The sequence below is a fragment of the Clostridium senegalense JC122 genome, from assembly GCF_000285575.1.
GTDB classification, from domain to species: domain Bacteria; phylum Bacillota; class Clostridia; order Clostridiales; family Clostridiaceae; genus Clostridium_J; species Clostridium_J senegalense.
Genome location: NZ_HE611050.1, coordinates 1,106,802 through 1,164,472, shown reverse-complemented (window position 1 = coordinate 1,164,472; position 57,671 = coordinate 1,106,802). Strand labels below are relative to the sequence as shown.

The following is a 57,671-nucleotide window of genomic DNA, read 5'->3' as shown; positions in this document are numbered from 1 at the left end:
TAATGAGAAAATACCTATTTATTGGGCTATAAAGGGCTTAAATAAAGAAGAGGTTGAAGGATATATTGAAAAATCCAATTTTAATACAAATGCTAAAGAAAGAGTTAAGAAGAAAATATTCGAAAGTGGAGGAGAAGGAGAAAAATTTAAGCTATATATAGGAGCAGATAGCAAAATTAGATTCTCTTATAGTGGAAAAATCAATGATGATGAAATAAGTATATATTTAAATGAAGTTTATAAAAGTAATAATACTGAACCGCAAAGAAGAAAAGGAGTAAGAAGATACTTTTTACTATATCTATTAAATAATTTTATAGATGAATTATCAAAAAATAATGAATTTTTGTTGAAAAATAGAAATGAAATTTTAATAGCTTTAACATATTTAGAGAAAGGTTTTATAGAACAGAATGAAAACAAGCTATATGAGCTAATTAAGATTCTAAATGATAAGAAATATGATAATAGTTATAGGACTGTGCTATGTTACTTAGATGTAAGCTTAAACAAACATTTATAATTGGAGAGATATCAAAAATATTATAATTTATATTTTTGACTAAAAGCCTTAATTGCCAATACAGCGGTGATTAAGGCTTTATTATTTGTAAAAATCTATAGGAGGCACTTATGACAAGAAAAGTAATAAAGGAAACTAAATATTGCAAAATACTTAATCAAGGGAAAATAGAGGATGATGATTATTATGACTAAAAGAATAATAAAAGAGACTAAGTATTGCCAGATATTATGCCAAGGAAAGGTATATTCCACGCTCATTGGAGGTAACAGAAGAACAACTATTACAGTTAATTAAAGAATCAATAACAGAAGGAGTATTCTCCAAGGATTTTATAAAAAAATTATCTCAAATATTAAATGAAAAGTAGGAGGAGTTTAAAATATTTGAAAATAAGAGCAATCGTTATATTACTAGAATAATAGATTATCTTAATGAAAGAGGATGGAAAACAAAAGTTGGAAATACTTTTGGTAAGAATAGCATTTATAGTATATTAGATAATGAAAAGTATTCTGGGGTTTACGTTTTTAATAGGAGCTCAAAGAAAGATACCCTTGGAAAAAGAAACAGTCATTTGCTAAAGGATGAGAGTGAAGTGATAAGAATTGAGGTAGGAATGCCGGCTATAGTTTCAAAAGAGACATTTCAAAAGGCTAGAGAAATGATGAATGCTAGGAAAAGAGCTCCTGGGGCAAATAAAGCAAAAGAAACATACTTGTTGTCAGAACTTATCTTTTGTGGAGAGTGTGGTTCAGCAATGCAAGGAAATAGGAGAAAAGCTAAAGATAAGCCTATGTATATTTCTTATAGATGCGGTGGCAGAATGCAGAAAAGGAATTGTGATAATAAAGAAATAAGAAAAGAGTATATTGAAGAGTTTGTACTATCAGAATTAGAGAAAAATATATTGAATGATAAGGCTGTTCCTATACTTGTTGAAAAAATTAACCAACATATACAGGAGCAAGCTAAAAACGAGAAGGAATCTACAGAAATAATGCTAAAGGAGATAGAAGATATTGATGAGCAGATTAATAATATAGTAAGTGCAATTATGAAAGGATTTGCTCATGAAGAATTTAAAACCATGATGGATGACTTAAAGGGTAAGAAAGCCAAACTAGAAGTTGCTATAAAAGAACAGGAAAACAGAAGCAAAGCTCCTAAAATAACAGAAGAACAGGTGAAACAATTATTTTCAATGTTTAGAGACTTTGTAATACAGAGAAATATACCAAAATGTAAGAAATTCATACAAAATTATGTTAATAAAGTAATAGTTTATAAAGACCACGTTGAAGTAATATTCAACATGGTCTTTAATATTTTACAGGGTTATGAGGCTTATAAGATTAAGTCTACTGTAAAGAAAGCTATTCTTTTTAAAAGGTATAGGAATATAGCATAGAAATATAAATATAGAGCTTATTAAATGGTATTGATTAATAAGCTCTGTTATTAAAGATGAATCAAAGTGGTTCATAATGAACCATTATAAAATTAGGGTGATACTAATTTTCAAGAAAGGATGTGGTTAAATGAAAAAGGCTATAACAGTAAGAATGGATGAGAGTGTATATAATAGTATTGCAAATGATGCCGATAGGCGAAAAGTCTCTATTAATAGGGCTTTAAATGACAGAATTAGTGAAACAGGAAGCACATTAAATGTTCAAGGCGATTTTTATAGTAATTGTAACTTTTATAACAGTTACCCAAGAACAAATTCCACAAATGAAAATAGTATTATAGAGGATGTACCATTTAGAGAAGATTAAATTAAATCCAATTTATACAAACTATAAGCTTACTGAAGGTATACTTATAAAATAATAGTTTATAAAGACCATGTTGAAGTAATTCAACGTGGTTTTTAATATTTTAAAGGACTATAAAGTTTAAAGTTATGTTTTCTGTAAGAAAACTACTCTTTTTAAGAGGTAATGAATGTATCATATTAGAGATATTTATACAAATATAGAGTATAATTAAGTGAAAGTAAAGGAATTTAAAAACATTTCATAGAATTTATTGGTGTAGAGTGAATATAAAGATAGTATTTGTATAAGGAGAATAGTTTTATATGAGATTAAAATTCGAGGAATGGTATAAAGAAAGAAAATTTTCTAGTTTAACAGAAGATTTATTTGATGAATCTGTTAGCTGTTATAAAATATCAGCATATAGGTCTGCATTCTTGATGTCCTATCTAGGATTTCAAAACATAATTAGGGAACGATTATTAAATGATGATAAAAAAGAAGATATATTTACGAAAGAGACTATAGATATTTTAGAAGGCGATGAACGATGGGAATTTAAAATAACTACTATAATTAAAAGTAACAATAAAAATGATAAGAAAAACGAAAAAATAAATAGAGGATTATTTAATGATAATTACATAGTCAATAATAGTAAGAATATAAATCCATTTAAATTATCTGAACAAATAGAACAAGAATATAATTATTGGCATTTAATTAGAAATAATAGTGCACATGCAAAAGGAAGAGAGATTACGTATTCTACTATAGAAAGCTTTTGGAGCTTTATAGAAAACAGTATTTCGAAATTTATAATTAATGGTGGAAAAGATGGATTGATAAGAAGAGCTAAAGAATGTTATAAATATAAAAATGAAAAAAATGCTATTGATATAGAAGATATAGAAGTTATAGTAGATGATTTGATTTCATTGGGAGAAGAAAAAGAAATTTATGAGTTTTTGAAAGAAATATCTGTAATATTTAAAATTGAATATTACAATAAGTATGATATTGTAAAGAGGTTTTGGGATAAAATAGTTAAATTTGATAATGGGATAGTTAATAAAAATTTATTAAACTTATTAAGGGAGGACATCGAATCGCTATTAAAATTTATAGAAGTATACCCAATAATATTTAAGGAGCTACAAGATGATTATAGATTTATGGTAGATTTAAGAGAACAAAAAATAGCAGAGTACATTAAGTATGCAGATAACAATAAAGAAAGGGTTGCTATATGGAGATTAATAGATAAGATATTAAATGATAATAAATTAGCAGAAGAAGAATTGGAAAAATTTATAGATATAATAGTTAATAATAGTAGTATGCCTCCAGTAGAGCAGAGTATATGTTTTTTAAAGAATACATCTTACTTTGAAAAATTAAGAGAAAAGCTATTTTCTTATCAATTTGACCCATATAAGAAAGGTGGGAAAAATTATGTCGATAGGAACTATGAATTTATAAAATTTTATTTGTTAGAAGCAGAGTTAGATAATGAGATAGCTAAAAAAGTAAATATAATGTATGAATGGAGTAAGAGTTGTAATTATAATGAATATGAACAAACGCTTTATGTGTATAGAGAAGGCTTATTCTCTGAGATGATGGATAGGATATTAGAAAATGAGAAATTTAAATGTAAATATGAAGAAGCTCTCGGAAAAATGAATTCTAAATAATATATCCGAAAATGTATTTAAATATAAACAATGTGAATATTTATTAGTGGATTTCGCCTATTGTGCTTCGCCTCCACCATTAAAATCCACGATAATTTTTTATCGTGGATTTTTTATATTTATAGGAATAATTAATAATATTTTGCCAAAAGTAATATTAAAAAAATTATTCAGGTGAGGTTATGAAAAAATATATACAAGATGATTCATACTTTGAAAAAATAGATAATGAAAGAAAAGCATACTGGTTAGGATTTTTATATGCAGATGGGTGTATATCTGAAAGAAGTGAAAATAATAAAATAGTAATAATACAATTACATAGAGATGATAAATATCTTTTAAAAGAATTTCTAAAAGATATAAATTCCGATACACCCATATATGTAAATAAAAAGGGTTATGTTTCTATTAACATTGGAAGTACTAAAATGGCTAATGATTTAATAAAATTAGGATGTTTACCTAGAAAATCATTAGTTCTAAAGTTTCCATCAGAGAAAATAGTATCTTGTAATTTAATAAAGCATTTTATTAGAGGTTACATGGATGGCGATGGATGTATATCAACTTATAAAAAAATAAGAAAAAATAGAAAAAGTCCAATATTTGTATGTGAAATAAAGTTTATTGGTACATATGATATGCTTTTGGGAATTAAAAAATTTTTCAATTCGGATAAAGATATTTTGATAAATAAACATTCACCTAAGAGTTATCAAATAAGTTTTTCAGGCAGAAAGTATAGAAATGCAGTAGATATTTTATATAATGATGCAACTATTTACTTGAAAAGAAAAAAGATAAATGGGATGAATTTCTAAACTATATGAATTATATAGATATAAAAAAAGAGGAGAAGGAATCTAGGATAATAGTAAAATTAGATAATGAAGCAAATTATATAGGAGAATATACATTGAAATCTTTAAAAAAAGAATTTGATATAACTGCTATTTTAAGATGTTGTGAACATAGAGAAAAGCATAAATCGTATAAAAGGTTTAGGTGGATATATTTAGATGAATATAAGGAATTTACTGAGAAATGTATAGATATAAAAGATGTTTTAGGTTGTAAAAAAATTTGTAATATTGAAAAGTCAAAAGTAATAAAGACAGTTGAACAGTATGATTTAAATAAAAATTTTATTAGAACATGGGAAAATGCTAAGGTAGCAGCCGACCATTATAACACTACATCAAAGGCAATACGTAAAGTTTGTAATGGTGAAAGAAAAACTTGTTGTAATTTTATATGGAAATATACTGAGCCAAAAATGAGTAAACAATCTAAAAAAGTTGCTCAATATGATATAGATGGAAACCTTATTAAAGTTTGGAATAGTTGTAAAGAAGCTGCATTATTTTATGATGTTACATTTCAAGCCATTCAAAAAGCCATTAGTGGTAAATATAAAACTTGTTGTGGGTTTAGTTGGAAATATATATAAAATTAAAATTTGCAGTATAAGATTTTTCTACTTCATTCATTAAAATCACTCCAACAATATAATTACTTAAGTATATAGGGAAACAAGCTCTTATTTAAATTTATCCAATAACTTTAAAATATTTTCATACAAGATGCAGCGTTGAATTCTAAGTGATTCGGAGCATGTCTCACTATTTCAGGTATCCAAGTTTTGAAATGGATAATTTTAAAAGTTAACTTGGAACCTTATAGTTTAAACTATTTGCATTTTAAAATTCATATCTATATAAATTAACATTCATTATTTTTTATTTGGCAATAAAAATATATTGACAAAAGTAAATAGTGGGAATATAATAAAAAATAATTTAAAGAACGGAGGAAATATTATGAAAATTACAAGCTGGAATACAACAATAACATCAAAATTTAATAGAGTACTCTTATTAGTAGCCGAATTAATTTAGCAATTGTGTTTATTGATATATAAATTTAGATTTATTACTGTCATAGATGCAATTGCTACACTAGATGATTGTATCTATGACGGCTAATTTTTATTTTACATAAAGTAAGCCTCATAGAATTATTATGAGGCTATTATTATATTTTTTGATAATTAAAGCCTCATAGATTAATATGGGGCTTTAATTATATCCTAGGTGAAAGCTCTATATATAACTATGGGGCTTTTGTTTTATATTATAGCAAAACTTTAGCAATAGACCTAAATAGGCTGTTGACCTAATAGTTATGCGAAATAAATAAATTTAACTTAGGAGGAAATGAAATGCAAGAAAATAGAGAGCAATGGGGAACTAAAATTGGATTTATACTTGCTGCAATTGGATCAGCAGTAGGGTTAGGTAATATATGGAGATTTCCTTATGTAGTATATTCAAATGGAGGAGGAGCATTTTTAATACCGTATTTATGTGCCATATTTACAGCAGGAATACCACTTTTAATATTAGAATACGGAATGGGACACAAGTTTAAAGGTTCAACACCACTTTCTTTAGCAAGAGCAAACAAAAAATTTGAATGGATAGGTTGGTGGCCAATAATTAGCTCGTCAGTTATACTATGCTATTACTCAATGATACTAAGTTGGGCAATTAAATATATGACTATGAGTTTCACCAAAGGTTGGGGTGAGGATTCTAATTCGTTTTTTTATAATGATTTCTTAAATTTATCAGATTCACCGCTTAATTTTGGAGGAATAGTTTGGCCTATATTAATAGGTATTGCGATAATATGGGTTATAAATTGGTTTATATGTTATAAAGGAATAAAATCTGGGATAGAAAAAGCTAGCAAGATATTATTACCAGCCCTATTAGTAGTAATGATAATAATTGTTATAAGAGGAGTTACTTTAGACGGTGCAAGTGTTGGGTTAAATACATTATTTACACCAGATTGGAATAAGGTAAAAAATCCTCAAGTTTGGATATCTGCATATGGACAAGTATTTTTTTCATTAAGTATAGGTACTGGTATAATGATGACATATTCAAGCTATTTACCTAAAAAGACTGATATAAATAATAGTGCATTTATGACTGCATTTGCTAACTGTGGATTTGAGTTTTTATCGGCTATAGGAGTATTTGCAATACTTGGTGTAATGGCTACAAGTCAAGGGGTACCTATGGAAGAAGTTGTTACAGATGGAATAGGACTAGCATTTATAGCTTTCCCTAAAGTATTTACAATAATGGGTATATGGGGAAATATATTAGGAGTTTTATTTTTTTCTTGTCTAGTGTTTGCTGGTATAACATCATCAGTTTCTTTAGTAGAAGCAATATCTTCAGCTATAATAGATAAGTTTGGTGGATCACGTAAAAAAGTTGTTACATGCATGTGTTTAATAGGATTTGTTGCAACTATAGTATTTGCAAGTAATGCAGGGTTATATTTACTAGATATTATGGACAACTTTATAAACAATTATGGAATAGTTGTAGTTGGATTATTAGAAGCTTTTGTTATCGGATGGGTAATTAAGCCTAAGGTTATAAGAGAACATACAAATAAAATATCTTATTTTAAAATCGGTAAGTGGTGGGATGTAATTATAAAATATGTAACACCTACTTTATTAACAATAATCTTAGTTCAAAGTATTATAAATGAGTTTAAAAGTCCTTATGGAGGTTATGAATTAATATCTTTATTATTGTATGGCTGGGCTATTATAGCTCTTGGAATTATAGGTGGATTATTAATTAGCAAAAAATCTTGGAAGAATAGTAAGTTATAGAATATAAGTAGTAAGGAGATGATGTAAATGACAAGTGTATCAATAGGATTTTTTATATTAGGAGCAGTAATTCTTTGGGGCGGGTTTATGGTAACTTTAGCTATAACTATTAAGAATGAGAGAAAAGCAAATTAAGTAACATACTAAAATGTATTATAGGGTTCCAAGTTGACTTTTAAAATTATCCATTCCAAAACTTGGATACCCAAAATAGTGAGACATGCTCTGAATCGCTTAGAATTCAACACTACATTTTATATGAAAATATTTTAAAGTTATTGAATAAATTTAAATTCGAGCTTGTTTCCCTATAGTTATAACGGATTTAAATAATGTGTTTATAATATATATGTTTACATTCCATCAATAGAATTGCAAAATGAGTATATAAGATTTGTTGAACAAGTGGACAAATTGAATTTGAGTTTCTATATTCTAAGACATTTAATGTACCTATTTCTGCAAATTTTATAAATTCTAAATGAATCATAAATAAACCTTTATCCCATCATTGATAAACTAGTGATAGGGCAAAGGTTTATTTATTTTAAGGATATATAATATGAAATTTAAAGTTGATAAAGCAACAAAAAATTTAAAGGCTATAAAGGATGTGAATTTGAATCCCAAGCCTAGTATATGGCGCTTTTAGGACATAATGGAGCTGGGAAAATAACACTTATGGAATGATGGTAGTAAATCTAAAGCATAGAAGAAAAATAAATGCTAAGAGGGTTATGTAAACACAAGGTGGTGGAAGTAATAGAAGAGTATAATTTAATCAGCTAGGAATGATAAATAAAAAATTAATATATATAAGCATACACTTGAATGTTAAGTTCAGTTGATAGAATTTAAACTATATTTTGAATACAATAAGTATAGGAGGTATGAAAAGTATGATTAGTACGAATTTAAAGAGGTTAAGAAAAAATCACCAATATACACAAGAGGACGTGGCTGAAAAAATTAATGTTTCTAGACAATCAGTAGCGAAATGGGAAAATGGTGAATCTACACCGGATATAGATAGTTGTGTTAAACTTGCAAAATTGTATAATGTCAAGATAGATGATTTAGTGAATCATTCGGAAGAAGAATCAGGGATTGTAGTACCTCCTAAAGGAAAGCATTTTTTTGGAGCTGCTGTAGTTGGGGAACGTGGTCAGATTGTTATTCCAAAGGAAGCAAGAGAGATATTTAATATAAAAGTAGGAGATAAGTTATTGATATTAGGAGATGAGGAAAGAGGAATTGGAATTGTTCATCAACGTGATTTGATAAATTTTGTAGGTAGCATAGGAATAGCAAGAAAGGAAGAATAATTTTAAAGTGAAAATTTATAAAAGGGTGGTTAAAATATGAGTAAAATAGTGTTTTTCAATATTCCAGCACATGGACACACTAATCCTACAATTGAAGTAGTTCGTGAGTTAGTAGATAGAGGAAATGAAGTGTTATATTACTCTTTTAATGAATTCAAAGATAAAATCGAAGGTGCTGGAGCAAAATGTATTTGCTGTGATGAGTATCTTCCCAAATTGCGATCTAGTGATGAAAAAAAAATTGGCAAGGATTTCTCAGCACTAATTGAGATGGTTGCAGATACTACTTTAGCTTTAGATGAAAAAGTTTGTAGAGAGCTTAAAGTCTTTAATCCAGATTGCATTGTATCAGATTCTTTAAGTTTTTGGGGTAAGTTATTTGCAAAAAAGCTTAATATTCCATATGTATGCTCTACAACAACTTTTGCATTTAATGAGCATACGGCAAAACTAATGAAAAAAGGTTTAAAAGAATTTATAGTTATGATTTTAGGAATGAATCACATTAATAAGAAAATAAAGCTTCTGAAAAATAGTGGATATGATGTTAAAAATATCATTTCCATGATTGCAAATGATAATGATACAAATACTATCGTATATACATCAAAAGAATTTCAACCAATGGTGGAGACTTTTTCTGATAAGTATTCTTTTATAGGACCATCAGTGCCTAAGGTGATTGTAGAATCTAAAAAAATGGATAGGAAGTTAATATATATTTCACTTGGTACAGTAAATAATAAAAATATTAAATTTTATAAGAACTGTATAAATGCATTTGAAAAATGTGATGTTGATGTAGTTATGTCTGTTGGCAATGGTACTAATATTAAAGATTTAGGATATATACCAAATAATTTTAAGGTTAAAAATAGTGTTAAGCAGATTATGATACTTCAAAAAACAGATGTATTTATTAGTCATTGTGGTATGAATAGCGCTAATGAAAGCTTGTATTATGGGGTCCCTATGGTATTATTTCCACAGCATTCAGAACAAAAAATGGTAGCAGAAAGAGCTGCTTACTTAGGCGCAGGGGTTATGTTAAAAAAGAATAAATCCCAATATATTAAAGATGCAGTTATGCAAGTTATAAATAATAATGAATATAAAAGAAATGCAAATAAAATAGCAAGTAGCTTTCAGAATTCAGAAGGTCCCAAAGGAGGGGCTGATGCAATATTAAAGGTTATATATGAGAGCAGGCAAAATTAGTTATAGGTATTGAGGATATTAAAATGGAACTATTTAGAATAACTAATAGTTATAAAATACGGATAATGTAAAAAAATTAAACAAAAATCTATAAAGTTTAGGCATAATGAAAAAAGACCACATAATAAAGTGGTCTTTTAATTTCAAATCTAAGTTTTTTATAGTTCTCTTCTTTCAATTTTAAATTCTATAGCTTCTTCTATTTCTTGAAGCATTCTTTCATTCTTAGGATCTACAAAAAGACATGTATAACCACTTTCACCAGCTCTTCCAGTTCTACCGATACGGTGAATATATGATTCAACGCTTTCTGGAATATCATAGTTGTAAATATGAGTTACACCACTAACATCTAATCCTCTAGATGCAACATCTGTAGCTATTAAATATTGAATATCTGCATTTCTAAAAGCTTTCATTATTCTTTCACGTTTAGATTGAGGTACATCACTATGAAGTTTCTCACAGCGGAAACCATTTTTAGCAAGAGATAATTCAAGATCATCTGCTCTTCTTTTAGTTCTACAGAATATTATTGACATAAAAGGATTATCTTCTTTTAATACAGCACATAGTGAATTTAATTTTTCTCTGTCTGTAGTTTCAACTACATTTTGTTTAATGTTAGTAAGAGTAACCTCTTCTTTTTTTACAGCAACAACTGTTGGATCAGTCATATATCTATATGCAAGTTTTTTTACAGCAGAATCCATAGTTGCAGAAAAACATAATGTTTGATGTTTTTTAGAACACTCTTTTATGATTTTCTCCACTTCATTTTTAAATCCCATAAATAGCATTTGATCAGCTTCATCTAAAACTAAGGTTTTTAATTTAGAAAGGTCTACAGTTTTCTTATCAAGATGATCTAGAAGTCTACCAGGAGTTGCAATAATTAAATGAGTGTTTCCTTTAAGCTTTTTTAACTGGGAACCTATGTCTTTTCCACCGTATAGAGCTAATATATTTATATCTTTAGCAGACTTTAATTTCATAGCTTCTTCTGTTATTTGTATTGCAAGTTCCCTTGTAGGAGTTACAATAAGTCCTTGAACTGAATTTAGACTAGGGGAAATGTTTTCAAACATTGGTAATAAAAATGCTAGAGTTTTTCCTGTACCAGTTTGAGCTTCAGCTATAACATCTCTTCCTTCTTTTATAAATGTAATGCTTTCTTCTTGGATAGGTGTTGGTTTTGTAATACCAGATTTTTTTAATATATTTATAATATCATCATTAATTCCTAATTCTTTAAAATTCATCACTTCATACCTTTCGTTTATAAGACATGGCAAAACATTTTTAGAGGTCTTAATGTTAATGTTATTTACATTTTTGACATGTCTAAGTTTTTTATTTATATAACTATAAGTATACAATTTTTAATTTAAATTTATTCACCGAACTTTTTGTTTTAAAATTCATCTTAGAACCATCTATTAATAATATCACAAGCTTATAATTAAGACTAATATTATTTATTAATTAGAAGATCAATTTTAAATTAATAGCTTATTTAAAATCTTTATTATTACATAATGTAGTAAAAGCTTAAAAGAAAAATGTTTTATTGGGATAAAGTGGCTTAGCTTTACGCACATGGGGATACAAGTCCGAATTTGAATTTATTCAATAACTTAAAAATATTTTTATACATAATTAAGTGTTAAGTTTAGGTGCTTACGAGCTAGCATCACTATTTGGGGTATTTAAGTTTTGGAATAAAAAGTTTTAAAAGCAAACTTGGAACCCTATATATTTTTATTGTTTTAAAGGCAAATGAATTTCAAAAATTGTATAATATATTTGAGGATTTGAATTTAAAATCTAAATTTAAATTATTAAATTAATGCACTAAGAAAGAGGATAGGAATTTAAACTACTAAGATAAGTAAAGATTAATAAATTTAATATAGGAAAAATATTTAGAGAACTAACCTATAAAACTTCAGAAAATTATGATTAATTTTACAGACTAAATATGCCAGTAATATTTATTAAAATAGGAGGATGGTATGGATAACATTAAAATTTTACTAGTAGAGGATGATGAAGCTGTTGCATTAGGTATTGAGTATAATTTAGAAAATGATGGTTTAAAAGTAGTAAGAGCTAGAGACATGTCTAGTGCAAAACAGCTATTTAATGAAGAATTTAAACTTATTCTTTTAGATATTGGATTACCGGATGGTAATGGATATGAATTTTGTAAGTATATAAGAGAAAAGAGTAAAGTACCAATAATATTTTTAACAGCATTAGACGAGGAAGTTAATGTAGTTTTAGGGTTTGATCTTGGTGGAGACGATTATGTTGTGAAACCATTTAGGGTAAAGGAGCTTTTATCAAGAATTAAGGCAGTACTTAGAAGGACAAGCAACTATCAAAAAACAAGACTTATTTCAGGGGATATAGAAGTAAACAGCTTAAACGCAAAAGTTTATAAAAACAAAAAAGAAATAATTTTAACAGCTGTTGAATATAAGTTACTTTTATATTTTATGGGGTATCCATATAAGATTATCTCTAAGGAAGAAATTCTTCATAGGCTATGGGATATTCAGGGAGATTTTGTGGATGAAAATACACCTGCTGTGTATGTAAGAAGACTTAGAAAAAAGCTTGAGGATGAACCATCAAAACCAACTTATTTAGTGAATCTAAGAGGACTTGGGTATAAGTGGAACAAAAATGTTATAGAGGAGTAAGAGGTAAAATGAAGGATATGTATAAAGATAACTTTTTAAAGCAATTTAGCTTAATATGGGTTATAGCCATAACAATTTTAATGATTACATTAAATATCATTATTAATATAAGCTTTGAAAAAATTAAAAAGAATTATATTAATGAAAGTTACTCTTTAATAGGTTTGTTTTCAAATTCTCAAGCTATTAATGAAGATAAAGTCACTGCAATTTTTACACAAGGTGTAAAAAGTAAGGATTATGAAAAGGGAAAACAAATTTTGAAGTCTTATGGTTATAAGGAAGACATGGACATCAAATTAATTCCTAATATAAATGAATCCTATGAAAGGTTGAAATTACATATTAATATTTTGTTGCTTATTTTTATGTTGTCATTATATCTAATTGTATTATTTTTTTATAAGAAAATTGTTGTGTATGTTGAAATGCTAAATCAGGGAATAAAAAAAGTAGTTGAAGGAGATTTTTCTTTGAGGTTTTCATTTATGGGAGAAGGAACATTTAGTGTACTAGCACATAATTTCAATCAAATGGCAGAAAGATTGGAAGGTTCATTAACGGATCTTAACAGGGAAAAAATTTTTTTGAAAGATACTTTGGCAAATATATCTCATCAGCTTAAAACGCCAATAACATCTATGAGTTTATTTACTGAAGCATTGACTAATAATTCTTATATAGGTAAAGATGAGGTAGAAAAGATAGGGTGCAAAATGAGAAGTTCAGTATACCGTATGGAATGGCTTATAAAAAAATTATTAAAGCTTGCTAAAATTGAAGGTGGGATAGTGGAATACAATAAAATAAATAATGATTTTAAAGAAACTATAGAAAAAGCTGTAGAGCCATTATTAATAAGTATAGAAGAAAAAGAAATAAATTTAAAGATGAACATTGAAGAGGGCTCATGTATTCATGATAAAGGATGGACAAGTGAGGCTTTAACCAATATACTTAAAAATTCAATTGAGCATACGACGCGATATGGGGAAATCTCCATTCATTATGAAAATAATTCCCTTTATCATAAAATTACCATAAGTGATAATGGAGAAGGTATTGAAAAAGAAGATTTACCACATATTTTTGAACGATTTTATAAAGGAAAAGGTAGAAGAGAGACGAAGAAGACAGATTCTATAGGAATAGGCTTAGCACTTTCTAAAAGTATAATAGAAGGTCAAGGAGGATTCCTAGAAGTTGAAAGTATAAAAGAAAAAGGAAGTAAATTTACAGTTACCTTTCTTACTAATTTGTAAGAAAGGTATTTATATTATAGTAAGAATTAAGGAGTATATTGATAAATATAGAGGAAGGTGAGGGGGATAATATGAATAGGTATATAGAGATATCTAATAAGTATTTTAGACAAAACAAAAAAGAAGTATTCTTAATATAATTGCAATAATATTAGCTATTATGTTTATAAGTGGGACAGGTCATATGATTTATTCTTCACAGCAAAATATTATCAATATGCTTAGAGAAGATGGGGATTATCATGTTAATTTTGAATTGAATCAAAAGGAAAAATTTCAAAAGATTAAAGTACACTCAGTGGTTGATAAGGCAACATTTTGTCAAAAGCTTGGGAATGTACAATTAGGGGAAAAAACATTAGTAATTAATGAAATAAATAGTGATGGATTTAATTTGTTAGGGGTACAAGTAAGGGAAGGAAGATTACCAAAGCAAGCTAATGAAATAATTTTAAATTCAGACTTTAAAGATAAAGAGCATAAAAATATAGGAGATGAAATAGCTGTTAAACTATATGATGACAGAGACATAGTTTATACTATTGTAGGTTTTTCACAACCCACTAATAATGCTTTTTTAAAGATATTTAATGGATATGCTGTTAGTAATAATATAGTAATTGATAATGCAATGGTATATTTAAAACTAAAGGAAGTAGGGAAATTAAATAATAAAATAGACAGTTTAGTTAAGGATTTTAATATAAATTCTAATAAAGTTGAAAAAAATGAAGCACTTTTAACTGCGATGGGGGAAGGTAGAAGCAAAAGTGCTATTATAGATTATATTACTTTTTTGATGGTGGCTATTATTGTAATGATTGCAACATTAATTTTTATATACAATTCATTTAATATATCTACTATGGAAAGAATGAAAGAATATGGACTGATAAAGGCCATAGGTGGAACTAATAAACAGATAAAAAAAATTATTTTTAAGGAAGTTCTTATAATTGGGTTAATAGCTATACCAATAGGAATATTTTTAGGAATGGCAGTAGGGCCATTATTATTTAGAACATTTAATAATTTGATTTTAAATAAAGAAGTTGATATAAAAACTTATTATTCTATATATAGTATTGTGGGAACAGTAGTAATTACTATTATTACATTATATTTATCAATAATTTCTATAGTAAGAAAGGTAAAGGAAATATCACCATTAGATTGTTTTACTAATAGAAATTATGAGGTTAAGAAATTAAGTCCACGAAAATATGATTTCACTAGTAAGCTTTTCAGTATTGAGGGAATTATTGCAAATAGAAATATAAGAGCTAATAAAGGAAGATTTAGAACAACAGTAGTTTCAATTGTAATTTCAATAACGCTTTTTATTACATTTAGTAGCTTAGTTTGTAACATAGAAAAGTTACCTTACAAAGCATTACCGATGGACAAACATATGTGTTTGTATAATCATTATTTCACTAATATATATAATGAGCAAAACAGTAAAGAAATAATAACAAACAATAGTGAACAAATAAAATTACTTGTAGATAATGCTAAAAAAGTTGATGGTGTAAAAGATATATATAAAATATATCAGGGCGTAAAATCTTATACTTTTATACCTGAAAATAAAGCAATGATAAAGGGGGATTCAATAAGTATTAATGGTGAAAAATATACTAATATGAAATCTGAAATAATACCAATTGATTTAAACACTATTGATCAGATTTCACCATATCTTTTAAATACATTCAATAATAAAGAAAAAATGAAAAAAGAAAAAGGTGTTTATATAACTCAAATAGGTTATGAGCAAGATAGGGAAAACCTAGGTGATGTGAGATACAAGAAGAAGGATGTTGCAAACTTAAAGGTAGGAGATGAAATACTAATTGATACATCCAATTTAATATATGCTAATAAATTTAAAAGTAATGATAATACAGTAAAATCAGCTATGAAGGTGAAAATTTTGGGTATAGTTAGGGTGATTCTCTTTGATAAGGAGAGTATTGAAGATATGTATCCAACAATATATATGCCTACGAAGCTTTATAATGATTTGATCGAAAAGAAATATATGAATTTATCTAAAAATAATGAGAATGATGTTAATAAAAAAATGGAATTAGATAAATTACAGTCTGCACAAGTTAAAGGCATGGTGGTAAGTTACAAGGATAATTTAGGTGATAAGAAAAGAGTAGATATTGGAAAAGAACTATCACAGCAATGGAATAAATGCATTAATAATAATAATGAAAAATTTGATGGATATACAATTTTTGATGAGGAAAGTGATAAATATATTAATTTCGGTAAGCTCTTTTACTTTAGTGTTATAGCATTTATAACTATTATAAGTATGGCAAATGTATTTAATATAGTAAATACTAATGTAACTTTAAGAAGTAAAGAATTATCACTTTTGAGTGTGGTTGGTGCTTCTAGAAAGAGTATAAAGAAAATAATGTATTTAGAAGGAATGTTATATTCAATTATAGGAATAATATATGGAACTATTATTGGTGGAATAAATTCTATACTAATAAGTGCAATATTTAGAATAGGACATGATATAGCATATGTGTATCCTTATAAGGAAACTTTAATAAGTATAATATTTTTCATAGTGGTTGGAATAGTAGCAATATATTTTCCATTAAAAAAAATCAAAAAGGAAAATTTATTGCAATATAATGAGAATTAAATTGGGGGGAGCTTAATGTTAATGATAAAAAATCTTTGTAGAACATATGGAAATGGAGAAACAAAGGTAGATGCTCTAAAAAATATAAATATAACTATTAATCAGGGAGAATTTGTAGCTATAGTAGGAGCTAGCGGCTCGGGAAAAAGTACTCTTCTTCATGCTATGGCTGGACTTGATAAGCCTACAAAAGGTAATGTAATTATTGATAATGAGGATATATATATTTTAGATGAAGATAATCGCGCAGTATTTAGAAGAAGAAAAATAGGATTTGTGTTTCAGTCATTTAATTTAATTCCAGTGTTAAACTTAGAGGAAAACATACAGTTACCTGTATTACTAGATCATCAAAAAATAGATAAAGATTATCTAAATGAATTGTTAGAATTATTAGGGTTAAAAGATAGAAAAGGTCATCTTCCATCACAGTTATCTGGAGGACAGCAACAGAGAGCAGCTATAGCTAGGGCATTAATATACAAGCCTTCAATTATATTTGCAGATGAACCTACAGGAAATCTTGATATAAACAATTCAAAGGAAGTAATGGATTTACTTAAGGTATCTTCTAAAAAATATAAACAAACATTAGTGGTTGTAACTCATAATTTAGAAATAGCTTCAAGAGCAGATAGGATAATTACTCTTTCAGATGGGGAAATTAGGTAATAATCCTTCGAAGTTTAAAGTTTATCTTAGAACCCTATAGTATAAGTGACTTAAATGATAATATAAATAAAAAATATAATAAGAACAGTTCTCAAAACTTTACCATATATTGTAATATGATATATGGTGTTATAATATATGGTTAGTAAGGTTGGAGGAAATCAAATGACAGAGGGATTAACAGGGCTTGTTATAACTAAAGCAGATAAAAGTTATGATCTTGTTCGTAGAGATAAAAATTTATATTTTAGTTATTACCCAAGAGTAATTGTATATCCTAATAATATAACAGATGTAATTAATGCAGTAAATTGGGCCAGAAACCGAGGGCTAAATATACGTTGCAGAAGTGGCGGACACAACTATGAATCATTTTCTGTGGGAAATGATGTTGTTGTGATAGATGTTTCTAATTTGCTTGATTTTGAAATAGATATTAACAAAGGCTACGTAAGGATAGGGGCAGGGTATAGTCAAGAACAACTTTATTCTAAGATAGCTAAATATGGATTTGCATTTGTTGGAGGAAGTTGTGGATCAGTTGGTGTTACAGGAATTACATTAGGGGGAGGAGTTGGCTATTTACAAAGGGAATATGGGTTAGTATGCGATAATTTAGTAGAAATACAAATAGTAGATGCTTTTGGTAGGGTAATAACTGCTAATTTATATGAAAATCAAGATTTATTTGCTGCGTTAAGAGGAGCAGGTAGTAATAATTTTGGAGTAGTAGTGGCACTTACTTTTAAAGTACATCATGTTGATAAAGTAATAGTAATGACTGCTCAGTGGCCTAAAAAAAATAGGTATGAAGTAATTCAAGCATTTCAAAATGTAGGGGAACACTTAGATAATAGGTATACGCTTAAGATTTCTATGACTAAAGATACTATTCGGTTATATGGAGTAGGATTAAGAAGTACTGCAAAAGAAATGGAAAAGGCTTTAAACGTTCTATTAAAGGTTTCTAATAAAATGAACTATACAAAAAAGCATATTACTTTTAAGGAATATTTACAGAGGAATAAAGATTTTATGTCTACACCAAAAGGATTTAAAATCACAGGATTACTTGCATATAATCCATTAGGAAAAGAACCTTGCCAAATAATGTTTGACTATTTAGATAATTCGCCGCCGATACAGCCAACTATAGACATTGGGTTCCTCCTATTGGGAGGAAAGATTGCAGAAAATGAAGGGTTGCCTAGTGCTTATCCTCATAGAGAGGCTAAAGTATTAATACAAATTGATGCTGAATGGATTATTGAGTATAGTATGTATGCTAATGATACGGTTAAATGGGTAAATAATTTAAGAAAGTCCTTACTTCCATATGCAGGCTTTGGATATCTTAATTATTGTGATATTAATATACCTAATTATTTATATAATTATTTTGACAATAATGTATCTTGGTTAGAAGCTGTAAAAGAAAAATATGATCCATGTAACTTATTTTATTATCCTCAGGGAATAAATCCATAAGTAGTAGCAATGCAATAATACATTTAAATTAAACAAAAATGATATGGCGTATTATGGGAATAAAAACTTTTAAGAATATACATTACTTAACTGCTTGGTAAAATACTATCAGTAAGATTATAGTAGTTAAGGGTCATGTTGAATTATAACTCAATATGATTTTTTTTATGTTTAAATATTTAAATAATAACTTTATTTTTGTAAAATAAAAAATTGAGTTTGATTCTGGCGATAGCAACTTTTATAAACTATATAAAAAATAATATTATAGCAAATTTAAAGAGGTCTTTTAATATTATAAATCTAAATAAAGTTTATTATCTTGATATTTAATATAAACTAAAACAGACATAAAAATATTTAAGCCTTAAAATTGCTGTTGAATTCTTAGAACATAAATAGTGGAAGCTAGATGAAATATATGGTAGATAATTAAATTATAAGATTATATTTGTTTTTATGTGAGTTATTGAAAGTAATGGATGTTAGAGTTAATATATGTATAAGATGCTTAAAGTTAAGATAAATGGGAGGTTTTCATGAAAATTTATAAAGAAATGAACAATGAATCAATTGTACAGTATATTAAAGAACTTGAAATTTTTCCTAAGAATCATAAACTTATTAGTGAAGAAATTGGAGATGGAAATTTAAATTATGTTTTTAGAGTAAAGGATGTAAATATAAACAAGACAATTATAGTTAAACAGGCATTGCCTTATCTAAAAATAGCAGGAGATGGATGGAAATTAACATTGGATAGGAACAGAATTGAAGCAGAAGCTATGAAGTGTCAAAATTCTGTGTGCCCTGGATATGTTCCTAAAGTATATCATCATGATGATATATATGCATTAACTGTTATGGAAGACTTAGGGGATATGAGCATTTTAAGAAAAGGACTTATGAATATGAAAAAATATAATAACTTTCCAAAACAAATAGGTAAGTTTATGGCTAGAAATTTATTTTTAACATCTGATTTTGGAATGGGACCTATAGAAAAGAAGAATAATATGACAAAATTTATAAACCCTGAGCTTTGTGATATAACTGAAAGGTTAGTATTAACTAATCCGTATATGAATGCAGATGACAATGTAATCAATGAAAATATTAAAGAATTTGTTGCAAATGAAATATGGAATTCAAAAGAACTTAGGTTAGAAACAGCTAAGTTAAAAACAATATTTTTGACTAAAGCAGAAGCATTACTTCATGGGGATTTGCATACTGGCTCAATTTTTATAGATGATGATAAGTCGATTATATTTGATGCTGAATTTGCATTTTATGGTCCATATAGCTATGATATAGGATTGTTGTTTGCCAATATAATATTAAATTATGTATCTTGGGAAGGGCGAGTGGACAAGTCTAAAAAGGAAATAGAAGATTATAGAAAGTATTTACTAAAATTATGCAATGAAATATGGAAAGAATTTTTAGAAAATTTTGATTATTTATGGGGAAATGAATCTAAGGATATAACGACAGAAATTGAAGGAACTAAAGATGCATATATAAAAAATTTATTACATGAAACTATTGGATTTTGTTCATGTGAGATTATGAGAAGAATCGTAGGAATGGCACATGTTCCAGATTTAGATGAAATAGAAGATTTAAAACTTAGAGGTAAAGCGCAAATATTAGGAATTAAAATATCTAAAAAATTAATACTTAGTAGAAATAAAATTAATAATTTTAATGAATTTATAAAATGTATAGAAGAGATAAATTTCTAAATAAATTAAAAGTATAGTTGCAGATAGAGTTTTACAATTTATATAAAGTAAAAAAAGTAAAATTTAATTTGGTAAGTATAGTAATTAAAAAATTAGGAGGAATTTATATGAAAGAAGAATTATTAGCTATTAAGTGGGATGATGATAAAGATAATATAGTTTTATTAGATCAAACAAAACTTCCAAATTCAATAGAATATATAAGGTATAATTCGGTAGAGGGTGTTTATGATTCAATAAAAACAATGGTAGTTAGAGGGGCACCGGCTATAGGTGTTACTGCTGGTTATGGAATGTATTTTGCAGCAAAGAAAGCAACAGAAGCTTCTTTCAAAGAATTTTACAAGGAAATTGAAAAACAAGGATATTATTTAAATTCAAGTAGACCAACAGCAGTAAATCTTTCATGGGCAGTAAATAGAATGCTTAAAAAAGCAGAAACTTTAAAAAGTTTACCTATTAATGAAATAAAGAAAGCATTAAAAAGTGAAGCAAGGATTATACATGAAGAGGATATAGAAATATGTAAAACTATTGGAGAAAACTTACTTACATTATTAAAAGATGGAATGGGAATATTAACTCACTGTAATGCTGGTCAACTTGCAACTTCAAAATATGGTACAGCAACAGCTCCTATGTATCTTGCAAAGGAAAAAGGATGGAATTTAAAAATATATTCTGATGAAACAAGGCCAAGGCTTCAAGGTTCTACGTTAACAGCATTAGAACTTAATATGGCAGGAATAGATGTGACAACTATTACAGATAATATGGCAGCAGTAGTTATGGCTCAAAGAAAAATAGACGCTGTTATAGTGGGATGCGATAGAATAGCAGCTAATGGAGATACTGCAAATAAAATAGGGACATATGGGGTGTCTATTTTAGCTAAGTATTTTAAAATTCCAATGTATATTGCAGCTCCAACACCAAGTATAGATTTAAATACACCTACAGGTAAAGATATTCCTATAGAAGAAAGAGATCCAAAGGAAGTTAGCTGCAGATTTGGTTTATGGACAGTTCCAAAGGGGGTAAAAGTTTATAATCCTTCATTTGATGTAACAGAACATGAAAATATAACGGCTATTGTAACAGAAAAAGGAATTGTATATCCTCCATTTAAAGAAAACTTAGAAAAATTATTAAAGAAGTAATGGTTGTAAAATACATTGAATAAATTAATGAAGGAGTAGTATTATGCTAGAGGACTTAAAAAAAAGATTAGTAAAAATAGCTAAAGATGCAGATTCACAAGGATTATGCAAACATAAGTCAGGAAATTTTAGTATAAAAGATGAAAAATCAGAGTATATTTTAATAACACCTTCAGCAGTTTCACGGGAAGAATTAAATGAAAATCATATTTGTGTAGTAGATATGGATCTAAATTTAATAGAAGTACATGAAAAAGTTCGTCCAAGTAGTGAATTATTAATGCATATAGAAGTATATAAATGTAGATCAGATGTAAAAGCTATAGTTCACACCCATTCAAAATTTGCCACAGCTTTTTCTGTAGTAAGTAAAGAAATTCCACCTATAGTATATGAAATTGTTAATGTTATAGGGGGAGAAGGGAGAATAAAGATATCCCCATATAAAAGGCCAGGTACAATTGAACTTGCTAAAAGTATTATAGGTGTAATTAAGAATAATAATGCATGTTTAATGGCAAATCACGGTGTACTTACAGTTTCATCTAAAGATATTGAGGATGCGTATTTAAAAGCAGCATATGTGGAGGAAGTTGCAGAAATATACTATAATGCACTTCAAATAAATAGGGGAGAGGAACCAGAATTAATACCTGAACAAGAATTGGAACTTTGGAAATATCCAGATGAAATAAATTATTAAAGTATTTACTTTACTATAAAATATAAAAATCCCTAATAAAGTTGTTAGGGATTTTTTGCGTTTCTATATTTTAACTATAACAACTATAATATGTAATAATTTTTCATATTATAGTTGTTATAGAAAATTTTGAATACATTTTTACGGCTAAATAACGAAAATATTAAAAGAAGTTTAAATAGTTTAAAAAAAAATAAAATAAAGAATAGTTTTATTTTTAACTTAAGTAAATCATTTATTTGATTTTAGAAATTTTCTTATTTATAATTTATAACTGTAAAGCATACACTTGGTAAAAAAACTATTATTAACTAAAATATATTAACTAATTATAGTGTTCCAAAATCTAAGTTTAACTTATACCTTTATTAATTGGAAGAATTTATTAACAACATATTGATACTTAGTGTGAAAAATAAATAACTAAGGCGCAATATGTTAGCTTAAATTTGTCTTTTTGTTTTTGCTGTATACTCTTTTAATTTTAGCAATTATTTTTATTATTTTTTAATTTAAATTTTATAAATTAATACATACTATCAGTTTAAAAAAGTGTTGGTTTGTCAATAGATAAGGATTTTTCCATATATAAGTTAAACTTTGAATTTGTATATCTATATAGGGTTCCAATTTGACCTTTAAAATTATCCATTCAAAAACTTGGATACCCAAAATAGTGAGACATGCTCCGAATAACTTAGAATTTAACATTACATATTGTAAAAAATATTTTAAGGTTATTGAATAAATTTAAATTGGAGTTTGTTTCCCGATATCAATATAATAAGTAAAATTTAACAAAGGGGGGAAAGTTTTATGGCTATAACAGTTAAAGAAGCCCTAGAACTTAAGATACTAGATGGATTTGAAGTAGTAGCGGGGAAAAATGGTTTATCTAAAGAAATAAAAAATGTAGCTGTTTGGGATTATGAAAGAGGGGACTTAATAAAGAAAAATTTTAGAGCAGAAGATTTTGCATTAAGCACATTAGTAGCGATAAAAGATGATATAAGTGAACTATATGAGAGTGTAAAAACAATGATTAATATAGGTATTACTTGTTTGGCTATTAAGAATATATATTTTGATTATATTCCAGAGGATGTAATAGAACTTGCAAATAAAAACGATTTTGTATTAATGTTATTTAGTGAAACATTTACTGAAGATATAATAGTTGAGGTAAATAAAGCTATAACAATAAAGGAAGAATATCAAAATTTAACTCTTCAAATAGATAAAATATTATATGATAACCTAAATGAAGTTACTATAAAAAAACTTGCTTATAATATAAATGTTAATTTTAGAGAAATAAATGTTGTTGCATATTGTAAGAAAAAAAGTAGTAGAATAAGTGGGCTTAGTGAATTTTCACATAAAGAAATGCAAGATCCTTATAGTAGGGTAATTAATTATAAAGGTGGCTATTTAGTCATTAATACATTTAATGACATAGATAGTGATGATATTGAAAATATTATATTAAGAAGATTAGAATGGTTAGGTTTTTCACATAAAAAATATATTATAGGGGTAAGTAATTTACATAATAAACTAACAGATTTAGATAAATCTATACAAGAAAGTTTGTATGCATTTAAGCATTCAAAAACATATAAAAAAGGCGTTTCATTTTTTAGAAAAATAGGATTAAATAGAATCTTCATACCTATTTTGGACAACCCATGGGTGCAGAAATATTATAATGAAGTAATAGATCCTTTAATTAAATATGATAAAAGTAATGATACTGAACTACTAAAAACAGCTATAAAATATATTGAAAATAACGGAGATATAAAGACAACAGCTGAAGAATTATTTCAACATGGTAATACTGTAAGATATAGAATTGATAAAATAAATAAAATAATTAGTGCTCATTGCAAAGATGAACACTTTTATGAAGAATTAGCTGTAGGTGTTAGAATATATACTTTACTTAATAATCCATTGTAAATTTTACAATGGATTATGTTTTTATTTTAAAATATTACAAAACCAATCTAATTAATAATGGTGTATTATATGACTGTAGCAAAAATAGAATTTATAAATTAGGTGTCTTAAACACTGAAAAAAACATTATTTAAATATAAAGGTACATAGAAATTATCAAGTATGACTAATAAGATTTACGGAGGAATAAGTATGAAAAAATTAAAAATTGCTTACACAGAAGAAGCAAGAAACTATTTTGAGACTGCAAGAGAATTAGTTTTAGCACAACAAACAGATTTTACAGATGTTGCAGCAGTAGTATTAACAGATTCAGATATTGAATTAATAAATACAGCTTATGATACTAAATTTGGAACACCAATCTTTGTTGTATTAAAAAACAAAGACAAGCTATCAAGTGAGCTTGCTGAAAAAGTATATCGTGTAATTGATGGAAATGCTTTTGATGCTCAACTTTATACTAGAGTTATTGAAAGTGCAGCAGCACAATATGAAGAAAAGATATTACCTCCTTTCTTTAAAGCTTTAAGTGAATATGTTGATAGAGGAAACGTTCAATTTGACTGTCCAGGACATCAAGGAGGACAATATTTCCGTAAACATCCAGCTGGTAGATATCTTTATGAGTTTTATGGAGAAAATGTTTTTAGAGCAGATATATGTAATGCAGACGTTGCTTTAGGTGATTTATTAATTCATGAAGGACCAGCAGTTGATGCTGAGCAAAATGCAGCTAGAATTTACAATGCTGATAAAACATATTTTGTAATGAATGGTACTAGTGCATCAAATAATGTTGTTGTAGGATCTTTAGTTTCACCAGGAGACTTAGTACTATTTGATAGAAATAACCATAAATCAATATATAATTCAGCTTTAGTTCAAAATGGTGCAACACCTGTATATTTAGAAACAGGACGTAATCCATATGGATTTATTGGTGGAATTGATGCTCATTGTTTTGATGAAAAATACATAAGAGCAGAAGTAAATAAAGTTGCTCCACATAAAGCAAATGAAAAGAGACCATTTAGATTAGCAGTAATTCAACTTGGAACATATGACGGAAGTATTTATAATGCAAGACAAGTAGTTGATAAAATAGGACATCTATGCGATTATATTTTATTTGACTCTGCTTGGGTAGGATATGAACAATTTATCCCAATGATGAGAGACTGCTCACCATTATTACTTGAATTAGATGAAAATGATCCAGGAATATTTGTAACACAATCAATACATAAACAACAAGCTGGTTTTTCACAAGCATCACAAATTCATAAAAAAGATAGTCATATAAAAGGACAACGTCGTTATGTTGATCATAAGAGATTTAATAACTCATTTATGCTTTATGCATCAACAAGCCCATTCTATCCTTTATATTCAACTCTAGATGTAAATGCTAGAATGCAAGAAGGAGAGGCTGGAAGACGTTTATGGGCTGATTGCATAAGATTAGGTGTTGAAGCAAGAAAATCAGTTCTAAAAAATTGTTCAATGATAAAACCATTTATACCACCAGTAGTAAACGGAAAGAAATGGGAAGATCATGATGTAGAAGAAATAGCAAATAACATTGATTTCTTTAGATTTGTACCAGGAGAAAAATGGCACTCATTTGAAGGATACGGAGAGAATCAATATTTTGTTGATCCAAATAAATTCATGTTAACAACACCAGGAATTAATGCAGAAACTGGAGAATATGAAGATTTCGGAATACCTGCAACTATACTTGCAAACTATTTAAGAGAAGTAGGAATAATTCCAGAAAAGAATGATTTAAATTCTATATTATTCTTATTAACTCCAGCAGAAACTTCAACTAAAATGCAAAACTTAGTAGCTCAATTTGTAAAATTTGAAAAATTAGTTAATGAAGATGCTCCATTAAGTGAAGTTTTACCAAGCTTATATCATAAAAATATAGATCGTTATAAGGGATATACAATAAGACAATTATGTCAAGAAATGCATGATTTCTATAAAAATAATGATGCTAAAACATATCAAAAAAGATTGTTTAGAGCTGAATATTTACCAAGCAAAGGAATCGTATGTGATAAGAATAAAAATGTAGCATATGATGAAGTGGCAGCTACAGCATTACATCCTTCTAAGAATGAAATTAATGGTAGAGTAATGACTGCGCAAGATGCTAAATGGGCTTTAATAAGAAATAATGCTAAATTAGTTCCATTAGAAGATATAGTAGGCGAAATAGCCTTAGAAGGAGCACTTCCATATCCACCAGGAGTATTCTGTGTAGTTCCAGGTGAAGTTTGGAGTGAAACTGCTAAAATATACTTTACAATTTTACAAGATGGAATAAATCAATTCCCAGGATTTGCTCCAGAAATTCAAGGTGTATATCTTGAAGAGCAAAATGATGGTAAAGTTAAAGCATTTGGATATGTATTAGATAATAAATTTATCTAATTCTTGAAATTAGCCTATAGTTAGGCTATGGGCTAATTTTCATTTGAATTTAAGTATACGTATTAAAATAAAAGATGATTAGGGGAAGAATTATGAAAAAAGAAAAAAATAAGATGAGTGTAGTTCAGTTAACAATGATAACTGCAATAAACATGATGGGATCAGGTATAATAATGCTTCCAACTAAACTAGCGGAAGTAGGTACAATGTCTATACTATCATGGGTAGTAACAGGCCTTGGCTCTATGGCATTAGCTTATGCTTTTGCTCAATGTGGAATGTTTAGTAGAAACTCAGGTGGAATGGGTGGATATGCTGAGTATTCACACGGTAAATCAGGAAGCTTTATGGCAAACTATTCATATGGAATATCTTTAGTAATAGCAAATATAGCAATAGCAATTTCGGCAGTTGGGTATGCATCTGTATTACTTGGAGTTGAACTTTCTCCAGTAGCTGTAGGAGTATGGACTATATTTACATTATGGTTAGCCACTGTATTAAACTTTGGTGGTGCAAGTATAACTGGTAAACTTGGTTCATTTACAGTTTGGGGAGTAATAATCCCTGTATTAGTAATTTCTACAGTAGGTTGGTTCTGGTTTAGTGGAGCAGATTATGCAGCTGCTTGGAATCCTAACCATTTCTCATTCTTTGAAGGCGTAGGTAAATCTATTTCAATAACATTATGGGCCTTTTTAGGATTAGAGTCAGCTTCTGCTAATATGGATGCAGTTGATAACCCTAAGAAAAATGTTCCAATAGCTTGTTTAGGTGGAACAATAGGTGCAGCAATTATATATATTATATCTACAAATGTTATAGCTGGTATTGTACCAAATGCAGACTTATTAAATACTAATGCACCATTTGGTTTAGCTTTTTCAACTATGTTTAGTCCAACAATCGGTAAAATTGTAATGGGTATGATGGTAATATCATGTTTTGGTTCATTATTAGGATGGCAATTCACAATTGCTGGTGTATTTAGAACATCTGCAATTCAAGGATATTTCCCTAAAGTATTTGGAAAAGTAACAAAAAATGGAACTCCAATAATGGGAATGGTTATAATTACTATAACTCAATCATTACTTGCATTAATGACAATTAGTCCAACTTTATCAAAACAATTTGATGTGCTTGTTAATTTAGCAGTAGTTACAAATGTTATTCCTTATTTATTATCTATGGGTGCAGTTAATGTAATTTTAAAATCAGAAAATGTACCAAATAGAAAAGTTAAGATTACAACATTTATATCTATAGTTGCTTCAGCATATAGTTTATATGCATTATATTCTTCAGGACTTCAACCTATGTTCTATGGATCAATAGTAACATTTGCAGGTTGGGTATTATATGGTTTTGTTTCATATAGATTCAACTTAGAGAAAGACTTAGAAGTAAAAAACATTCATGCATAAAAATTAAATGTACATAAATACGAGTATTTAAAAAATCCACGATATTTTATCGTGGATTTTTTTTGTGGAATAAATTTATTTTATTTGAATCTTTATAATGAGTAAAAAATAAAAATAATTTCATGGTAACAAAAATTGGTAAAACTCATACTATAAAATAGATTGCAAAATATTAGATTGTTGTAAAAATGGAGAATTTAGTATGAGACATTTAGAAAGTATTAGTAATAAAAATTTTTATCAAATTCCTATGGAATTTAATAAATATACAAATAGAAATTTATTAAAATATGCCATGGGAGCTAATTTATATATGAATGCTTTGATGGATTTATATAATAAAACAATCACGGTGAGATTAAAAGATATATGTACTATTACCATTTGTTTTGAAGATGCTATTAAAGAAAGTGAGGTTGATAGGGGGGAAAGAAATGTATTAGAGTTTTTAGATAAAATATATGAGGAATTAATAAGTGGAAAGACAGATGAAAATTCTATTCCTTTAATTTTTATTAGAGTAAGAAACCCTTCCCAATTCATTAGCTTTACATCAAAGTTATCTAAAAATCAATTAAAATTAATTGCAGGATTCACATTCCCTAAGTTTAATAAAGGAAATGCTACCATTTATTTAGAGCATTTAGAAAAAGTAAATAAAAAGTTTGATGAGAAAATTTATGGAATGCCTATTCTTGAGAGTGAAGAAATAATATATAAAGAAAATAGAATGTTAGAAACTATATATTTAAAAGATTTATTAGCTAAGTATAAAGATTTTATATTAAACATTAGAGTAGGAGGAACAGATTTCTCTTCAATATTTGGGTTAAGACGTAAAGTAAGTAGTAGTGTATATGATATAAATGTTGTCAATGATTGCCTTACGGATATAATTAATATTTTTGGTAGGAGCAAAGATGGATACGTGATATCGGCACCAGTATGGGAGTATTTCTCATCAGATATTAATTCTAATGAAGTTAAAGGATTAATTAGGGAAATAGAGCTAGATAAGGAAAATGGATTTTATGGTAAGACAATAATTCATCCAACGCAAGGTATATATGTAGATATTATGCATGCAGTAGAGTTTGAAGAATATATTGATGCTAAAAACATATTGAAGTCTGCAGAGTCAGGAGGAGTGTTCAAAGGTTATAACGGTAATAAGATGAATGAAATTTTGCCTCATTATAATTGGGCAAAAGAAATATGTAATAGAGGGAAAATTTTTGGAGTGTTAAATAAAGATATATCTTTTGATAAGTTGTTTTTAGAAATGGGGGCAATAAAGTGAAGGTTAAAATAAGAGAAAACATATATGGAATGAATATAGATGATTTAATTTCAATAGGAAATAGAATTAATAATAGTAAGAGAAATTTTTTATTCATAAGTAAAGTTTTAGGTAAACATATAGAGGTAAAACCAGATGTTTGCAAAGCTATAGGTTTTTTATTAGCCTCTACTATATATGGAAGAAATGATGGCACAAATATTCTTATAAATTATTTAAAAAGCCCAAATAGTTTTGAAAAACAAGTTAAAGAGGCGATGAAGTTAACTTACAGGACTAAAGAAAATGTAGCAATTTTAGGGTTTGCAGAAACTGCTACTGGCCTTGGAATGGCAGTAGCAGCAGCTATAGAAAACTCTTACTATATTACAACTACAAGAGAAGAATTTAAAGATAAAAAATCCTTATTGAATTTTGAAGAAGAACATTCTCATGCCACTACTCACAAATGTTTTCCAGAAAAGTCATATAAATTAAAAGAAGCAGATAGAATAATTTTAGTTGATGATGAGATTACCACTGGAAAATCTATGATAAACATAATAAGAGAATTAAAAAGAACTACAAATGTTAGAAAATATACTATTTTGAGTGTTTTAGATTTAAGAAATTTAGAGTATAGAAATTTGTTAGAGAATTTTATAAAAGAAAACAATATAGAAATAGAAGTTAAAGCTTTAATATCAGCTGATATTAAGATAGAAAACAAAGAGATTTTTTATGATAGTGAGGAAAATCTATTAGATGAAAAAGTTTCTATAAATAATCTAAAGGTATTAACAAGAACAGGAGAACATTTAAAATTTACAGGAAAATTTGGAATGGATTTTAACGAAATTCAAAAATCAGAAGAGGAGTGCATTAAGGCAGCATGTAGGGTTGAAGAGTTATTGGAAAAGAATGAAAAAATATTAGTATTAGGGCATGGAGAGAATATTTATATTCCATCAAGAATAGCATCATATATTAAAGGTGATGTGTATTTTAAAAGTACTACGAGAAGTCCTATTTATTGTAATGATAAAAAAGGTTATCCAATTAAGGAGAAAAATATTTTCTACCATAATGGAATTAAATATTATTTATATAATAAATCTGATATGGAAGAAAATTATGATAAAGTAGTTTTAATTACAGAGGACAACTTAGATGTAAAACTTACAAAAAATCTAATTATAGTAAAGCCTTAAAACAAATTAAAATATATCTATAATTAAAGAGGGTAAGAGTTAAGATGGAAAAGTTATATTTAATAACAGATTTAGATAGAACTATTATTCATTCAAGAAATAAAGGATTTAAGTGCGTAGAGTATAGTGGGGATAGAGAAATAACTTACATGACAGAAGTTAGTTATAATAAGCTTCAAGAACTATTAAAATTGGAAAATTTCATATTTGTACCTTGTACAATGAGGAGTATTGAACAAATATTAAGAGTTAATTTTATAAAAGAATATAGTCCTAAAATAATAATATGTATAAATGGGGCACAAATATATATAAATGGTAATTTAGATTTAGAATGGGATAAGTATATGAGAAGTTTTATAAAGTTATATGAGCTTAAAAATAATATACAACATATAGAAAGTTTAAATATTAAATATGAAGATATTATGAATGTAGAAGATTTTTATGTAATTGTAAAATTTGCAAATGATGATAAAGCCTATGATGGATATAAAGTTTTATATAATGAATTTGGAGATGATTTTTCAGTATTTAAAATGGCATCAAAGGTTTTTGTAATGAATAGTGAGATAAACAAAATAAAAGCTGTAGATTATATAATAAGAAAATTTAATATAAATAAATTAGTAACAGCAGGAGATAGTGAGGTTGACAGGGAGTTTACAAAGAGGGGGCAGGCCATATTACCTAATCATAGTAGTTTTAGTCATAAAGGAGCTATAGTTACAAGACAAGCGGGAATATATTCAACAGAAGAATTGTTAAATAAAATAGAAGATTATATCTTATTAATGTGATTTTTAGTTTAAAAAATTAGCTTTAATTAGATAGACTCTTATGAGTCTATCTCAGGCTGTAGACAAATAAATGGTTTGTAGCCTTATTTATATTTAACATTAAGTAGATAAGAAAAAAGAATGCTGATATAATGTTTTTTAGAATATTTATAAAGGAGTTAGTTATGAAAAATTATTTAGCACCAATGGAAGGAATCACAGGATATATATATAGAAATTCTTATGAGAAATTTTTTCATAATATTGATAAATACTTTACACCTTTTATTGTTCCAAATACAAGTAGAAGTCTTAAAACTAAAGAATTAAGAGACATTTTGCCAGAGAACAATAAAGGAATGAGTATAGTTCCTCAAATACTTACTAACGATTCAGAGGGATTTATTATCACTGCTAGAAAGTTACAACAATTAGGTTATAATGAGATTAATTTAAATTTAGGATGTCCTGCTGGAACGGTTGTGTCAAAAAATAGAGGTTCAGGATTTCTAGCTAAAAGAGAAGAACTTGATAGGTTTTTAGATGAAATATTTAAAATAGATGATATGAAAATTTCTATAAAAACTAGAATAGGAAAAGATAATCCAGAAGAGTTTTATGATTTAATAAAGATTTATAATAAATATCCTATGGAAGAATTAATTATTCACCCTAGAACACAAAAAGATTTTTATGGAAATAAACCGAATTTAGATGTATTTAAAGATGCATTATCTTTAAGCAGTAACCCAATATGCTATAATGGAGATATTTTTACTGTTGATGATTATACTAAACTAATAAAAAATTTTCCACAAGTAAAAACATTGATGTTAGGAAGAGGAGTATTAGCCAATCCAGGATTAATTAATGGGATAAAAAATAATACTAGTATAGATAAAGAAGTATTAAAAGATTTTCATGATGAAATTTTACATAAATATATAGAATTATTTAATGAACATAGAAATGCTCTATTTAGAATGAAAGAACTATGGGGATATATGATTTACATATTTTCTGATAATAAAAAGTATGCTAAGAAAATAAAGAAGGCACAAAATTTAAATGATTATAATTATGCTGTTTCAAGTTTATTTAGAGAGCAGGAAATTATAAAAGGTGCTGGATTATTTAGTAATTAATATTAAATACGGATAGTGTAGATTATTTGTAGTGCTCCTTTTTATTATAAAGGTAAAATTATATAATATAAGAAAGAAATATTTTATGTTTATATATGAAAAAAATAATAAAAAACTATGCTAATTTAAAATTTTAGCATAGTTTTTGACTTTATAAACTTTGTTTAAATCCTCTGCCATGAACCTCAGATGTATCTGAAATAGAGATAAAGGCTTTTTCATCTATAGAAGTGACTATATTTTTAAGTTCGGGTAATTGACTTAAAGGTATAATACAATAAAGGATTCTTCTTTGGTCTTTACTATAAGCACCTTCACCATAAAGATAAGTAACTCCTCTATGTAGATTTTTCATTAAAAAATTTGCTACCAAGTCCTCTTTATTAGTAATAATGAAAACAGATTTTGTTTGATTTAATCCTTTAACTACATTATCAAGGACAAAAGCAGTTGTATACATAGCTATTAACGTATATAAGGCACTAGTTATTCCGAATACAAAAGCACTGATACTAACAATAATTAAATTTATACCAAAAGAAATTTTACCTATGTTTAGAGTGGTGTGTTTTCTTTTAATTAACATAGAAATTATATCAAATCCACCAGTAGAACCATGATGTGCAAATATTAGTCCAAAGCCTATTCCATTAAGAACTCCACCATATAAACAGTAAAGCAATGTGTCTGTTATATCCAGAATATCAGATATAGAGCTTGTTAATATTAATGATAAAGATAAAGATAGTGTTCCTACCAAAGAATATAGAGTGAATTTTTTATCTAATTTTGTAAAGCTTAAGATAAATAAGGGAATATTTAATAAAAGAATTATGTATCCAGCTTGAATTTTGAATAAGTATTGAAATATAAGAGCTACACCGGTAACACCACCACTTAAAAGCTTAGCATGTATTAAAAACATATTTATTCCGATTGAACTTATAAAACTTCCTAATATAATAAATAATAAATCTATAATGTTAGCTTTGTCTAAAACTTTCGTATCCATATAAATTTTCCTCCTAAGTTGTAAATGTTATGATAATAATTTAGTAATTGTGCTTATAAGTGTTAAAAATTCTTGAAATTATAAATTTTTAAATATATATTTATAATTAGTTAATTTACATATTATTATGAGTAAAAAATATAATGATTTTTAAATTTTTTATAAAAAAGTTAGCCTTTTATATAATGTACTAACTAAATGTAATTGAAAAATAAAAAAGTAAATTATGAAAAAATTTAAAATGGAGGAAAATATAAAATTTATAATGTATATTTAGTAAAATTAAAAAATATTTAATATTATGCACAATATGTTAATAAACTACTTATATTTTTATGATAATATATATTATAAAATTTATTTAAATATAAAATTATTGAAGGGAACTTAAGAGGAAAGAGAAATGAAATATCGTGAAAACATTAAAAACTCAAAAAGAATAGTTATAAAAATTGGAACATCAACCTTAACCTATGACAATGGAAATATAAATTTAAGAAGAATTGAAAAGATAGCTATGTCAATATCAGATTTAATAAATAGTGGGAAAGAAGTAATTCTTGTAACATCTGGATCAATAGGAGTAGGTGTAAGCAAGATGAACTTAAAGGAAAGACCTAAAACTATTAGAGAAAAACAGGCAGCAGCATCTGTTGGACAAGTAGCCCTTATGAATATTTATAGTAAATTATTTGGAGAGTATGGATATTCAGTAGGTCAAATACTTTTAACAAGAGATATTATAGAATGCGAAAGAAGTAGAAATAATGTTGCAAATACTTTTGAAACTTTGTTAGAAAGTAGAATAATTCCAATAGTAAATGAAAATGATAGTGTGTCTATAGATGAAATTGAAAATGTATCTAGATTTGGAGATAATGATAATTTAGCAGCAATAGTGTCTACTATAGTAGATGCGAATCTTCTTATAATACTATCAGATATTGATGGATTTTATGATTCTAATCCAAGAACAAATAAAGATGCAAAACTTATAAAGGAAGTAAAATCTATAACTAAAGAAGTGCAAAGTTTTGCAGATGGTGCGGGAAGTAATTTAGGTACAGGTGGTATGGAAACTAAAATACATGCAGCAAAAATTGTAACTGAAAATAGTACCAATATGGTATTAGCAAATGGAAAAGACCCAGGTATACTTATTGATATATTAAATGGGGAAGATGTAGGGACTTTATTTTTAGGAAAAGAAAAATAGACAAGATATAAAGGGAGAAATTTTATATGGAAGAGTTAATTTTAAAAGGTAAAAAAGCAAAAGAAGCTTCGTACATATTATCAAATATTTCAACAAATAAAAAAAATGAAGCATTAAATGAGATGTCAAAAGCATTATTAGAAAATATTAGTGAAATAATAGCAGCAAATAAAATTGACATAGAAAATGCAAGAAATAAGGGAACATCAGAAGCAATGATAGATAGATTGCTTTTAAATGAAGACAGAATTAAAGGAATGAGTAAAGGTTTAAAGCAAGTAGCAGGTCTAGAAGATCCTGTAGGGGAAGTGACTTCTATAATAACTAGACCAAATGGATTACAAATAGGTAAGAAAAGAGTGCCACTTGGTGTGATAGGAATAATATATGAAGCAAGACCAAATGTAACTTGTGATGCAGTAGGGTTATGTATAAAATCTGGTAATGTAACAATATTAAGAGGTGGTAGTGAGGCTATAAATTCTAATAAAAAAATTATAAAAGTATTAAAAAAAGCATTAGAAAAAACTCAGTTGCCAACAGAATGTATTCAATTGATAGAAGATACAAGCAGAGAAACTGTTAAAAGTATGATGAAATTAAATGAATATATAGATGTGTTAATACCAAGAGGGGGAGCAGGATTAATAAAGTCAGTGGTAGAAAATGCAACAGTGCCAGTAATAGAGACAGGAACAGGAAATTGCCATGTTTATGTTGATGAAAATAGCGACTTGGAAATGGCAAAAGAAATAGTCATAAATGCAAAAACTAGTAGACCAGCAGTTTGTAATGCTGAAGAAAAATTGCTTGTTCATGAAAATATAGCAAAAGAGTTTATTCCAGTAATAGTAGAAGAATTAAGAAAAAGAAAAGTAGAAGTTAGAGGAGATGAAAAATCTATAGCAGTAGTAAATGATATAATACAAGCTAATGAAGATGATTATTATAAAGAGTATCTAGATTATATAATTTGTATAAAGATAGTAAAAAACATAGATGAAGCTATAAGTCACATAAATAAATATGGTTCAGGACATTCTGAAGTTATAGTAACAAATGATTACCAAAATACTCAAAAATTTCATCAACAAATAGATGCAGCGGCAGTTTATGTAAATGCATCTACTAGATTTACTGATGGAGAGGAATTTGGGTTTGGGGCAGAAATAGGCATAAGCACTCAAAAGCTACATGCAAGGGGACCGATGGGGCTTAAAGAACTAACTACTAATAAGTATATAATATTTGGAAATGGTCAAATAAGATAACATTTGCAATTAAAATTAAATTGACTTTTCTAACAGTATTGTATTGTGAAAGCAATATTGATATAATAAAATAAGCAAAGTTTATATAGACTTGCTTTGATTGTTATAATTTGATTGTTATAAATTGTAAGTTAATTTTATATTTAAACTAAAAATAACTAATTTCATTCATATCTTAAATATTTTTTAATAGGAGAAGAGAGATATGAAAGAATTTAGTATTAACACAAATGTTTATTTTGGAGAAGGTTCTTTAGATAGACTAAATGAAATTAAAAATAAGAAAGTATTAATTGTATGTGATAAGTTTATGGAAACTTCAGGGACAGCTGCAAAAATACAAGAAAAACTTGATAATTGCGAAGTAGCTATATATAGTGATATTGTACCAGATCCATCTTTAGAGGTTGTTGCTGCTGGTATTCAAAAGTTACAAAGCTGTAATGCACAAGTTCTTATAGCTCTTGGTGGAGGATCATCAATTGACGGAGCTAAAGCTATTAGAGAATATGCAAAAAAAGTTACTGGTGGGGTTTGCTCAATAGAAGAATTCTATGCTATACCTACTACAAGTGGTACAGGCTCAGAAGTAACAGAGTATGCAGTAATTACCAATAAACAAGAAGGATTAAAATATGCTCTTGCAGATAAATCTCTTCTTGCAGATTATGCTATACTTGATCCAGAACTAGTAAAAACTGTACCTAAAGCTATAACTGCTGATACAGGAATGGATGTAATTACACATGCTATAGAGGCGTATGTTGCAAATGATGCTACTGATTTTTCAGATGCACTTGCAGAAAAAGCTTTAACTTTAGCTTTCAGATTTTTACCACAGGCTTATCTTGATGGAAATGATATAGTAGCAAGAGAAAAACTTCATAATGCATCATGTCTTGCAGGTATGGCTTTTAATGCAGCTGGACTTGGTATTACTCATAGTTTAGCCCATGCATTAGGTGGAAAGTTACATATTTCTCATGGAAGAAGTAATGCAATGATACTTCCTCATGTTATTGAATATAATGCTAATTTAAATAAAGATACTTTTAAAGTTGAATATAGTACAGCAGCTAAAAAATATCAAAGACTTGCGAAATTATTAAAATTACATGCACCAAATGTACATATTGGCGTTAATAATTTAATTAGAAGTATTGTAGAACTTCAAAATACATTAATGATTCCAAAAACATTAAAAGAACAAGGTGCTGATATGAATTTAGCTCAAACATTAAAAGAAGAAATTGTTAATGCAGCTCTTAAGGATATTTGTACAACAGCAAATCCTAGAGAAACAACAAGTGAAGAGTTATTAATGGTTTTAGATAAAATTTTTGAATAAAATATCGTTTTTAAACCACTCATTAATGAGTGGTTTTTTTATGTGTTTTGCAAAATGTGAGAAATTTAGTTAAAATAAAATATAATTAAAAATAATGATAAAAAATATATTCAATTTAAGAAAATTAAATTTAGATTTTAAAACATATGTATTTAAACAACTAAAACTATTAACTTTGATTAAAGTAATATGTTAATTAGAAGTAAAATTAAATTTGGCATTATATAATGACTTTAACATATTTTAATAAATAAAGGTTTATTGCGAATCCTTAGCTTTGACGGCAAAATATATAATTAAAATAGATTTTATTTTAAAAATACAAATAAGCGTTTATAGGATTCCAAGGCTATTTTAAAAATTGTCCATTCCAAAACTTGGATACCTAAATAGTGCTAGATGCTCCAAATCACTTACAATTCAACACTTTATCTTGTATGAAAATATTTTAAGATTATTGAATAAATTTGAGCTTGTTTTCCTATAACATACTGAGTATCTTAATTTTTAAATGGATTAAAAGTAAATATGTAAATTTAAAATGCCATATATAGGAAACAAATGGAAGGAGTTTCTTCTTTACAGTTATGTTGAGAATAAGTAATATTATTTATAAGGAGAATGCTATCTTTTTATAATTTCTATTATTTTAAACTATATTTTAAGGTTTGACATTGTCCATTAATTATTTAAAACTATCAAACTATATTTATAATAGATATACATAATTAAGTATTTATAATTCTCATGAAAAGCATATTCTTATCATCAAGAAATCTGTGTATTTAAAAATTCAATTCTATTAAAAATTTTTATTATATGAATTAAATTTTTAAAACCATAGTCATCCTTATAATTTTTGGTAACATCATAATTTTAAAATTCATCTACATTACTTATTATTAAAAGAAATTTGTCTTATAATTATAAGTTTATTAGCTGTGGTAGTTGTATTAAACACATAACAAAAATAGAAAGTTTTAAATAAAGATTATAGAGAAATTACTTAGATATTTTAATGAATATAAGTTTAGGACGAATATTTTGAAAATTACAAAGAGTTCTTGTCTCTGTTAAATAAATTTAAAATATTAATAAACATTGTAAATATAAAATTAATTTTCTTAAATAATAAGGATTCCTCTATTAATTTGTAATTTGGATTGTTAAATATTAGACAGTTAGTTGAGGAAATTCTTTTTGATAAAGTTTTCAAAGTCTTAAAGTCTATCAAGTTTAGATTTGAAAAAGGCTAAAAATATTATAAAAAAAGGTGGTCTTAGTATGGGAGAAGAATTATATTCAATAGGAAAAGTTGGAGAAATATGTCAAATAACTACTAAAGCATTAAGATATTATGACAAAATGGGAATATTATCTCCAGATAAAGTAGCCAATGAAAGTGGCTATAGATACTATAGCAAGAAAAATTTATTAGCTGTACCTATGATAAAGTATTATAAACAAAGTGGATTTAAACTTGAGGAAATGAGAGAGTTTTTAAAAGGGACAACCTATGACTTCTTTGATAAAAGGTTTAGAAAAAAAATTGATGAATTAGATGAACTTGAGAAAGAGATAAATTTAAAAAAAAGATCAGTTAAAGATTGGCATGATTTAATAGTTGAGGCACAGATGGTAATTGAAAATAATGCTTGTGATGTGGCTGTAAAATACATAGACAGTCGTACTTTAACTTTTTTAAATCAAAGTTTTAAATACGATTATATGGATTCAATAATAAACATAGAATTTAACAATTATATAGATGATATGAATAATGCAGTAACAGGACCTGTAATTATATGTTTCCCATCATTTAAAAATAAAATTAATGGGAAGTGCAATAATATACGAATAATGCAACAGACAATTTTAAAGTGTAAAGAGGAAGTAAGTGTGGAATTTGGTGGATGGATGGCTGTTGCTTGCTATCATATAGGAGCTCATGAAACAATTAATGAAACCTATATGAAAATGCAAGAGTGGGCGAAAAATCATAATTATATATGCTGCGAAGAATCCTATGAAAGATATGTAACAGATTATTGGACAACCAAAAACACAGATAAATTTGTTACAGAAATTTTAATTAAAATTAAGAGAAAAATTTAGTTTTAGTATATTGAAAACGTTGACCCTAGGGGAAGGTATAGAAGGGGATTGAGAGGTATCAAATAAAAATTCATAATATTATTAAATGAAAAAATTTATTTATTTTTAAAATTAAATTGAATTAATGATATATTTATTGTTTTCTACAAAAGAAAATTATGGTTATAGTTATCATGTTAAAAACTGATATAGCTGACATTGTGAATGTTTTATAATTGTTTATTAATTTGGAAGTGAAGTTAAATTAATAATATTTTAAATTTTATTTAAATGTTTTTAATAATTATATATTGACTTTACCCCAAAGGGAAAGGACTATAATTTATTTGAGAATAAAATACTTACAAGGTATGAAATGAAAAGTTGTTTGAGAGTTTAAAAATAAAATGTCCAGAATTATAACAATCACAAAAATATTAATCTATTAAGGTTAAGTTTGAAAGAGTATATATTTTATTAATTATATAAAATTTATTATTTATTGAAAGGAGTTTTATTTTATGTATGAAGTTTCAAAAGCAGTAAATGTAGAAGCAATTGCTGCAAAAAAGAAATTATCAAGTAATTTCTTTAAAAAGGGTGTATCCCTAGCTTTATTTTCAGGACTTGCCTATGGATTATACACTGCATTTCTAACGATGGGTATGACTAAAGGAGTTTGGGGGGACTGGTATGGTGTTAATACAGCAGGCTTATCAGCATTTGTTGTAGCATACTTACTTGCAGCACTTGGTAATGCGATAAATGATACGTGCAGTGCTATTTGGGCTCTTTCATATGCCGTAGTTAAAGGTAAATTTGGCGATTTTTTAAGATGTATTAATACAAGACCGGGACGTGTTATGATAATAGCTGCTCTTATTGGAGGACCAATAGCTGGTACTTCGTATGTTATAGCTCTTCAAATGGCCGGTTCGATAGTTGTTCCAATATCAGCTCTTTGTCCTGCTATTGCTGCTATATTAGGTAAAATTTTATATAAGCAGGAATTAAATAAACGTATGGCTTTTGGTATTGCAGTCTGTGTGTGTGCTAGTTTTTTAATTGGTAGTACAGGCTTTAGTGGCGGTGCTTCAAAAAATACTATAATTGGTATTTTAATAGCAATTATTGCAGCTCTAGGATGGGGATTTGAAGGATGTGTAGCTGGATATGGTACAGCTATGATTGATCCTGAAATTGGAATTTGCATTCGTCAAGTAACATCAGGTATAGCAAATCTATTTATCTTAGTTCCAATCTTTGGAGTAATTGCTGGTGGAATAAATATTTCTGCAGATCTTGCTGTACAAGCATTCACAAGTGGACCTGCAATGATATGGTTTGCTTTAAGTGGTCTTTTATCATTCATGACATTTATGACATGGTATGCTGCAAACAGTAAGTGTGGAGCAGGACTTGGTACTGCATGTAATGGTACATATTCATTCTTTGGACCATTATTCTGCTTATTAGTACTAGGAGTATACGGTGGAATGGACGGATGGTCATTACCTTCAGTTGCTTGGATCGGAGCTGTAATAATGATGTTTGGTATACTTACAATATCTATGAATCCACTTGATTTATTTAGAAGAAAAAAAGAGGAGGTTTAATATAGATGAAACCACTTAACTATGCAATCTTAAAATACTTTACTAAAGTTGAAGAAGCTTGTGCTGATGATGTTATGGATGCATTAAAAGGCGAGTATGGAAATTTTAAGGCGTTTAATAAAAAATCTATAATTAATGCTTTAATGACAGCTGAAGCAAACGGACTTGTTGAAGAAACAAGAATTGATTTAGACAAAAATAAAGAGTTAAGAGTTTATTATCATGCACATGAAGAAGGAGCTGCTACAATTAATAAATTTATTAAAGATTAATTTTTAGCATTAACAAAAGTTAAATGATTTAGAAATCTCTTAAATTTATAGTTAAGTAATTATTTTAGTAATTATTATTGAAAAATTATTCTTAATAAAATACTTTAGAATAAAATTATTAGAAAATTTTTACTATAAAAAATATTATTACTTTTATAAAAAGGTAAGAAATCTAATAAACATATACAACAAACCAAAAATACATATAAACATACAAAATATATACAAGTTGTGTGATTTAGCGGACTAATGTACAAGCTAAAATCAAGAAGGAGGACTTATCAATGAGATATTATGGAAATGAGGCACTAGGTCTTGTAGAAACAATAGGGTTAGTTCCTGCACTTCATGCTGCAGACCAAATGCTTAAAGCAGCAAATGTTGAGCTGATTTCATATGAAAATATTGGATCTACTCTTGTAACAATTATGGTAAAAGGTGATGTTGGAGCAGTGAAATCTGCAGTAGAAGCAGGAGCTAAAGCAGCAGCATCAGTTGGAACTTTAACAGCACACAATGTTATGCCACGTCCTATTAGACCGGTTGGCGATATTGTTTCAGTACACGATATTGATTTATAAGATATAGAAAGGAAATGATATACATATGGCAAGATATGAAGCTTTAGGGCTAGTTGAGACTTTTGGTTTAGTTTTTGCTTTAGAGGCAGCAGATGCAATGTGTAAAGCATCAAATGTTGAACTTGAAGGCTATGCAAATGTTGCATCAGGATATATAACTGTATTAGTTCGTGGAGATGTTGGAGCTTGTAAGGCCGCAGTAGATGCTGGTGTTGCAGCAGTTGAAGCAATGGAAGGTGCAAATCTGTATAGTTCAATGGTTATTCCAAGACCACACCAAGATATTGAAAAAATAATAAAACGTTACGAGCTTGTAAATCTTATAGCTGAGTAAAAGTAAAATTTTTTCTAAGGAGAGGGGGGGAGAAAATGAATATTATAGATAATGATTTACTCTCCATTCAAGAAGCTAGAATTCTTGTTGAAAATGCTTATGAGGCACAAAAAAAATTAGCGACTTTCCCACAAGAAAAACTTGATGAGATAGTTGAACGTATGGCTGAAGAAGTTGAAAAACATTTAAAGGAACTTGCAAAAATGTCTAATGAAGAAACTGAATATGGAAAGTGGGAAGATAAATATATTAAAAATCGCTTTGTATGTAAGTATCTAAAAAATAGACTTAAAGGCATGAATTGTGTAGGGGTAATTAACAAAGATAAAGAAAATAACACAATGGATGTCGGCGTTCCAATGGGGGTTATTATAGCCTTTTGTCCAGCTACAAGTCCTGTTTCTACAACAATATATAAAGCGTTAATTGCAATTAAATCAGGGAATGCAATTATATTCTCGCCTCATCCAAGAGCTAAGAATACAATTTTTAAAGTAGTTGATATTTTAATTCGAGCTGCAGAAGGTGTAGGACTTCCAGAAGGTGCTCTTGCATACTTACATACAGTAATGAAAAGTGGTTCATTAGAACTTATGAATCATAAAAGTGCTTCACTTATAATGAATACTGGTGTTCCAGAAATGCTTGATGAAGCCTATAAATCTGGTAAACCAGTTATATATGGTGGCAATGGTAATGGTCCAGCTTTTATAGAGCGTACTGCTGATATAGAACAGGCTGTTAAAGATATTATTGTTAGCAAGAACTTTGATTATGGAGTTGTATCTGCTGCAGAGCAATCAATTGTTGTAGATAGTTGTATTGCAAGTGAAGTTAAAAATGAACTTCAAAAAAATGGTGGATATTTTATGACAGAAGAGGAAGCTGAAAGGTTGGGAAAAATATTCTTTTATAAAGATGGAAGTCTTGACCTAGAGATGGTTGGTAAATCACCACAGTTTTTAGCTAAAAAAGCTGGCTTTACTGTTCCAGAAGATGTGAGGGTACTTATTTGTAAACAAAAATTTGTTTCTCAAAGTAACCCTTATTCAAGAGAAAAACTTTGTCCAGTATTAGCTTTTTATATAGAAGATGACTGGATGCATGCTTGTGAAAAATGTATAGAGTTATTGTTGAGTGAACGACATGGACATACACTCGTTATACATTCCAAGGATGAAGAAGTTATTCATCAATTTGCATTGAAGAAACCGGTTGGTAGAGTGCTTGTTAATACTTCAGGAACTTTCGGAAGTATGGGAGCTACTACAAATTTATTTCCTTCAATGACTTTAGGAAGTGGGTCTGCAGGTCAAGGAATGACTTCAGACAATGTTTCACCTATGAATTTGATATATGTACGTAAAATTGGATATGGGGTTCGTAAAGTAGATGAAATTGTTAATGCAGTAGAGGTTAAAGAGAATTCTTCATATGCAGTTTTAAATAATAATTCAAATGAAAGTGATAACTTCAAATTATTAGAAAGTGTTTTGAAAAAAATTCTATATGAATTAAAGTAAAAAATATATTTAATATTTAAATAGATTAAAGAATGTGAGGTAATAAAGTGGATATTCGTGAGTTTACAAATAAATTTATGGAAGCTACAAAAAACATGTCTGATGAAGAACGTGCTGGTTTAATGGAAATGTTTAAGAAAGTTTCTAATGATATAACAAAAGAAGAAACAACAACTAATGTTGTATGTGAGAATAATGGTGAAATTCCAGATGGAATGACAGAGCGTTTAGTTAAATTAAAAGAAAACTATTTAAAGCATGTACCATCAATAACAATTCACCGTGCAAGAGCTATAACTAAAATGGTAAAAGAAAACCCTGGAATGCCTAAGGCAATTTTACGTGGTAAGTGTTTTAAATATTGTTGTGAAACTGCACCATTAGTAATTCAAGATCATGAGCTTATAGTTGGAGCACCAAACGGAAAACCTCGTGCTGGAGCATTCTCTCCTGAGATATCTTGGAGATGGCTAGAAGAAGAAATCGATACAATAGGAACAAGACCACAAGATCCATTCTATTTAGCAGAAGAAGATAAAAAAGTATTACGTGAAGAGATATTTCCATTCTGGAATGGAAAATCAGTTGATGAATATTGCGAAAGCCAATACCGTGAAGCAGGTGTATGGGAACTTTCAGGAGAATCTTTTGTTTCAGATTGTTCATATCACGCATTAAATGGAGGAGGAGACTCTAATCCAGGATATGATGTTATATTAATGAAAAAAGGTATGCTTGACATAATAAGAGAAGCAGAAGAAAAATTAGAAGGACTTAGCTACGAAATACCAGAAGATATAGAAAAAATTTACTTCTACAAATCATTAATAGATACTGCAGAAGGGGTTATGATATATGCTAAACGTATGTCAGAGTATGCTGCACAATTAGCTGCAAAAGAAACTAACCCTAAGCGTAAAGCTGAACTTTTAAAAATATCTGAAGTAAATGCAAAAGTTCCAGCTCACAAACCAACTAATTTCTGGGAAGCAATACAAGCGGTTTGGACTATAGAATCATTACTTGTAGTTGAAGAGAACCAAACAGGTATGTCTATAGGACGTGTTGACCAATATATGTATGAATTCTACAAAAATGATATAGAATCAGGACGTATGAATGATTTTGAAGCATTTGAATTAGCAGGTTGTATGCTTATAAAAATGTCTGAAATGATGTGGTTAACAAGCGAAGGCGCATCTAAATTCTTTGCAGGTTACCAACCATTCGTTAACATGTGTTTAGGTGGAGTTACAAGAGAAGGTCGTGACGCTACAAACGAGTTAACATATCTTTTAATGGATGCAGTTCGTCACGTTAAAATATATCAACCAACTTTAGCTTGTCGTATACATAAAGCATCACCACACAAATATCTTAAGAAGATTGTTGAAGTTATTCGTGCAGGTATGGGATTCCCAGCATGTCACTTTGATGATGTTCATATAAAAATGATGTTAGCAAAAGGAGTTTCTATAGAAGATGCAAGAGACTACTGTTTAATGGGATGCGTAGAGCCTCAAAAATCAGGAAGATTATATCAATGGACTTCTACAGGATATACTCAATGGCCAATATGTATAGAACTTGTTCTTAATCATGGTGTACCACTATGGTATGGCAAGCAAGTATGTCCAGACATGGGAGATTTAAATAACTTCAAAACTTATGAGCAATTTGAAGCAGCTGTTAAAGAGCAAATTAAATATATTACTAAATGGACAAGTGTTGCTACAGTAATTTCTCAACGTGTTCACAGAGATCTTGCACCAAAACCACTTATGTCTATGATGTATGAAGGCTGTATGGAAAATGGTAGAGGTGTAGAAGCTGGTGGAGCTATGTACAACTTCGGACCAGGAGTTGTATGGAGTGGTTTAGCTACTTATGCAGATTCTATGGCTGCTATAAAGAAATTAGTATTTGAAGAGAAAAAATATACTTTACAAGAAATGAATGAAGCATTAAAAGCTGATTTTGTTGGATATGAAAGATTAAGAAAAGATTGTTTAGAAGCACCTAAATACGGTAACGATGATGATTATGCAGATTATATTGCTGCTGACTTAATCAACTTTACTGAACAAGAGCATCGTAAATATAAAACATTATATTCAGTGCTTAGCCATGGTACTTTATCAATCTCAAATAATACTCCATTTGGACAAATGACTGGAGCTACTGCAAATGGACGTAGAGCATGGATGCCATTATCAGATGGTATAAGTCCATCACAAGGAGCAGATTATAAAGGACCTACTGCTATAATAAAATCTGTTTCTAAAATGTCTTGTGAAGATATGAATATAGGAATGGTTCATAACTTCAAGTTAATATCTGGTCTTTTAGATACAAAAGAAGGAGAGCAAGGAATAATAACATTATTACGTAGTGCGTGTGCTCTTCAACTTGGAGAAATGCAGTTTAACTACTTAGATAACCAAACTTTAATAGAGGCACAAAAACACCCAGACCAATATCGTGACTTAATCGTTCGTGTTGCTGGATATAGTGCATTCTTTGTTGAGTTATGTAAAGATGTTCAAGATGAAATAATCAGTAGAACTATGCTTACACATTTCTAATAAAATTTAAAGTTTAAAAAAGAAATTAGTTAGATTAAATTTTATAAAGTCTGTAATCTACAGATTTATTCTGTAGATTATAGATTTCAATTAAGACATATATTAAAAATCAAAGTAAATGAAACTGGAGAATGAAGAATATGAGTAATGGAAATTTAGGTGTAATTGAACGTAAAGCGACGATTTTTAATATACAAAAATATAATATGTATGATGGAGATGGAATAAGAACTCTAGTATTTTTTCAAGGGTGTCCACTTCGCTGTAAATGGTGTGCAAATCCTGAAGGAATGATAAAAAAACATAGAGTTATGTTTAAAAGTAATTTATGTGTTAATTGTGGAGCTTGCGTTTCTGCTTGCCCTGTTGGAATACATAGTATCTCTAATGAAACTTTAAAGCATGAAGTTAATCGTGATATTGACTGTATCGGATGTGGTAAATGTAAGAGTGCTTGTCTTAAATCTGCAATATCAATAGTTGGAGAAGTAAAAACTATTTCTGAACTTTTAGAAATTGTAGAAGAAGATAGAACTTTTTATGAAATGTCTGGTGGTGGAGTTACATTAGGTGGTGGTGAAGTTTTAATGCAGCCTGAAGCAGCATGTAGTTTACTTATGGCATGTAAGCAAGAAGGCATAAACACTGCAATTGAAACTTGCGGTTATGCAAAACTAGAATCAGTACTTAAGGTTGCTGAGTTCACAGATTTATTCCTATTTGACATTAAACATATTGATTCTGAGAGACACTTTCAGTTAACAGGTGTGAGAAATGAACAGATTTTAGAAAATCTTACAGAACTTCTTCGTCGCAAATATAATGTAAAAATTCGTATGCCTTTATTAAAAGGTGTAAATGATTCTCAAGAAGATATTGAAAAAGTTATGGAACTTTTAGAACCATATAAAGATTATAAGAATTTTAGAGGAGTTGATTTACTTCCATATCATAAAATGGGGGTAAATAAATACAACCAACTAGGAATTGAATATCCTATAAAGGATGACCCAAGTTTGAAAAGTGAAGATTTAGATAGAATAGAAGGATGGATTAAAAAATACGATTTACCTGTAGAAGTAATCCGCCATTAATTTAAATAGATAATAAGATGGGAGGTAAGGTTTATGGAAAATTCACTTGATAGAAATATACAGCGTATTATACAAGAGTCAGTTCCAGGAAAACAGATTACCATAGCTCATGTTATTGCATCACCTATGACTGATATATATGACCGTCTAGGGATTGATGAAAAAGGAGCAATAGGTATTTTAACCCTTTCTCCATATGAAAGTGCCATAATTGCAGCAGATGTTGCCACAAAAGTTGCAGATGTTAAAATTGGATTCCTTGATCGTTTTACAGGTTCAGTTGTAATAAATGGAGATGTTCAAAGCGTTGAAACAGCACTTGAGGCAGTGAATAATACGTTAAGGGATATGCTTGGATTTACTCCAGCTATTATTACAAGAACATGAAGAAAAAGCGCATAATGGTAATTGGCCCTTCAGGATGTGGCAAAACTACATTAATTAATGCATTGAATGATTATGAAGGTCCTTTAAGACGAACACAGGATTTGCTTTATGGCAAAAATACCATTGATGTTCCAGGAGCCTATGTAGAAAATTCATGGATGTACAAGCATATAATTGCAACAGCTCAAGATGCATCTCATGTGCTTATGTTGATTGATCAATCTAATTGTACTGAAATGTATTCCCCTGGATTTGCAAAGTGTTTTAGATGTCCAGTAATTGGGGTTATAACAAAATGTGACTTATCATCTGAAAATGAAGAGAAATGTTTGCAACAGTTAAAGGATATAGGTATATCAGAGCCGTATTTTCATATTAGTTTTCCTATGGGAACAGGAATTGATGCTTTAAAGAAGTATTTATTTGAAAAAGGTGAGGAGTAAAGGTCAATGATGAAATTTATTACTGAAGAGTATTTAAGAGATTTATACAGAAAAGAACCTTTTAATACCTACAAGTTACAACAGGGACAGCGCCTTACACCTGGAGCAGCTCAATATTTGTCTGATAAGAGAATAGAAATAAATGATAAAGCTTTAAAAGTAAAGAAAAAAGTTCCTCAAAGCAATCAGAATGAAGACAAACATACTGAAAGCAAGCAGGCTGAAACAGCAAAGCAAGTGAGAAACATTGACCTTAATTTAAAGAGGAAGCTTTATTATAAGTTAAAATCTATAGAGGCAGTATTTCTTGTTACTAGTAGTGAAATATTAAGAGAAGATATTTTTTTAGCACAAAACATTATAAACTTGGGCAAAAAAATATCAAATGTTAGAAATGTTGTGAATGGGAAAGGTACTCTTGAAACTATTAATTGTAAAGAGTGCAGTGGAATGAATTCATCAAATTTCATAACTGAGTTGGATGATTGTTTTGAAATAACAGAATTTCATATTCAGCTTAAAAAAGGCAATGTAATTTTGAAAATGCACACACTTCGTTGTGCTTTACAGGAGTTACAGTTTGAAATAATTGAGATGTATAACAATGATGATGATGATTTGAAAAATAGAATTATAGAGAATGTTAATTCAATAATTAATTCGCTATCTCAGTTGATTTGTTCGGCAGTAGGAGGAAAAGAATGTCAGAGAAAAGAATAAACTTCGAACGTTGTGATGATTTTGTTAGAAAGTTTGAAGAAGTTATAGAAAAACCAATTGTTAATGAATCTTCGGTTTATTATACAGGAGTAGACTTAGGTACTGCTTGTGTGGTATTAGCAGTTTTAGACGAAAACTATGAGCCTGTTGCAGGTGCATATAGATATGCAGATGTAGTTCGTGACGGTATGGTTGTTGACTATATTGGGGCAGTAAAAATTGTCAGAGAACTTAAGCAGGAAATCGAAGAAAAATTAAATACTGAGCTTCTTTATGCAGCTGCTGCAATTCCACCTGGAACAGATTCTTTAGATTCTGGAGCAATTAAAAATGTAGTTCAGGCTGCAGGATTTGAATTAACATGTCTTTTAGATGAGCCTACTGCTGCAAATGCTGTACTTAAAATTGAAAATGGTGCCGTTGTAGATATCGGTGGTGGAACAACTGGAATATCAGTTTTAAAAGATGGAAAAGTTGTTTATGTTGTTGATGAACCTACAGGGGGGACTCATTTTTCATTAGTTATTTCAGGGGCATATAAAATGCCATTTAAAGAAGCAGATAAATTTAAAAGAGATAATAAAAATCATAAAGAAATTTTGCCATTACTAAGACCAGTAGTTGAAAAGGTAGCATCAATTATTAATCATAATATTAAGGATTATGATGTTAATGAAATTTCTTTAGTAGGTGGTACCTGCTGTTTGACAGGAATTGAAGAGATTATAGATAAAAAAACTGGAGTATATACTCATAAGCCTAAAAATCCTATGTTTGTTACACCGCTTGGAATAGCATTAAGTTGTACACAAGATATTATTGAATAATAAGGGGAGTGTTTAAAAGTGGATTTTAGAATTATAAAATCACCTTCCAATAGCACTAAAGATATTCTTAAAAGACGAATGAGTGGTAATTGTAAAACAGAGATAGATAGTGTTGATGCAATAGGGCTTGTTCAAGGTAAACTTATTGATATGATTTATGTCGCAGATATTGCTGAGAAAGCTGTTGGCGTTACCGTTGAAGATATAAGGGGTACATGTCCACAACACATGGTTTTACTTGGTGTTTTTGGTGACACATCATCAGTTGAAGCTGCAATGAAGGAGATTCAACTGAAAATGAAAGAGGGAAAATAATATGATAATAGCAAGACTTATTGATAATGTATGGGCTACTAGAAAAGCAGATTCACTTAGTGGACTCAAATTTATGCTTGCTGAAGAAATTAGTGGAACCAATGAAGGCCGTAGATTTGTCGTTGTTGACATTATCAGTGCAGGCATTGGGGATAGGGTTATAGTTAGTACTGGATCAGCTGCACGTAGAATGCTAGGTGATGATAATATTCCAGTAGATGCAGTTGTAGTTGGAATAGTTGATAGTGATTGTAATTTAGATTAGAGCACAATCTTTTTTTAAATAATTAAAGGTTTTTAGGATTGGTATATATACTAAGATTATTTGAAAGGATGTGAAAATATGAAAAAATTAATCTGTGCAAAAGATATTGAGGAGTTAATAGTAAGTGGAAAAAAAGCTTTCTATATAGATGGTAGTGAGATAATCACACCAGCAGCTAAAGAACTTGCAATAAATAATCAAATAGAATTCACTACAGAAGTTTCTAAGCCTAAAGCACAGCAATTAGAAGTAAAAAAAGCTCCAAGTATAGAAGGCATGGACAGTGAGATGTTACTTAACTTTTTTAGAGCTTTAATGGACAAAGGGCTTTTACAAGAATTACTTGAATGCTTAAAGCCAAAGAACCTTTTGTTTGATGCTGAATGTGACCCTAGCGGACTTAAGGTTGTTAGAGGAAATACAGTAAAAATGGATGTATTTGACACTGGAGATTCAAATGTAAGAGCTTATTTTCAAGAGTTAATAAGTAAAAAAGAATCAAAAATGAGTGCTGGATTTTTAGTTATTGAAAACTCAAAGTTTGATTGGGAGTTAACTTACGAGGAAATTGATTATGTTATAGAGGGAACTTTAACAGTTGAAATCAATGGAAAAACATATACAGCTTATCCTGGAGATGTACTATTCGTACCATCAGGTTCTAAAGTAGTTTGGGGTTCACCGGACAAAGCTAGAGTGTTTTATACAACATATCCAGCAAACTGGGCTGATCTTTTATAGAAGACTAGGAGGATAAACCTATGCAAGCACTTGGTTTTATAGAAACAAGAGGTTTACTTACAGCTATTGAGGCTGCTGATACAATGGCAAAATCGGCAGATGTAAGTATTGTTGAAAAAACTTATGTAGGTGGTGGTCTTGTTACAATTGTAGTTACAGGTGATGTAGGTGCAGTGAAAGCAGCTATAGAGGCTGGTGGAGCAGCTGTTAAAAATATTGATGAAGAATCTTTAATTTCAGAGCACGTAATTCCAAGACCACATGAGGAATTGGAAAGTATAATAGGACCTAACACTTCAAAAGAAATTTTGGAAGTTCCATCATCTAATAAAGAAGATGGTTTAAAAGAAATAGAAAAAACAGAAGAAAAAATCACAGCAAATGTAGAATACACTGAAGAACATGTAGAGAAAGCTGAAAAAGCAGAAGTGCATGAAGATAAACTAGAAGAACAGTTAGAAAAAAATCAAGAGATTTTAGAAACTGATTCAGATAAACTACATAAAATGAGTTTGCAAAATTTACATAAAGATGACATAGATAATTTAATAAATAAAGATGGTATAGAAAAAACTATTTTAATGTTATCTAAGCTAAAGGTTGTTAAACTTAGAAATTTAGCTCGTGAATATGATGATTTTGTAATTAGGGGTAGAGCGATTTCAAAAGCTGACAAAAATTTATTAATTACAAAATTTAAAACATATTATGAGAAAAATTAGCTAGAGTGATATTTACGAAAGGAATGAAAGTACCATGGAAAATTTTGATAAGGACTTATATTCAATACAAGAAGCAAGAAATCTTGCTAGACTTGGAAAAATAGCAGCTAATAAAATTGCTGATTACACTGAAGAACAAATTGATAAGATTTTACGTAATATGGTTAGAGTTGCAGAAGAAAATGCTGCTTGTTTAGCACAAATGGCAGTTGAGGACACAGGTTTTGGTAAAGTTGAAGATAAAACTTTCAAAAATCATTTAGCATCTACTATACTATATGATTCAATAAAAGATATGAAAACTATCGGTATAATTGGAGAAGATGAGGTAAATAAAGTTATAGAAGTTGCTGATCCAGTTGGCTTAGTTATGGGAATAGTTCCTTCAACAAACCCAACATCTACTGCAATTTATAAATCAATGATAGCTATAAAATCTCGTAATGCTATAGTGTTTTCACCACACCCATCTGCAGCAAGATGTACAATTAAAGCAGCTCAATTAATGAATGATGCAGCTGTTGAAGCTGGTGCACCAGAAAACATTGTAAGTGTAGTACATACTCCAACAATTGCAGCTACTAACGAATTAATGAAATGCAAAGAAGTTGCTATAATAATAGCTACAGGTGGTCCAGGAATGGTTAAAGCTGCTTATAGTGCAGGAAAACCAGCTCTTGGTGTTGGTGCAGGAAACTCTCCAGCATATATTGAAAAAACAGCTAATATCGAAAAAGCTGTTAGAAATATTATGGCAAGTAAAACTTTCGATAATGGTACAATTTGTGCATCAGAACAATCAATAATATGTGAAGAATGTAACTGCGACGCAGTTGTTGCAGAGTTCAAAAAACAAGGTGGATACTTCATGACTGAAGAAGAAACTAATAAAGTTTGTAAATTATTATTCAAAAACGGACATGCTATGAATGCTAAATTTGTTGGAAGAAGCCCACAAGTTATTGCAACTGCAGCAGGAATATCAATTCCAGAAGGAACAAAAGTACTTATAGGAAAGCAAAACGGAGTAGGCGAAGGAAATCCTTTATCATATGAAAAACTTACAACAGTTTTAGGATGCTATACTGTAAAAGATAGCAAAGAAGCATATGAGTTAAGTTGCGAATTACTTCAAAACGGAATTGGACATACAATGAGTATACATACTGAGGATAGAGCTATTGTTATGAAATTCTCAGGGGTACCAGCATCTCGTATTCTGATAAACACTGGTGGAACACAAGGTGGAACAGGTGCAAGTACAGGACTTAATCCTGCATTTACTTTAGGCTGTGGAACTTGGGGTGGAAGCTCAACATCTGAAAATGTTACTCCAGAGCACTTAATAAATATAAAGAGAGTTACTTATGGTTTAAAAGATTGCGCAACATTAGCATCTAATGATCCAACTTTCAACTGTATAAAAACTGCAGAAAACTGTCATGGTGTTCAAAATCAATTTATTAATATGAGCCCAGCTCAAATTGCAGCAGCAGCAGAAGTTTTAAATAAAGTTAATGATTCAGTTAAAAATACTAATAATTGTACTGAATGTAGTAGCGAAGCTAAGAATGAAAGCGGAAAAAATGAAGAACTTTTAGACTTAGTTAATCAAATAATTGCTACTATGAAGGGGAACAACTAATGGAAAATTATGAAGAATTACTAAAGGTTTTATTAGAAGCTGTAAAGGATAAAGGATCAAATGCTACAATTGGTGGAAATTCATCTGAAATTCCAGTAGGTGTTTCTAATAGACATGCACATCTTTCACAAAAAGATATAAATACTTTATTTGGCGAAGGTTATAACCTTACAAAACTTAAAGATTTATCTCAACCTGGACAATATGCATGCAAGGAAACTATAACAATTTGTGGACCAAAAGGTGCCATTGAAAAGATTAGAATCCTTGGACCAGCAAGAAGTAAGTCTCAAATTGAAGTGCTAATGGGAGACTGCATTAAACTTGGAGCAGCACAATATGTAAGATTGTCTGGAGAATTAAGCAAAACAGCTGGAATTACACTAGTTGGACCAAAAGGTTCTGTTCAGCTAGAAGAAGGTTTAATAGTTGCACAAAGACATATCCACATGACACCTGAAGATGCTAAAAATTTAGGCGTGTGTGATGGAGAGATAGTATCAATAAAATTTGATGATTTAAGAGGCGGAACATATAGCAATGTCGCTATTAGAGCTAATGATACTTCAAAGCTTGAATGCCATCTTGACATAGAAGAAGCTAATGCAATGGGCATTAACTCAAAATCAAAAATAACAATAGTAAAATAAGAAAACCACAAGATTAAAATAAGAGTTTATAATTAAAAAATATAATATGATTAAAATAAGAGTTTATAATTAAAAATAAAATAAAAAAATAACTATATTTAGGAGGATTTTCAAATGAAATACGATGCATTAGGAATGATAGAAACAAAAGGTTTAGTAGGAGCAATAGAAGCAGCAGACGCTATGGTTAAAGCTGCAAATGTATACTTAATAGGTAAAGAATATGTTGGAGGCGGACTTGTAACTGTTATGGTTAGAGGAGATGTTGGAGCTGTTAAAGCTGCTACAGATGCTGGAGCTGCTGCTGCACAACGTGTTGGAGAATTAACATCAGTTCATGTAATACCTCGTCCACATTCTGAGGTTGAAGTAATTCTTCCAACAGCTAAAGAAGCTACAAAATAGTATTTTAATTAAAATAAAGGAGTTATTGCAAAATTAACTTATAAAAGTTAATGGAGCAATAGCTCCTTTTTTTATAAAAATTTACATATGAGTTTATTAGTACAAATATAAGTAGAAATAAAATAGGTTTATACTAAATAAAACATAAAACTATTGACAAATATAAAAATGATATGTAAAATAACGTATTAAATAAAAGAATATTGATTGTAGAGGTCGCGATATTTATAAGTACCAATAATGAGGTAAGCACAATGATTTATTGGAAAAGGAGTTATCGCCGAAGGATATAACTTATGCTTTAAGGTTATATACCTGGGTATGTATAAAATATATGCATAACTGTCACAAGTTTAAATTGTGTTGAGCTACATTTGAGGAATAAATGGTATATTTATATTGATTTTATGTCCCCTTAAGTGTTACTTAAGGGGTTTTTTATATTTAAAAAGATATACACACCCTGTAGCAAAAGCAAAATACCAAAAATTAGGAGGAAACTATTATGAAATTACAAGGAACTATGTTGGTAAGAGAAAATGAATTGTATATAGGGGGTGTAAGTTGTAAAGAACTTAGAGAAAAATATCAAACACCACTTTACGTATTTGATGAAGAGTTAGTTAGAAATAACTGTAGAGAGTATGTAAAACATTTTAGAGTAAATAAAGAAAATAATAGAGTGGCTTATGCAGGTAAAGCATTTTTACCTATATATATGTGTAAGTTAATAAATGAAGAAGGGTTATATCTTGATGTAGTATCAGGAGGAGAATTATATACAGCATATAAGGCCCAATTCCCTATGGAAAAAATATTATTTCATGGAAATAATAAAACAATAGAAGAAATAAAAATGGGTGTAGAACTAGGAGTTGGAAGATTTGTTGTAGACAACTATTATGAATTAGAATTATTAGAAAAAATTTGTGAAGAAAAAGGTAAAAAGCAAGCTGTTTACTTTAGGATAACTCCTGGAATAGAAGCGCACACACATGAATATATAAAAACTGGACAAATTGACTCTAAGTTCGGATTTACGTTATCAAATGGAGAGTTATATAACGCATTAGAGAAATTGAGTAATTATAAAAATATAGAGTTGGTAGGCATACATGCTCATATAGGGTCACAAATATTTGAAGTAGAGCCGTATTTAGATGAAGTTAAAATAATGATGAACTTAGTAAAAGAAATAAAGGAATCCTATAATATGCATATAAAAGAGGTAGATTTAGGTGGAGGGATTGGGGTTTATTATACGGAAGAAGATAAACCGAAAACAATAAAAAGATTCTGTGAAGCGATAATAGAAAAAACAGAAGAAGTATGTAAAAAAATTGATATAAAAGTACCTATTTTAATAATAGAACCAGGAAGGTCAATAGTAGCAAATGGGGGAAGTACAATATATACAGTAGGAGCTATGAAACATATAAAAGGTATAAGAACTTATGTAAGTGTAGATGGTGGAATGACAGATAATATAAGACCATCCTTATACCAAGCAGGATATGAATGTGCAATTGCTAACAAAATAGAGGAAAAGAGAAAAAACCAAGTTACAATATCAGGTAAGTGTTGTGAAAGTGGTGATATACTTATAACAGATACTAATATTATGGACATAAAAAGTGGAGATATATTAATAGTTTCATCAACTGGTGCATATGGATATTCAATGGCATCAAACTACAATAAAATAACAAAACCAGCAGTAGTATCAGTACAAAATGGAAAAAGTAAATTAATATGTAAAAGACAAAGTTATGAAGATTTATTTAAATTAGAAGTAGTATAAAAGAAGAAAATTAAAAAATAGAATGTTAAAGTTAAACCCACAATTTTAGAAATTAAAATTGTGGGTTTATAAAACCATAGAAATATAAAAAATTAATTTGTAATAGTTATAGGAACTACTAATTTATCTTTTATTTCTCCATTTAGAGATTTTAAATTAAAATTTAAAGTATATTTACATTAGAAGTTTACTGATTTAAACATAAATATAGTTAATCCTGGTGATACCATAGCAGTAGTATAAGGAATAAATTCAACATTATTATCTATAACATCATTTAATTTCCAATGATAATCTATAGATGCTGGGATAATAGATTGAATTACAACTGAATAGAAGTCATTAGTTTTAACTATCATGTTTTCATCTGTTAGTAAAGTGTTAGTTTTTTCTTTGTATTGAGTATTAATTAAAGAGGGTTGTGCACTATATTTAGCAATAGGTGTCCAGTTATTATGGACAATTTCTCTTGGTAAAGCATTTAATACAATTTTTGTACTAACACCTTGAAGGAAAATTTTATCAACTTTTATGGACTTTGTTACAGAACCATTAATTAAGGTACTTTCATCCACACTAATGGCGATTTTTTTCTTAGTAAAATCTCTTTCACTAAGAACTACAACAGATTATTTAAAGTTTATTATTAGTTAAGATGTCGAAATAAATAGAAAAAGATATATACAACTATTTGAAATATTAATAGTTGAAATTTATCTATTTTAAATTTGAAAATTTTAGAATAAATATTAATTAAAAATGAATGTTATAAATACTTTATAATTTTACAACAATAAATATTTTCTATAATAATTATTTTTAAAATTACATTTTATGTATTTAAAAACAGTGAAGCCAAAAAAAATATTTAAAATTATAATATTATATTAAATAAATTATCATTAA

Annotated in this window: 51 protein-coding genes and 1 riboswitch (1 of these 52 only partly in view); of the genes, 48 read left to right on the top strand and 3 right to left on the bottom strand. The window is 28.5% G+C overall.

The annotated features are described in order from the left end of the window. From CSGHG_RS06110 to CSGHG_RS06055, 10 genes are all read left to right on the top strand, one after another. Positions 1-523, top strand: the 3' end of a protein-coding gene (locus tag CSGHG_RS06110; RefSeq protein WP_010293496.1) for an SIR2 family protein. The gene continues 1,154 nt to the left of window position 1, outside the view; the window shows 523 of its 1,677 coding nt (coding positions 1,155-1,677); its start codon lies beyond the left edge, outside the window; its stop codon occupies positions 521-523. A 382-nt stretch (positions 524-905) separates the two neighbouring features. Further along, positions 906-1,934, top strand: coding sequence for a recombinase family protein (locus CSGHG_RS20015; protein ID WP_328284733.1), 1,029 nt, complete (start codon positions 906-908; stop codon positions 1,932-1,934). A gap of 130 nt (positions 1,935-2,064) precedes the next feature. Further along, entirely contained in the window at positions 2,065-2,304 is a 240-nt protein-coding gene (locus CSGHG_RS06095) for a hypothetical protein (protein ID WP_010293493.1), read from the top strand. A gap of 305 nt (positions 2,305-2,609) precedes the next feature. Beyond that, positions 2,610-3,983, top strand: a complete 1,374-nt coding sequence (locus CSGHG_RS06090; protein WP_010293491.1) for a hypothetical protein — start codon at positions 2,610-2,612, stop codon at positions 3,981-3,983. Between the two features lie 182 nt (positions 3,984-4,165). Continuing rightward, positions 4,166-4,807, top strand: coding sequence for a hypothetical protein (locus CSGHG_RS21770; RefSeq protein WP_010293489.1), 642 nt, complete (start codon positions 4,166-4,168; stop codon positions 4,805-4,807). A 5-nt stretch (positions 4,808-4,812) separates the two neighbouring features. Continuing rightward, a complete protein-coding gene (locus CSGHG_RS06080; RefSeq protein WP_010293487.1) occupies positions 4,813-5,436 on the top strand; it encodes an NUMOD1 domain-containing DNA-binding protein in 624 nt (207 codons plus the stop codon). Positions 5,437-6,207: 771 nt separating this feature from the next. Further along, positions 6,208-7,689 carry a sodium-dependent transporter gene (locus CSGHG_RS06075; protein WP_010293486.1) on the top strand — a complete coding sequence of 494 codons (1,482 nt, stop codon included), beginning with the start codon at positions 6,208-6,210 and terminating at the stop codon, positions 7,687-7,689. 27 nt (positions 7,690-7,716) lie between these two features. Further along, entirely contained in the window at positions 7,717-7,824 is a 108-nt protein-coding gene (locus CSGHG_RS23070; protein ID WP_010293485.1) for a MetS family NSS transporter small subunit, read from the top strand. A gap of 764 nt (positions 7,825-8,588) precedes the next feature. Continuing rightward, a complete protein-coding gene (locus CSGHG_RS06060; protein ID WP_010293484.1) occupies positions 8,589-9,014 on the top strand; it encodes a helix-turn-helix domain-containing protein in 426 nt (141 codons plus the stop codon). A 36-nt stretch (positions 9,015-9,050) separates the two neighbouring features. After that, positions 9,051-10,232 (top strand): macrolide family glycosyltransferase, encoded by a 1,182-nt coding sequence (locus CSGHG_RS06055; protein WP_010293483.1) that lies wholly within the window; start codon positions 9,051-9,053, stop codon positions 10,230-10,232. 158 nt (positions 10,233-10,390) lie between these two features. Here CSGHG_RS06055 and CSGHG_RS06050 read toward each other — a convergent pair whose 3' ends face one another. After that, positions 10,391-11,494 carry a DEAD/DEAH box helicase gene (locus CSGHG_RS06050; RefSeq protein WP_010293482.1) on the bottom strand — a complete coding sequence of 368 codons (1,104 nt, stop codon included), beginning with the start codon at positions 11,492-11,494 and terminating at the stop codon, positions 10,391-10,393. Positions 11,495-12,247: 753 nt separating this feature from the next. Between CSGHG_RS06050 and CSGHG_RS06045 the strand changes: the two genes are divergently transcribed. The 15 genes from CSGHG_RS06045 to CSGHG_RS05975 all read left to right on the top strand — a co-directional run bounded on the left by CSGHG_RS06045 (position 12,248) and on the right by CSGHG_RS05975 (position 32,898). Then, positions 12,248-12,940: a response regulator transcription factor gene (locus tag CSGHG_RS06045; RefSeq protein WP_010293479.1), complete on the top strand. Its 693-nt coding sequence runs from the start codon at positions 12,248-12,250 to the stop codon at positions 12,938-12,940. Continuing rightward, complete coding sequence (locus CSGHG_RS06040) at positions 12,913-14,202, top strand: sensor histidine kinase (protein ID WP_010293478.1); 1,290 nt, start codon at positions 12,913-12,915, stop codon at positions 14,200-14,202. Before CSGHG_RS06045 ends, CSGHG_RS06040 begins: the two co-directional genes overlap by 28 nt. Positions 14,203-14,362: 160 nt before the next feature. Further along, a complete protein-coding gene (locus CSGHG_RS20005) occupies positions 14,363-16,876 on the top strand; it encodes an ABC transporter permease (protein WP_235700106.1) in 2,514 nt (837 codons plus the stop codon). Positions 16,877-16,891: 15 nt separating this feature from the next. Beyond that, a complete protein-coding gene (locus tag CSGHG_RS06030; protein WP_010293474.1) occupies positions 16,892-17,548 on the top strand; it encodes an ABC transporter ATP-binding protein in 657 nt (218 codons plus the stop codon). Positions 17,549-17,713: 165 nt separating this feature from the next. Then, entirely contained in the window at positions 17,714-19,036 is a 1,323-nt protein-coding gene (locus CSGHG_RS06025; protein WP_026022249.1) for an FAD-dependent oxidoreductase, read from the top strand. A 539-nt stretch (positions 19,037-19,575) separates the two neighbouring features. Further along, positions 19,576-20,784 carry an S-methyl-5-thioribose kinase gene (gene mtnK, locus CSGHG_RS06020; protein WP_010293470.1) on the top strand — a complete coding sequence of 403 codons (1,209 nt, stop codon included), beginning with the start codon at positions 19,576-19,578 and terminating at the stop codon, positions 20,782-20,784. Positions 20,785-20,891: 107 nt separating this feature from the next. Next, a complete protein-coding gene (gene mtnA, locus CSGHG_RS06015; protein WP_010293469.1) occupies positions 20,892-21,944 on the top strand; it encodes an S-methyl-5-thioribose-1-phosphate isomerase in 1,053 nt (350 codons plus the stop codon). A gap of 43 nt (positions 21,945-21,987) precedes the next feature. Further along, positions 21,988-22,647, top strand: coding sequence for a class II aldolase/adducin family protein (locus CSGHG_RS06010; protein WP_010293468.1), 660 nt, complete (start codon positions 21,988-21,990; stop codon positions 22,645-22,647). Positions 22,648-23,463: 816 nt separating this feature from the next. Beyond that, positions 23,464-24,609: a PucR family transcriptional regulator gene (locus tag CSGHG_RS06005; protein ID WP_010293467.1), complete on the top strand. Its 1,146-nt coding sequence runs from the start codon at positions 23,464-23,466 to the stop codon at positions 24,607-24,609. A 192-nt stretch (positions 24,610-24,801) separates the two neighbouring features. Next, positions 24,802-27,057 carry an ornithine decarboxylase gene (locus tag CSGHG_RS06000; protein ID WP_010293465.1) on the top strand — a complete coding sequence of 752 codons (2,256 nt, stop codon included), beginning with the start codon at positions 24,802-24,804 and terminating at the stop codon, positions 27,055-27,057. A 92-nt stretch (positions 27,058-27,149) separates the two neighbouring features. After that, positions 27,150-28,484, top strand: a complete 1,335-nt coding sequence (potE, locus tag CSGHG_RS05995; RefSeq protein ID WP_010293464.1) for a putrescine-ornithine antiporter — start codon at positions 27,150-27,152, stop codon at positions 28,482-28,484. 202 nt (positions 28,485-28,686) lie between these two features. Next, positions 28,687-29,784, top strand: a complete 1,098-nt coding sequence (locus CSGHG_RS05990; RefSeq protein WP_010293462.1) for an HpcH/HpaI aldolase/citrate lyase family protein — start codon at positions 28,687-28,689, stop codon at positions 29,782-29,784. Beyond that, positions 29,781-30,974: a phosphoribosyltransferase domain-containing protein gene (locus CSGHG_RS05985; protein ID WP_010293461.1), complete on the top strand. Its 1,194-nt coding sequence runs from the start codon at positions 29,781-29,783 to the stop codon at positions 30,972-30,974. Before CSGHG_RS05990 ends, CSGHG_RS05985 begins: the two co-directional genes overlap by 4 nt. A gap of 44 nt (positions 30,975-31,018) precedes the next feature. Beyond that, complete coding sequence (locus CSGHG_RS05980; protein ID WP_010293460.1) at positions 31,019-31,774, top strand: HAD family hydrolase; 756 nt, start codon at positions 31,019-31,021, stop codon at positions 31,772-31,774. A 164-nt stretch (positions 31,775-31,938) separates the two neighbouring features. Continuing rightward, entirely contained in the window at positions 31,939-32,898 is a 960-nt protein-coding gene (locus CSGHG_RS05975) for a tRNA dihydrouridine synthase (RefSeq protein ID WP_010293459.1), read from the top strand. A 151-nt stretch (positions 32,899-33,049) separates the two neighbouring features. On the opposite strand, the gene CSGHG_RS05970 is transcribed toward CSGHG_RS05975, so the two are convergent. Then, positions 33,050-33,910 (bottom strand): YitT family protein, encoded by an 861-nt coding sequence (locus CSGHG_RS05970; RefSeq protein WP_010293457.1) that lies wholly within the window; start codon positions 33,908-33,910, stop codon positions 33,050-33,052. Positions 33,911-34,313: 403 nt separating this feature from the next. Between CSGHG_RS05970 and proB the strand changes: the two genes are divergently transcribed. From proB to lysA, 23 genes are all read left to right on the top strand, one after another. Beyond that, positions 34,314-35,126 (top strand): glutamate 5-kinase, encoded by an 813-nt coding sequence (proB, locus tag CSGHG_RS05965; protein WP_010293455.1) that lies wholly within the window; start codon positions 34,314-34,316, stop codon positions 35,124-35,126. A 26-nt stretch (positions 35,127-35,152) separates the two neighbouring features. Continuing rightward, a complete protein-coding gene (locus CSGHG_RS05960) occupies positions 35,153-36,397 on the top strand; it encodes a glutamate-5-semialdehyde dehydrogenase (RefSeq protein ID WP_010293453.1) in 1,245 nt (414 codons plus the stop codon). Between the two features lie 205 nt (positions 36,398-36,602). Further along, the gene (locus CSGHG_RS05955; RefSeq protein WP_010293451.1) at positions 36,603-37,745 is read left to right on the top strand and encodes a 1-propanol dehydrogenase PduQ; all 1,143 of its coding nucleotides are present in this window, start codon (positions 36,603-36,605) and stop codon (positions 37,743-37,745) included. Between the two features lie 1,284 nt (positions 37,746-39,029). Next, positions 39,030-39,860 (top strand): MerR family transcriptional regulator, encoded by an 831-nt coding sequence (locus CSGHG_RS05950; RefSeq protein ID WP_010293449.1) that lies wholly within the window; start codon positions 39,030-39,032, stop codon positions 39,858-39,860. A 500-nt stretch (positions 39,861-40,360) separates the two neighbouring features. After that, positions 40,361-41,455, top strand: coding sequence for a membrane protein (locus CSGHG_RS05945; RefSeq protein WP_010293447.1), 1,095 nt, complete (start codon positions 40,361-40,363; stop codon positions 41,453-41,455). Between the two features lie 5 nt (positions 41,456-41,460). Further along, positions 41,461-41,727, top strand: coding sequence for a hypothetical protein (locus tag CSGHG_RS05940; protein ID WP_010293446.1), 267 nt, complete (start codon positions 41,461-41,463; stop codon positions 41,725-41,727). A gap of 284 nt (positions 41,728-42,011) precedes the next feature. Beyond that, on the top strand, positions 42,012-42,308 hold the full coding sequence (locus CSGHG_RS05935) for a BMC domain-containing protein (RefSeq protein WP_010293445.1): 297 nt from the start codon (positions 42,012-42,014) through the stop codon (positions 42,306-42,308). A 25-nt stretch (positions 42,309-42,333) separates the two neighbouring features. After that, a complete protein-coding gene (locus tag CSGHG_RS05930) occupies positions 42,334-42,642 on the top strand; it encodes a BMC domain-containing protein (protein WP_010293444.1) in 309 nt (102 codons plus the stop codon). Positions 42,643-42,677: 35 nt separating this feature from the next. Further along, positions 42,678-44,165: an aldehyde dehydrogenase family protein gene (locus tag CSGHG_RS05925; protein ID WP_010293441.1), complete on the top strand. Its 1,488-nt coding sequence runs from the start codon at positions 42,678-42,680 to the stop codon at positions 44,163-44,165. Between the two features lie 47 nt (positions 44,166-44,212). Then, positions 44,213-46,750, top strand: a complete 2,538-nt coding sequence (cutC, locus tag CSGHG_RS05920) for a choline trimethylamine-lyase (protein WP_010293439.1) — start codon at positions 44,213-44,215, stop codon at positions 46,748-46,750. A gap of 140 nt (positions 46,751-46,890) precedes the next feature. Continuing rightward, on the top strand, positions 46,891-47,844 hold the full coding sequence (gene cutD / locus CSGHG_RS05915) for a choline TMA-lyase-activating enzyme (protein ID WP_010293437.1): 954 nt from the start codon (positions 46,891-46,893) through the stop codon (positions 47,842-47,844). A 33-nt stretch (positions 47,845-47,877) separates the two neighbouring features. Then, positions 47,878-48,231, top strand: coding sequence for a BMC domain-containing protein (locus CSGHG_RS05910; RefSeq protein WP_010293436.1), 354 nt, complete (start codon positions 47,878-47,880; stop codon positions 48,229-48,231). Continuing rightward, positions 48,228-48,674 (top strand): EutP/PduV family microcompartment system protein, encoded by a 447-nt coding sequence (locus tag CSGHG_RS05905; protein ID WP_010293434.1) that lies wholly within the window; start codon positions 48,228-48,230, stop codon positions 48,672-48,674. Before CSGHG_RS05910 ends, CSGHG_RS05905 begins: the two co-directional genes overlap by 4 nt. Positions 48,675-48,680: 6 nt before the next feature. Further along, entirely contained in the window at positions 48,681-49,394 is a 714-nt protein-coding gene (locus CSGHG_RS05900) for an ATP--cob(I)alamin adenosyltransferase (RefSeq protein ID WP_010293433.1), read from the top strand. After that, complete coding sequence (gene eutJ, locus CSGHG_RS05895; protein WP_010293432.1) at positions 49,376-50,221, top strand: ethanolamine utilization protein EutJ; 846 nt, start codon at positions 49,376-49,378, stop codon at positions 50,219-50,221. The genes CSGHG_RS05900 and eutJ overlap by 19 nt, the downstream gene beginning before the upstream one ends. An 18-nt stretch (positions 50,222-50,239) precedes the next feature. Further along, the gene (locus CSGHG_RS05890; protein WP_010293431.1) at positions 50,240-50,536 is read left to right on the top strand and encodes a BMC domain-containing protein; all 297 of its coding nucleotides are present in this window, start codon (positions 50,240-50,242) and stop codon (positions 50,534-50,536) included. A 1-nt stretch (position 50,537) separates the two neighbouring features. Then, positions 50,538-50,801, top strand: a complete 264-nt coding sequence (locus CSGHG_RS05885) for a EutN/CcmL family microcompartment protein (protein WP_010293430.1) — start codon at positions 50,538-50,540, stop codon at positions 50,799-50,801. Positions 50,802-50,879: 78 nt separating this feature from the next. Next, a complete protein-coding gene (locus CSGHG_RS05880; RefSeq protein WP_010293429.1) occupies positions 50,880-51,542 on the top strand; it encodes a cupin domain-containing protein in 663 nt (220 codons plus the stop codon). A gap of 20 nt (positions 51,543-51,562) precedes the next feature. Beyond that, the gene (locus tag CSGHG_RS05875) at positions 51,563-52,264 is read left to right on the top strand and encodes a BMC domain-containing protein (protein WP_010293427.1); all 702 of its coding nucleotides are present in this window, start codon (positions 51,563-51,565) and stop codon (positions 52,262-52,264) included. Positions 52,265-52,298: 34 nt separating this feature from the next. Further along, the gene (locus CSGHG_RS05870; RefSeq protein WP_010293426.1) at positions 52,299-53,909 is read left to right on the top strand and encodes an acetaldehyde dehydrogenase (acetylating); all 1,611 of its coding nucleotides are present in this window, start codon (positions 52,299-52,301) and stop codon (positions 53,907-53,909) included. After that, positions 53,909-54,559: a phosphate propanoyltransferase gene (locus CSGHG_RS05865; RefSeq protein ID WP_010293424.1), complete on the top strand. Its 651-nt coding sequence runs from the start codon at positions 53,909-53,911 to the stop codon at positions 54,557-54,559. The genes CSGHG_RS05870 and CSGHG_RS05865 overlap by 1 nt, the downstream gene beginning before the upstream one ends. A 114-nt stretch (positions 54,560-54,673) precedes the next feature. Then, positions 54,674-54,964, top strand: a complete 291-nt coding sequence (gene eutM / locus CSGHG_RS05860; RefSeq protein ID WP_010293423.1) for an ethanolamine utilization microcompartment protein EutM — start codon at positions 54,674-54,676, stop codon at positions 54,962-54,964. Between the two features lie 202 nt (positions 54,965-55,166). After that, a riboswitch (Lysine riboswitch) is annotated at positions 55,167-55,343 on the top strand. A gap of 126 nt (positions 55,344-55,469) precedes the next feature. Beyond that, positions 55,470-56,765, top strand: coding sequence for a diaminopimelate decarboxylase (lysA, locus tag CSGHG_RS05855; RefSeq protein WP_010293421.1), 1,296 nt, complete (start codon positions 55,470-55,472; stop codon positions 56,763-56,765). 179 nt (positions 56,766-56,944) lie between these two features. On the opposite strand, the gene CSGHG_RS05850 is transcribed toward lysA, so the two are convergent. Further along, complete coding sequence (locus CSGHG_RS05850) at positions 56,945-57,340, bottom strand: hypothetical protein (protein ID WP_010293420.1); 396 nt, start codon at positions 57,338-57,340, stop codon at positions 56,945-56,947. Between the last annotated feature and the right edge of the window lie 331 nt (positions 57,341-57,671).

Coding starts and splice junctions, on each gene's coding strand:
- CSGHG_RS06050 (WP_010293482.1), bottom strand. CDS start 11,494: ATGAATTTTAAAGAATTAGGAATTAATGATGATATTATAAATATATTA.
- CSGHG_RS06030 (WP_010293474.1), top strand. CDS start 16,892: ATGTTAATGATAAAAAATCTTTGTAGAACATATGGAAATGGAGAAACA.
- CSGHG_RS06075 (WP_010293486.1), top strand. CDS start 6,208: ATGCAAGAAAATAGAGAGCAATGGGGAACTAAAATTGGATTTATACTT.
- potE (WP_010293464.1), top strand. CDS start 27,150: ATGAAAAAAGAAAAAAATAAGATGAGTGTAGTTCAGTTAACAATGATA.
- CSGHG_RS21770 (WP_010293489.1), top strand. CDS start 4,166: ATGAAAAAATATATACAAGATGATTCATACTTTGAAAAAATAGATAAT.
- CSGHG_RS06060 (WP_010293484.1), top strand. CDS start 8,589: ATGATTAGTACGAATTTAAAGAGGTTAAGAAAAAATCACCAATATACA.
- eutM (WP_010293423.1), top strand. CDS start 54,674: ATGAAATACGATGCATTAGGAATGATAGAAACAAAAGGTTTAGTAGGA.
- CSGHG_RS06080 (WP_010293487.1), top strand. CDS start 4,813: ATGAATTATATAGATATAAAAAAAGAGGAGAAGGAATCTAGGATAATA.
- CSGHG_RS05960 (WP_010293453.1), top strand. CDS start 35,153: ATGGAAGAGTTAATTTTAAAAGGTAAAAAAGCAAAAGAAGCTTCGTAC.
- CSGHG_RS05875 (WP_010293427.1), top strand. CDS start 51,563: ATGCAAGCACTTGGTTTTATAGAAACAAGAGGTTTACTTACAGCTATT.
- CSGHG_RS05900 (WP_010293433.1), top strand. CDS start 48,681: ATGATGAAATTTATTACTGAAGAGTATTTAAGAGATTTATACAGAAAA.
- CSGHG_RS06095 (WP_010293493.1), top strand. CDS start 2,065: ATGAAAAAGGCTATAACAGTAAGAATGGATGAGAGTGTATATAATAGT.
- lysA (WP_010293421.1), top strand. CDS start 55,470: ATGAAATTACAAGGAACTATGTTGGTAAGAGAAAATGAATTGTATATA.
- CSGHG_RS05945 (WP_010293447.1), top strand. CDS start 40,361: ATGTATGAAGTTTCAAAAGCAGTAAATGTAGAAGCAATTGCTGCAAAA.
- CSGHG_RS05935 (WP_010293445.1), top strand. CDS start 42,012: ATGAGATATTATGGAAATGAGGCACTAGGTCTTGTAGAAACAATAGGG.
- CSGHG_RS05930 (WP_010293444.1), top strand. CDS start 42,334: ATGGCAAGATATGAAGCTTTAGGGCTAGTTGAGACTTTTGGTTTAGTT.
- CSGHG_RS05990 (WP_010293462.1), top strand. CDS start 28,687: ATGAGACATTTAGAAAGTATTAGTAATAAAAATTTTTATCAAATTCCT.
- CSGHG_RS05955 (WP_010293451.1), top strand. CDS start 36,603: ATGAAAGAATTTAGTATTAACACAAATGTTTATTTTGGAGAAGGTTCT.
- CSGHG_RS23070 (WP_010293485.1), top strand. CDS start 7,717: ATGACAAGTGTATCAATAGGATTTTTTATATTAGGAGCAGTAATTCTT.
- CSGHG_RS20005 (WP_235700106.1), top strand. CDS start 14,363: ATGTTTATAAGTGGGACAGGTCATATGATTTATTCTTCACAGCAAAAT.
- CSGHG_RS05880 (WP_010293429.1), top strand. CDS start 50,880: ATGAAAAAATTAATCTGTGCAAAAGATATTGAGGAGTTAATAGTAAGT.
- CSGHG_RS05925 (WP_010293441.1), top strand. CDS start 42,678: ATGAATATTATAGATAATGATTTACTCTCCATTCAAGAAGCTAGAATT.
- eutJ (WP_010293432.1), top strand. CDS start 49,376: ATGTCAGAGAAAAGAATAAACTTCGAACGTTGTGATGATTTTGTTAGA.
- CSGHG_RS06000 (WP_010293465.1), top strand. CDS start 24,802: ATGAAAAAATTAAAAATTGCTTACACAGAAGAAGCAAGAAACTATTTT.
- CSGHG_RS05950 (WP_010293449.1), top strand. CDS start 39,030: ATGGGAGAAGAATTATATTCAATAGGAAAAGTTGGAGAAATATGTCAA.
- CSGHG_RS05870 (WP_010293426.1), top strand. CDS start 52,299: ATGGAAAATTTTGATAAGGACTTATATTCAATACAAGAAGCAAGAAAT.
- CSGHG_RS06010 (WP_010293468.1), top strand. CDS start 21,988: ATGCTAGAGGACTTAAAAAAAAGATTAGTAAAAATAGCTAAAGATGCA.
- mtnA (WP_010293469.1), top strand. CDS start 20,892: ATGAAAGAAGAATTATTAGCTATTAAGTGGGATGATGATAAAGATAAT.
- proB (WP_010293455.1), top strand. CDS start 34,314: ATGAAATATCGTGAAAACATTAAAAACTCAAAAAGAATAGTTATAAAA.
- CSGHG_RS06025 (WP_026022249.1), top strand. CDS start 17,714: ATGACAGAGGGATTAACAGGGCTTGTTATAACTAAAGCAGATAAAAGT.
- cutD (WP_010293437.1), top strand. CDS start 46,891: ATGAGTAATGGAAATTTAGGTGTAATTGAACGTAAAGCGACGATTTTT.
- CSGHG_RS06005 (WP_010293467.1), top strand. CDS start 23,464: ATGGCTATAACAGTTAAAGAAGCCCTAGAACTTAAGATACTAGATGGA.
- CSGHG_RS06045 (WP_010293479.1), top strand. CDS start 12,248: ATGGATAACATTAAAATTTTACTAGTAGAGGATGATGAAGCTGTTGCA.
- CSGHG_RS05940 (WP_010293446.1), top strand. CDS start 41,461: ATGAAACCACTTAACTATGCAATCTTAAAATACTTTACTAAAGTTGAA.
- CSGHG_RS05980 (WP_010293460.1), top strand. CDS start 31,019: ATGGAAAAGTTATATTTAATAACAGATTTAGATAGAACTATTATTCAT.
- CSGHG_RS05975 (WP_010293459.1), top strand. CDS start 31,939: ATGAAAAATTATTTAGCACCAATGGAAGGAATCACAGGATATATATAT.
- CSGHG_RS05885 (WP_010293430.1), top strand. CDS start 50,538: ATGATAATAGCAAGACTTATTGATAATGTATGGGCTACTAGAAAAGCA.
- mtnK (WP_010293470.1), top strand. CDS start 19,576: ATGAAAATTTATAAAGAAATGAACAATGAATCAATTGTACAGTATATT.
- CSGHG_RS06055 (WP_010293483.1), top strand. CDS start 9,051: ATGAGTAAAATAGTGTTTTTCAATATTCCAGCACATGGACACACTAAT.
- CSGHG_RS05865 (WP_010293424.1), top strand. CDS start 53,909: ATGGAAAATTATGAAGAATTACTAAAGGTTTTATTAGAAGCTGTAAAG.
- CSGHG_RS05905 (WP_010293434.1), top strand. CDS start 48,228: ATGAAGAAAAAGCGCATAATGGTAATTGGCCCTTCAGGATGTGGCAAA.
- CSGHG_RS06090 (WP_010293491.1), top strand. CDS start 2,610: ATGAGATTAAAATTCGAGGAATGGTATAAAGAAAGAAAATTTTCTAGT.
- CSGHG_RS05970 (WP_010293457.1), bottom strand. CDS start 33,910: ATGGATACGAAAGTTTTAGACAAAGCTAACATTATAGATTTATTATTT.
- CSGHG_RS05910 (WP_010293436.1), top strand. CDS start 47,878: ATGGAAAATTCACTTGATAGAAATATACAGCGTATTATACAAGAGTCA.